The following is a 57671-nucleotide window of genomic DNA, read 5'->3' as shown; positions in this document are numbered from 1 at the left end:
CTCACAAGGGGCGGCTGTGGGACGTGCTAGTTACCGGCCACCTCGCCGCGCACAAGAGCGGCCTGCCGGCACTCGCCTACACGCTTCACATGCCCGTAGGAGACAAGAAACTGTACGAGGTGAAGGCCGTGATCGGACCGGGAGACGACGAAGACCCGGTCCTTACGCTGATGCGCACGGACGAGGACTAGGAGCGGATCATCAAGATATCCAGCAGGAACACGATAAAGGTCCTCGTCGAGGGAGAGAAAAACGAGCCGGACAGCCTCGTCGGGCTGGTGCGCGGCAGCGTAAAGCAAGCTTCGCGGATAGCCGCCGATCACGCTCTAAAGCATCCCGAAGCAGAGGTGCTCATAAAGCGCGGTGACAGGGTGCTGGAACGTGTGGACGCCAGGAAACTTACGGCTCTCACCCACGATAGTGCGGCCTAGAGCGTCCGGGTCGTCCGAGCGCTCGGTAAAGACCGACAGCGCCCGGACGCTACCCGAGACCTTGATCAAGAGAGTAAGCAAGGGAGGTGAGCATGCAGACGTCGCAAGAGATTTCCGGAGAGGCAGAACCGATACCAAGCACGTCACCTTCTTCAAACACGTGTTTGAGGCGGGTGGTTGACGGTCCCCTCTCCCCCGCCCGGCGGCTGACCGTGGATTTCACCGCTTTCATGGAGCGGCTTGAGTCAATGCCCGGGCTCGACCACGAGAGACTCGCCCGGTATCTGGCCGGGGTGGACCTCATCATGGGGCTCGCAGGACCCCCGGACGCCAGCTTTGGCCGGGCCACACCCGGAGTCGGTGAGGAGGCCGAGGTATCGGAGCAGCTCGCCGCCATTACAGACGAGGCGCTACGAGCCGCCGAGGATCTTCTGGAGGCGGCATACACCTACGCCGACGACTACTACATGGCTAACGTAGGGGAGGACCGCCAGGAAGGACTATGCCCGGAGCTTAGGCTGGCACTCACCGAGCTCGGCAACGAGGGACCATCCGTAGCCCGGAGCGCGCTATCGAAGGCTCCAGCAGCGATAGGGCGATCCGTGGCTCCGGAGTTTATCTAGCTTACCTAGCTCATCTAACCAACCGCACACCAGATCCATACAGAGAAATACAGAGGAACACACAGGAGGTGACTACCTTGAGGCAAGTGAGGCGCTTGCGCGAGCAGCAGCCGCTCTTGATGGGCGAGGAGGAGCACCACAACCTCTTCGACGGCCTCCAGGACATCCGCTACGCCAGGGACTTCCTGCGTGTGGTCGGACCAGACGGCAGCGCAGAGCGCGCCCGCTTCGACGAGACGGGCTGGGGCTACGGAGACCCGACCTACATGGGTGGCGACCTCATGGAAGTGTTCGACTCCCAGTTAAAGGCCGTGGTCCACACCCTGTTCGGGTCCCATGACCAGGAACCGGGTGAAGACCGGCTCGGTGTCGCCGTCTACCACGCCGCCGTCGCCATGGAAGAAGACGAGATCCTCTCGGACATCGCGGCCCTCGATGGAGGCCCCGTAGAGGCGGAGACCATAGCCCCCGTCTCCCCGCGCTCTATAGGGGAGCACATCGAACAGTCCCGTACCAGAGGTAACGGAGGCACGCAACGCCGCCATGAATACCCCGGCGAGGGCGTGGCGAGCATCGGCACCGGCAGGCTCGGCTCTCTGGGCTACCGCGTAAAGGGCGAGCCTACCGGCGACTTCGAGGACGTTATCGGCGTAGAGATAAATGGGGACCCCGAGGGGGTCGAGCGGTTCACCCGCTGCATGCTTGCCGGATGCGGCGAAGGCGAGACGGTGAGGCTTTATCACTGGAAGACCGGTACGGCCGCCGACCGGATGCTCCGGCAGGCCGACCCGCCCCGGAGCGCGGTGATCCTTCTCATAGGCTTCGAGTATTTCGACCTGCGCTCGATGTTCCAGGACGTGCTCTTCGCCCGCTTCCTGGCCGCCTGGAGCGTCATGAAACGCGAGGTGAGACGTGAATCCCTTGACGAATTAGACGAAAGGATACGTTGATGGACGCCCCCGAGAACGAGCTCGCCCTTTTGAAGGACGGGCTGGCTACCGAGATCCGGCGCGCCTCTGGTGGCGAGCTGCCCGGAAGTGTGGTCGTACTGATCCGCGACGACAGGCTGCCGATGGTGCAGTTCACCAACTCGCACGGAGTCGTGGCGAGCAAGTCCATAACCTACCCTGATCTCCTCGGAGCCCTCGACGACTCCTCGGTGGTCGAGTCGCTCTCCGACGAGAGTACCAGGACCACTAAGCTACCCGTCGTGCCGGATAACACGCTGCTCGTAGACGTGAACGAGTCTCCGGCGGGCCGCTCCTACACGGTTACCGGATACACCGAGCCGGACACCTACCTGTTCTGCCTGGAGAGCAATAGAGAAGGCTATACGGTCACCTTCGAGGTGCTTCTCCCCTACCTCGTCTGGAGCATCGTGTACGAGGAGGCCAGCCGGACGGTCTCGCGGTTCTCGCTGACGCTGTGCTCCCCCGAAAGAGGCTACCCGAGGATGGGACAGTTAGAGGAGAGCGAGGCTTCTCCTGCGGGCCTCTCTAACGATGAAGGCCCGCAGGAGCAAGAGGGCTCCGAAGGCGAGAGCTCTGCGACGAAACGCTGGACACCGCCAGGACCGGACACCCCCCTCTACCGTTACCCGGCATCGAATGTCTACCACGCATACCGGGGCGCGCTAGAGGGAGTCTGCTGGCCGACGATGGACCGCATTCAGATGTCTCTAAAGGAGGTGCCGAGCAAGGCTGTGAGGGCATTTTTGGAGCTGCCGAACAACATGGACTTGTACGGCCGGGGCTTCTCTCATAACGGTCCCCAGAAGGGCTACCGCGAGTTTTTGGAGCACCTTGAAAGCGAGGGCTTGCCCGAGGAGTACCTGATCCCCACGGAGATGACCGTACAGGGACTGCACGACCAACAGAGAGGAGCGTAGAGATGAGCGAGCATAGCGAGCACAACCAAGAGCAGCACCAACAGCAAAACCAGGAACAGCACGACCAGGAGCAAAACCACGAGCAGAATCAGGACCAGCAGAACACCGCCGGCCAGCATCAGGAGCAGCAAGACCAGGATCAGCGCGAGCAGAACCGCCGGGAGCCCGAGCAGCAGAACTCTGAGCAAGGCTCGCAGCAGACTCAGGAAGAGTCCCAGGACCCTCCGGCTGGAACCACCTCGCCCTCTACACTGTTCGGCTCAGACGAGATGGAGGGTATGAAGAGCGAGGAGCAGAAAAAGAAGGAGGCCGAGGAGGCCGAGAAAAAGAAGCGGCAAGAGACCGCGAAGCAGACCGGCTCTCAGAAGGTGTATCCGGCTGGTACTGAATTCCGGTATAGCGGGCACTCGAAGATACTCGAAGAGGAGATGAGCGAGTCGAAGATCTTCGAGTGGGTGGCGGACGACTTCCCGGAGATCGAAAAGGGCCGGTTCACCTTGCGCTACGACCAGAACAAGGGCCGGCTGGTCCCCATACCCGAGGCTCAGAAGAAGGGCTCGGGGGCCAGGAGCACCCTCCAGGTGAACACGCTGCCTCCGGGTACTGACCCGGGCGAGGACAATCCTCGCCCGCCGGTCTACCGGCTCTTGTGCGCCGATGGCGTGTACGAAGTGAGAAACAACCTCTCGGGCACCTACGTGGTCCGGCTGGAGAGCGGCCTCACTCTCGCGGAGGGCTACTACCCGAGTGTCCCGAAGGCCCCGGCAACACTGCTGGCAGAGGTGGTACGCATCTTCGCCGAAAGGCCCGATACGGAGGCCCTCATAGACATCGTCTACGACCGCCGGAACGAGACATTTTGCCTGGTCTGGAACCAGAAGCGGGCGAGTGCCGGAGAGGTCGAGTACCAGCCGCTGCCAGACGACGACAACTTCGTGCTCTACGCCGAGATCCACTCCCACCACAAGATGCACTCATTCTTCTCTGCGAAGGACGATCACAGCGAGAAGCCGACCGGAGTCTACGGCGTGGTCGGGCGCATCACGGACAAGCTCCCCGAGGCCCGCTTCCGCTACTCTTGCGGCGGCCAGTTCAGAGAGCTGCTCGCTGAGGACCTCTTCGACGACCCCTCGGTGGTCGCGGCCACCGTGAGGAGGCCCGAGGCGGGAGGGCTGCTGTGAGCGTAAGAACTACCACGACCAACAAGGCGAAGCCGGTAAAGGTGATGAATCCGGCCAGGACCCGTGTCGTGATCTTCGGCGTCGGCGGTACGGGAGCCTACGTCACCCAGTCGGTGCTAAGACTGCTCTATAGCATCCGGCAGGCAAACCGGGAGACCACCGCGCTAGCTGGCGGCTCTCTGCCACAGCAGATACCGGAGGTCCTATTGGTAGAAGGCGGGGAGGTCTCGGATAGGAACATCTTGAGGCAAGGCTATCTTCCCCAGGACGCCGGGAGGAACAAGGCGCTGGTACTCAGCGAGCGCTACGGCGCGGCGTACGGTATGGCGGTGAACGCCTACCCCAACTACCTCGACGAGAGCACGGATATAGCGAACCTGGTCTGCGACGGGGCGGTGGTAGTCGGCTGCGTAGACAATGCTGCTACCCGGCGGCTACTACACGAGAAACTGTATGGGGCGGAGAACATCGTCTACCTGGACTCCGGCAACGGGGCGGTACCGATGCCCGTGCCGGATGCGCAGATAGGCAAGCAGGAGAGGATTTCCCTTAGAGAGTCCGGCTGGGACGGTCAGGTGGTGTGCGGGGCGCGAAAGGACGGCGAGACAGTACTGCCGTTCCCGGCTGACACGTTCCCCACTCTAATAGAGGTAGAAGACGCCGACGATAGGCATCCCGACGAGATCCCGTGCAACGAGCTCACGGTGAGCGCGCCACAGAGAATGACCACCAATCTCGTGGCCGCGAACGTCGTGCTCACCTACCTCACCACACTTCTTACCGAAGGTACAGTCCTCAACTGCCGCTCTCTTTTCGACGCCCGGCAGGGCTACGTGCGTAGCACCCCGGCGGTGGACGAGATGGACGAGCTCGCCGCTTCGTAAGCTTATCTGTAAGACCCGGCAGGCTACGCTACCAGGAGAATGACCATGACCACGAATAACTCCACGTACAACGCGCGTCCCGAGAACCCAGAGCTGCCAAGGCTGCTCGCCTTCCACTACGCCGAGGGCCACGACTACTACACGACCCTCGGGGGCCTCACCCACGTCCCCGGTCTCGTCTATGAGGTCATAGAGACCATCGAGGGGGACGGCCGGACGGTATACGAGGGCCGGATCTTCGACGCGGCTACGAGAGAGCAGATCCACGAGCGCCCGTACCAGTCCACCTTTCTCGCCGCCTTTACGAGTTGGTGGGAACGCGAGACCGGCACCGAGTCGCCGGTGGAGCTTTTGCACGGCGTCTCAGACCTCTCGAATCGAGAGGACGGAGATGAGCACTAGGGCCTGTCTGGTGAATCATTAGGACGCTTCTGTTGCGTCTTCGTTCCGTTTCAGAGGTCGCCACTCGATCACGCTGGATAGGACAACCGAAGTGTTGACCGGGCCAAGGGTGGCGAACCTATCTATCACTCCCTGTAAGTGTTCGATTGAGGAGACCCTCACTTTAATGATTAGACATTCCTGACCGGTCACGCGGTAACATTCGGCTACTTCCGGTAGAGTCTGGGCCATTTCGACAAGTTTGGCGTAAGAGCTACCCGCCGAATCGGCCTGGATGAAGGCGCTCATGGGTAAGCCCACCTTGGCAGCATCTACCGCAGCATGGTAGCCAGTGATGATGCCCGCCGTCTCCATCTTTTCTATCCTATCGGCTACTGCCGGGGCAGAGAGATTCACCCGGCGCCCGATCTCGTTCAGGGAAAGGCGAGCGTTGCTTTGAAGCTCTCCAAGGATAGCCCATCCAACGTTATCGAGCGCTTTTTCGTTATTCAAACCTACCTCCGCCATTTACCAATATAAGCAAAGTACTGAAACCAGTTTTGCTTTTATTGTCCATTCAAAGTAAGTAGACACTTTATTAAAGTGACGTAGTCACTGTCCAGAAGCAGAATAGTAAGGAGCGTGAAGAGATGCCCAGGATCCTTTTTGTCAGAGAAGGAGCGACACCCTTCGAGCGCCTAATGGGCCATAACCCACAGATCCTCGCTCGCTGGAGTGAACTCGAAGATACCCTACTTGGACCGAGCAGATTGGGTGCCGAACTAAAAGAGCAAGTCCGCCGGACCCTGGCCTTTGGCAACCGCTGCGAGTACTGCATGGTCAAAGGAATGCCGGCCGAGGAGCATCTCGACCGTAGGCAGCGGCTAGCAGTGGACTTCGCTCGGCAGGTAGTAGAGGATCATCTGGCTGTCGAAGACCAGGTGTTTACTGACCTTAGAGAACACTTTGTCGAGGCGGAGATAGCCGAGCTTTGCGCCTTGGTCTGCTTCCTCACGGCCTCCCAGAGGTTCGGCGCTCTCCTGAAGCTTCAGCCCGACTCGGATACGAAGTAAAAGGAACTCAGCTTGGAGATTAAGTGGACCAATAGATGAGGCTTGGCAAAGAATCGCGTTGCTACTACCGGTCAACGGCAACGAACGTGGCTACTGGAGTAGTTGCCTATGGCCTAGTCGGACCGGGGTTAGGAGAGGCTATGAGGGACATGGAGATTCGCCGGGCTACAGCCGACGACGCGAATGCCGTGGCAAGTATCCGGCACCGCGCTGGTGTAGGAGGGCCGAACATCCTCAAGGAACGCTTTCTTGTAGCCGAGGAACGGGGTCAAGTGCTGGCGGTGGCGCGTTACCGCAAGGCACGTGGCGGGCTGATGCTAGATAGGGCAGTTGCCGATCCCCAGGTAGAGGAATACCGGTTCGCGGTGCTTTTGTACGGGGGCGCAGGGGAGCTCGCGCGGACCTTGGAGCGAAGGCTAGTGTGGGTCGAGTGCGACACGCACCGGGAGTATCTCTTGGAGAGCGGCTACGTGCGGCGCGTCGGCGGCTGGCGGCTGGACGTGGACTGGGAGATGTCCTCACCGAGGCTAGTGCCGGAGTGGCTCTGGAGGAGAATGTTAGCGTTTTGGAGAGCTACGGACGCTCCCCTCTTCAGGGCATCGTGGTTCTAGGGCGGGTCTAATGGATCGTGAAGTCAGCCAAATAAACAACGCAGCGATCACAACAGCAGCCCGGTAGTTGACAGCCCTCTTCTCGTAGCGCGTGGCGTGGCATCGTCACTGCTTGAGCTTGTTCACACATCGCTCAACCACCTTGCGCCAGGCGTAAGATTCGCGATCAAACTTTGGCTTCCTACCGGGTCGTGAGGCGCGGAGCCGTGGCCGTTCGCTCCCTTGGCGCTCAGCCCTTTGGCTACTCATCTTCCTCTCCATCATAGCCTGCCTAAGCCGCGGGTTCTGTACTGTCGGCTGGTACCTTTGGCGCTGTGCCGCGAATGTCGGAACTCGGGCTGAGCGCGATGCTTACCGCCGTCAACGCAGCAGCGCACCAAAATGCTACTCGTAGATCGAAGATCCCCGCTACCGCGCCAAGGATAGCCGGCCCGACGATGGAGCCTAAAGCCAGAGAAAACAGGACTGCGCTGAAGCCGGTGGCTGGCCTTTCGTGGAAGACGTTACCGCTCCAGACCACCAGCAGAGCGGAGATCGGCATGTAGCTCGCTCCGAACACTAAGGCACAAACAATTACGAGTAGCCCGGAATCTTCCGTAAGGCTCAGAGCACCGATTGAGACGGCGAGTACGCCGAGGCAGGCAGTGAGACAATTCTTGAGGCCAAACCGCGAGACGGCGTCACCAGAGAGTACGCCGGTCACCCCAGCGACACCCACGAGGCTCCACAGTACCGGCCCCCACGCTTCTGCGAGCCCCGACCGGCGCACGAGGTCTACAGCGTAGGTGTAGTAGAAGGCGGCGATCAACCCGTAAGTGAAAGCCTGGCCTAGCAGTGGAGCCGATCTACGGCATAGAAACCAGCCGATGCCGGTTCTACTCACGCCTTCCCCGTTCCCGGTCTCCACGGACGCCTTACGGTATGGTTCCCCTGGCAGGAGCCTCGCGTTCCAGAGGGCCACCAGCAAGGCGGCTACGGCGAATGCAGCCCAGGCATAACGCCATCCCAAACCATCACTGAAGCTTCCGGTCGCGGTCAGAAGTACCACAGGGCCGGCCACCGCCAGCCCGAAGGTGGTGCCGGTGCTAACTACAGAGAGCACGCGGCCCTGGCGCTCCCCCTCCACCAGCATGGCGACGGCATCGGAGAACGGCGCCCAGCAGAAGCCTGGGCTAGACCCCGCCAGCACCACCCCAACAACGAGCGGCAAGGCACTCTGCGCGGTGGCGATCAGGAGCATCCCCGTACCGGCGCACACGGTGCCCGTGACCACCGGAAGCCTCGGTCCCGTCCTTCCGGCAAGGAACCCGGTCAAGACCATCGCTGAGAGATAGGCAGCGTAACCGGCGCTCGAGATAAGCCCCACCGTCGCGGTAGAGAGCCCGAACTCCTCCCGGAAGGCAGGTACGAACAGGCCGTAACCATAGCGGGCGAACCCATAGGCCACCGCAATCGCGGCCAGCCCCGCCAGTGCCAGTCTAGTCGTCTTACTCACGGTACCGCCTCTCTCTAAGTTACCGTCAAAACGTGTAAGACAGTAACTTACACCAGCGGGCCGAACCAGTCAAAGCGTATAGGCGGTAACATGGGACTAGATATTCCAGGTTCGGAAGAGACCGGTTAAGGAAACCATGTCAGAAAAGGCAGCACAGACGAAGCAAGCCCCGGAAACACTTGACCGCGTGCAACGGTTCGTAAACACGAGAAATCGGATGCGAGGCTACGACCATCTCGAAAGCTCCAAGGAGGCCAGGAGGTGGCTCGAAGAATCGGGCTACAGCCCGGTAGACTCAGTTGGAGATACTGAACTCGCACGCCTGCGTGAGTTGCGAGAGGGGCTACGAGACATACTGCTCTCACACAACCTCGGGACATCGCTAGAGGTTACGAAGGCTTCTTCGAGACTTAATGACCTGGTCAGTACTACTGGGCTCGGCGTCAGCTTCGATTCGGCGGGACGGCCACTTTTGTGCTCTCCATTTACCGGCACGGAGAAGGCTGTCGAAGACATGCTGATCGCGGCGATTAGGGCGGGCTATGAAGGAACTTGGCAGCGGCTAAAGGCTTGCGCCAATAAGGAGTGTCAGTGGATCTTCTATGACGCCTCGAAGAACCGTTCGGGTAGCTGGTGCGTCATGGAGATCTGCGGATCGAGGGTAAAGATGCGTTCCTATAGGGAGAGGCACTCTGGAACTCCTCGCGACGCGTCCTGATCCGTCTGACAAACTCTAGAGAGCGACAGGCTATGGACCTTCTAGCCCGGCTTGCGGTTCATGAACGGCCGGAAGACCGGCCAAATACGCTGGCCGCGGTGGCCGAGGACTGCCATGGCACGTACTGTGTGTACTGCGGCAGGCGCGGGTGGGCTATTCGAGAGACGCATGAACTACCCAAGTCAAGGCCAGATCACAGGGAGGACTGCCCCGTAAAGCAGGGCCAGCGGCTTCTGGAGCGGATCTACGGAGATCGAGGTGAAGAGCCCGAGGAGACTACACGGGTGCGGAAGGTACAGGAGATCCGGGTCCGGTTTCCCGGATAGGAGTACCTCTAGCTTACACCGGCCGGGTTGACCCGCCTCTAATAGATGAGCGGGGTCAACCCGCCGCTTTCGTTGTACCTTCCCCCATATACGAGGAGGATGATCCGATGCGTGAAGAGTTCATGATTCAACGTCAGGGCAAGCAGTTCGTTTTGTTCGCCGGGCTCTTGAATGAGGCTCACAGCCGCGGCCTGGTCGGAATAGACACCGAGCTTATACAGGTGCCCGAGGACTCAAACGGTCAGGTAGCCATAGTCAAGGCGACCGTCCAGATCGAGGAGAACCCGGGCTCCGGCGAGCTAAAGACCTACTCGGGGATCGGGGACGCCAGTCCGCAAAACGTCTCCCGGAACATAGTACCGCACCTGATCAGGATGTCGGAGACGCGGGCTAAGGCGCGCGCTTTGAGGGATGCGGTCAACGTCTCGGCGGCTGCCCTGGAGGAGGTGGTCGATAGCGAAGAAGGACAGCCTGGCTCATCAGGTAACCAGGGACAGAGTAACAGCAGTCAAACCTCCGCGCAACATAAAGATCAATCGGCGCGTAATTCGAGCAACGTACGGGACCTGCCCCGCCAGAGTGCCGGCGGACAGACCTCTGACGGTCAACGCAACGACGACGAGGAAAGCAGCTCCCAGGTCTCGAAAAACCGGGAGCAGTCGAAGGCTCCGAAGAGTCAGATCGACTTCATAAAGACCCTCGCCGAGGAGTGGAGGGGCCAGAACGGTGTTGAAAGGCTAGAGCAACGCATCGGCAAGTCCCTCTCCCAACTGAGTCGCAGCGAGGCGGAAGAGTGGATAGACCGCCTCACCCCGAAGGACTCGGGCGGTGAGGAGCGGGCGGCCGAGTAGGGAAGCCAGAAAGGTTAGGCAAGCTAGCGAAGTCTAGGAGGTTCGCCAGGTGGACTCTTACGAGACCTACTTCGCGCTCAGGGAGGCCGGGATATATCTGGCGCTCTCCGAGGACCGGGACCGGTTGCACTGCGAGCCGGCAGCGGAGTTAGCCCCGGAACTCGCTGAAGCCGTAGCAGATAACCACGATCTCCTCTTGAAAAAGGAGCTCCTGCGCGAGCTAGTCCGCTTCGTAGCCGGGAGGATCGCCGCGAGGGAGGGTACAGCCACCCGACACCTTCCCTCCATCCCGGCGGCCATCACCGTGTTCGAGAGCATGTCCGTGGAGCATCAGGAGATCTCGGACGCTTTGGAAGAGCAGACCGTGGACGACTTCAAGCGCACGATGCGCCAGTGGTCGAGGTCGGCCCTCGCCCTTTATGAGACAGTCCGCGAGCAGGAGATCCGGGACGGGAACTCCGAACCTGACGCCGGAACACGGTCTATTCACGAGACTCCGGCCGATGAGAGCCCTGCCGCTCCCGAGGAGGACCACGGCAGACACTCCGGCGAGCCCCTCCAGCAGAGCCTTCTGACATGAAACTCCTGGCATGAGCCCCATGAGGCACGCCCCGCGAATCTAGGAGAGGAGCTGAACCCGATGAGACAAAATGATGAAACCCCGAATCGACGCTGTAGGGTCAGCGCCTCGGTAAAAACCCGGTCGGGACACCCTAAAATCTGGCGGGTCCTCCCGTACCTGCTACTAGGCATCTTCATTGTGTTAGCCACCGGATGCTCCGGCGGCATAGAAGAGGCCCAGGATGGGGTCCAGTAGGCCGTGGAGCGGGGCAAGACAGAGGCAGAGAAGATCGCCCAGTCGGCCGGTGACACCGGTGCGTCCGGCCAACCGGGCGGTAGCCGCACCGTAACCGTCACCAGGGTTCTGGATGGCGACACGGTGGAGATACAGCCCGCCATAGACGGTAAGAGTGATCTGAGGCTAATAGGCGTGGACGCGCCGGAAACGGATAGCTCACAGCCTCTGTCAGCACAAGCTACGAACTTCACCAGTAGAGAGCTAGAAGGAAAGCAAGTACGGCTCACGCTCGGAAAGGAGATGGTTGATCCTTACGGGAGGCTCCTTGGCAACGTCTCCGCTCCCGGACGAGAGAGGCTCCACGCAGAACTGTTGCTGGAGCTCGGCCTATCTCAAGATCTCTTCTATGAGCCAAACACGGCGGACAGGCCCCTCTTCGAGTCCATCCAGCAACAAGCTCGCAGCCGGGGCGTCGGGATCTGGGGCCTGTCTGGGCCGCAGCAGTGCGCCCTGACCGATAGAGGCAATGGCGTGGGCGCTGGCTCACCGGGCTGCTAACCGTGTCGGGCGTATCCCTGCAACTCGCACCATCCTCACCGTCCATATACCGGATTCATAAGACCCACCATCATAAGGAGAGTGCCATGAAGAACAACATGAACAGCACCATGAATAGTGCCATGAGCCAGCCACAGCTTACAGCCAGCCGCCTGGAGCTCGCGGACACATGTCCGGGTTCCCAGGCCCACAAACACGTACAGACCACCGGTGAAGCCGCCGAACGCGGCACGGCCGTCCACGAGTACATCGCCGCACTGCTACAGAAAGAGGAATGCTTACTTCCCTCAGACCACGAGGCCGCGGCCGTCTGCCGCAAGCTGGACCCCCGAAAGATAATGGACACGTCCCGCCCGAACGTCTACAGCACCCTCTACACCGAGCTAGGGCTCTACCTCTCCCCCGCTTCCCTAGCGGGAGTACCCGGAGAGGCTGGGCTACTGGAAGGCGAGCACCACCGCGACTACTCGGGCGCTCCCGAAGGCTCGATACCCGGTACAGCCGACGTGGTTGCCGTCGAGGATACCCGCGTGGTGGTGACGGACTGGAAAACGGGCCGGGGCGAGGTCCCCCACCCCGCTGACAACCACCAGCTCCGGTTTCTGGGACTCGCCGCAGCCAGGGCCTTCAGCCGGGACGAAGCAGTGATACAGATAGGACGTATCGGTACTGACGGCTCCGTGGATCTGCACGCCCACACCCTAGAGCGCGAGGATCTCGAAGCAGCCGACCGGGAGCTCGCCCGTATAGCCGGCCGGGTAGAGAAGGCCCGGCAGGGTGAGCCGGTGTACCGTGAGGGAAGCCATTGTAAACATTGCCTCGCACTTCCTCATTGCCCGGCAATCGCAGGTGCTGCACAGGCCATAATGGACGGCCCGCCCGAAGAGCTAACCGACCGGCGCGCCGCAAGGATGTGGGAGCAGCTACAGGCGGTGGAAGCGGCGGCAAAAAAGACGCGCCAGGCGTTGCAAGATTACGTCTACGCCAGAGAGGTATCCACCACCGAGGGCAAGGTGCTAAAGGTGGTAGAGACCCGCCGGGAGAACATAGACTCCGCAAAAGCATACGCCATACTCCTCGAGCATCTGCCCGAGGAGACCATGGCCCAGGTGGTCACCGTGACCAAGACCTCGCTCTCCAGCGGACTTGGTAAGGACGGTCAGGCCGACGTGATCGCCGCCTTCAGGGAGGCCGGGGCTATCTCAGAGACCTACTCGGAGTCCTTGCGGGAGGTGAAGGGTGGCTAAGGAACAAACCGGGAGCGTCGTATACGTACTCTCGGAAGTCCCCTACGAGTTGTATGTCGGGCGTGCAATGCCTCGCTACCACTTACCTGAAAGCCCCTACGCTAACCCGTACAAGGTGGGCCGCGACGGCGACCTTCCAAAAGTACTCGAGCTCTACGAGCTACATGCCCGGGAGAATATCGACTTGGAAACGCTCCGGCTTTTCCTCTGGCATCCTAGTCCGGTACTGGCCTGTTGGTGCGCGCCAAAGGACGGCACACCACTCACGCTCTATAGCCCGGAGATCTGTCACGGGCAGACACTATTGAGGCTTGCTGCTGAAGGCAACGCGAGTCTCCTGGACTAGATGGTCTGTGATTAGCAGCCCAGTAAACGTCGAGCGGAGCGGAAAAGGAGGAAAGGAGATAACTATGCAGCACAAAGCTCTGAAAGGTGTGCTCGCGTTCTTTGGCACCATTTTGGCGGTAGGCGCGGCGGGGCTTGTAATGGTAGGTGGTGTGTACCTCGTTGCGGGGAGGTTCTTTGGTAACGGACTCTTCGAGAGTTGGGCAACAGAGTTAATGTGGGTCCTACTTGTGCTGAGCATGCCGTTTGCGATTCTTACTATATTGCGGGTGGTTATCCCGCTGCATACCGGCAGTTCGAATGAAAAAGACCACTGATAGACACAGCGAGAAGCTAGGCGAGGAGCACGAGAGCTACATCTAGGGACAAACGACATGCTTACCACGGACTCACCTCCAGCCAGGGCGCGCTCCGCCGACGTGAACTCCGGCTCCGTGCGCGAGCTGGTGAAGGATAAAGGACCTCCCACGGCGAAGCCTCGTTGGGACAACTGTTCACCTGCCATTGAGACCGGCCCCGGCGGTATGGATAGCTCCCGGCCTACCATGTGGTAGCCAAAGCTGGACCGCCGGGGCCTATCCGGTTGCGAACATGCAGTACCTGCGCTACCCCGCTCTGTGACTTCCAGGTCGACCGTGAGCCGAGTCCATAAGAACGTTCAAGATCACGAGAAAGGAGCCGCTACAATGAATACCAGCATGACAGAAGATAGAGAAAAAGAGAGCGCGCGCAAGCGGGCGAGGACCCGGTCCATCACCGGGATGATAGAGGCCGCCGAGGAGTGCGTGACCGGCGTGGGCCACATAGAGATCCGCTCCGACAGGCTGTCCCGTGGTGGCTGGTCCACGATGATGCTGCGTAACGAGAGGACCGGCCAGGTCGACTATTCTCGCCAGGACGACGAGGCCGAGCGGGTGATGGCTAGGCTCTTGTACCGCAAGCTATCAGGGGCTGTGGCCGAGACGGGCGACGTGGCGCATGTCGTGCTGACCAACACTGTCTCCGAGACCGCTCCCGAGTACCACGTGCCGAAGATGGTCGAGGAGATCCGCACCTGGGCGCTGTACCCGGCCGGAGAGGGTGGCTTTCACGCCAGCCGTCTCCCTCCCCACGAGGTAGAGAGACTTACGCCGAGAGAGCACCACGTAAAGGAGGATATCGACGAGGAGCTCGAGCGGCTAACCGGCGAGGACGAAGAGCAGCCCGAAGAGACCTTCGAGGAGTTCATGGCCGCCGAGCACTGGACCTTCGATGATCCGCCGCGCAAGCTCACCCACGACGAGAAGCTGGCGATCTGGGAGAACAGCCGCGCGGTCGAGGAGGAGATTGAGGAGCCACAGTACATGCCCGAGGACGAGGTGCGCTATCTGTAAGCGCCTGTGGCATAAGAATAGAGAAGTGGAGCATCGAGATGCCCGGTATTAAACACCTCTCGGCAAACAGGCTGGCCCTTGCCTTATTGTTGATGTCGGCGGCGCTGTTGCTAATGGGGCTCACTGCACCTGCGTCAGGCTCCGTAACCACTCTTATCACGTGGCTTGCGGGCGCGCTGGTGCTACTCGGGGTGTGGGCAGCACTGGCCCTTGAGGTGTTCCGGCGCTACTTCACGCCCGGCGGCGGTCGTCCCGGCGATCCGTAGGCTCCGGGCCGGCTGATCCTCTGTGGCCGAAGTACGTACCCGAGAGTCGGCGCACGTCCTCGATGGAGTCGGTAATCGGCGCACCGGGCAGGCTGTTCATCACCGCCTTGCCCCAGGGTTTGGTGTTTATCCTGGGATCCAGCAGGGCTATCACGCCTCTGTCCGTGGCCGTCCGCATTAGCCTTCCCGCGCCCTGCCTGAGCGCGACCTGAGCCTTCGGCAGAGTAACAGAGCGGAACCAATCCTTGCCCGCTCGGGATACCAGGGCGGCTATTACCGGATCGTCCGGGGCAGCAAAAGGTACCTTATCAATGACCACGCAGCCAAGAGCCTCACCCGAGACGTCACAACCCTCCCAGAACATTCGCGTGCCCACTAGCACTCCGCCTTCGGTCTCGCGCAGCCACTTCACCAGTCTTCCAGGGGAGTCCTCTCCCTGGAATCTGACCGGATAATCGGTCTCGAAGTTCTCCTGGAAAGCCCGCACCGCGCGCGAGGTAGAGAGCAAGACGAGAGTGTTGCCGCCCGCGATCTCTACGAGCTCCTCGGTGCGGCGTACGGTGTCGAGGTCGGCTGCTGGCTTATCCGTATTGTTGCTGGCGGGCTCCGTGTAGATCAGCGCGCGCCGGGAGTAGTCGAAGATCTCCGGCGATGCCAGCTCCCTTATCTCACCGGCCGGGCACGCTCCGGCCGGCAACCCGTCCTCGTCCAGCTCGGCATTCTCGGCATTCAGAGCCGCCTCGAGGTCCTCCTCTCTTAGGCCGAGCCGCTCGCGGGCGTATCTGAAAGAGCCCCTGGATTCTCCCCCACTGCCCTTTTTGCGCGAGGAGGCCAAGGTCGCAGAGACCAGGACCTTGCCCTTATCGGCGAACAGACCGAGCACCTCGTCGCGGAAAACCTCCCCGGTCTCGATCAGCCACGAACGCAGCTCCGGGTATGGCTTGCGCCTGGGATCTGTCGATCTGCCGGCAACCACCGAGTAAGTGTGGCTTGCGAGAGGATCGGAGTAGAACGCCTTGAGATCCTTTCGCACCCGCATGACCATGAACGAGAGGTTGTTCGCCTCCTCGCGCGGGTCGTTCCTTAGAAGCCTCTCTACCGACTGAAGCGAATCGTAGAGCGTGGAGTAAGAGGATGGGGCGGCTTCCTCGGAGCCAAGCTCGACGTTTTCACGCAGCCCCTCGAAGAATAAGTCACCGGCGGACTCGGCCCGGTCGGTGTACTCTTTCAGATCCTCGTTTTTCTTGAGCGCCTGGCGCATGGCGTACTTGATGCGCCAGTTTGACACCTTGAGGCCGAAGGCCTCCCCCATAACCTCCTCGAGACGGTGCGCCTCGTCCGCGACTAGGTGACGGCCTCCGACGTCGAAGATATTGCCGTAGGAGGCGGCATTCGCAAGAAGCAAAGCGTGGTTGACCACGATCACGTCCGCTGATGCGGCCTTGTCGCGGTGAGCATAGTAGAAGCATTGTTCTCGGAAACTGCACGCATTTGGAGCGCAGTCTTCGCCATCTGACGCTACCTCGAGCCACCGGCTGGCGGGTACGGGTTTATGGAGGTCCTCCCTGTCGCCAGTTTCGGTGGACTCGCGGAAGTCTATGAGGTCCTGGAGGGTGTTTCCGTCGAGCATACCGGGCTGCTGCAGGGTGCTCTCGTAGCGGTTGATGCAGAGATAGTTAGATCTACCCTTCATCACGGCGAACGAGAAGCCCTCCTCCTCCGGGTAGCCGTAGAGCCTACATACCGCCTTACGCAGTAGCGGCAGGTCCTGGTTAAGGAGCTGCGCTTGGAGCGCGAGAGTGGCCGTGGAGACCACCAGCTTACCTCCGGCTAGCACTCCACCCGCAAGGTAGCCAAGTCCCTTTCCTACACCCGTGGGGCAATCCCCGAGCAGGGTGTCCGCGCCGTGGACGGCTCTCGCAGTCTCCTTGGCGAGCTGGATCTGTTCAGGTCTCGGACTGTAGCCGTCCTTGATCTCCGCGAGAGGTCCATCGGCGGCGAAGAGAGCGTCTACGGCCTCTAAGGTATCGTCGAGGCTGCGGGTAGTGTTGGGCTTATCCACCACGGTCTACCCTTGCTTATCCACCACGGTCTACCCTTGCTAATGCCGGTTATATGGCGATTTTCAAGGATAGTTTCGCCATCCGTGCAGTCCAGTATCAGTCCTGTACGTTACTATGTACTGGCGAGTATTATTGACGAGTATTTATCGGGCAATCATTTGGGCGCCAACGCGGAGGTCTAATGCAACACTCTCAGCACGCCGGCGGTAAGCGTAGGCGTATTTCGCTTTCGAAGCACCGCACCGAGATAGAGCAGTGGGTTTCACAGGGCCGTTCGGACGAGTGGATAGGGACCGCTCTCGGCACCACGTCCTCCTCGGTACAGTCTTTCCGCTCGCGCAACCGGATCATGCGCCCCAGAGGCGGGGAGGCCCCCTCCACCCCGTCCGGCGAAGCCGAGACACTGGATAAGCCGGTGAGTGTCTTCGAGGGAGTGCTGGACCAGGGCGAGGAGGGCTACGGGTTGTGGCTGGACCCGGCGGTCGCCGACGATCCCCGCTTCCGCGAAGGGTTCGACGGTGTGAGTGATGTCCGGGTAGTCATAGAGCCCTGCCGGATCATCCTCAAACCAGCTCCCGCAGGAGATACTGCACAGAGCCCGGATCTTTTCTCGATCTTCGGCGGCAATGACGCAGCGGATGCAGCGACTGGAGGACCGGAAAAGGCCGCGGGTACTGGCTGGCAAGTCGATCACGGCACACACGCAGCCGGCGCCACCGGCGAGCCGGGAAAAGTTAAATTTTTCGACTCCGAGAAAGGTTTCGGGTTTATAGTACGGCCCGGCGGCGGCGACGTATTCTTCCACCGCTCCGAGATCCGGGACGACCGGGAGCTGGAGTCCGGCGAGTACGTCCTCTACGAGCCCGCTTCGAGCTCGCGCGGTCCCGTGGCACAAAGGGTCCGGGCGGTCGGATGAAGCATCTAGGCTTGTTCCTCTCCCCTACTTCCTGGTCTTCTGCAGACTCAAGACGCGTGCATGCGATGTTCAGGACCAGTACCCAAAGCAAACATGTGTGGCTTGCTCTATCCAGTGCCCATTAACTGATTAATCAGACAATTGCTTAATCAGTTAACTAAAATCACTGATTTTCGGACTCCTCTGACTCTGGCGGAAATCCTTGCTTATCTAACCACTCGACTATTAGCCCCTCAACGAGATCACTGTATTGCACCTTCTCTTCGGATGCCTTCCGAGCAGCTATCGCTCGATCAATCTGTCTTCGGACTTCCTTCCGGATATAAACCCCCATAAGATCATAATCTGGATTTCTGCTCTTGGATGCCTTTCCCTTTTTTGGCGCCGATCCCGTTTTCCCTCGCGGTGTGTTACTTCTTTTTGCGTTACCCCTCTGCGAAGGACGGGGGGGCTCTTTAGAGGATTTAGAGGAGTCCTTTTCGCTTGGACCTTCATTCTCCTTCTCCGGCACGCTCGAAGGAGCTCTCGTGTCGGTTTCGCTATCGGAATTCCTTTTTGTTAGCCAGTCAAATCCTGTGCTACTAGTTCGGTCGGTACTCATGTTTGTGTGGTGATCTCCTCCGCTACCCGGCAATAGTCATTCCAGCCGTCTGTAGCCCGTCTGTCTTTAGCATCATATACAGGCACGCCCATAATGGCTGCTTTCTGAAATGCCTCCCTACGACGTATTTCGGCGTCGAATAGTGGTACTCCGAGATCTTCTAGGGTCCTTCTCGCTTTGCTGCCGGATCGTATAGGCCAAGGCGGCACCGAAGTCAAAAGTACCCGATACCCGTCTTTTCGACCTAGCTCTTCGAGCTCCCCGATAGTTAGCATCAAGGTGTCCAGCGAGAGTGCATCCGGCATAGAAGGGATCACCAGTAGATCACAGCCCTGTACCAACGCTTCTAAATCATCTTTACCTGGACGGCCTTGTGTATCTATGACTATATGCTGGTGCTTTGGGGCGTGTTCCGCCGCCTGTTCTTCGGCTACGACACTGAAGGGCAGCGCTCCACGCTGCTGCCAGCGCAGGGCATTGTGGTTTGGATCTGCATCCACTAGCAGGGTTGACGCCTCATTACTCATACCCGTATGCCAACTGAGATAAGCGGCAAGGTGTACAGCCGTAACAGTCTTGCCCACTCCTCCCTTATGGCTAGTGACCGTGATTATCATGGTTTATAGGATACGCGCGATTAATTGATTAATCAACTAATCAGCAAACTCATTATTCAGTTAATTGATTTTTTAGTTTACTGATAATTTAGTTAATCAGCAGGCGGATTTCGATCAGGATGGACCTCTGAGGATCTCCACTCGCAAATCTTGTTGATCTGCATCCATACTCCGCCTTAGCTCCATCCGGTAGCGCCCCCTGTGAAAAAGATGTTCGACGTCCACCTCGTCCGGGAACTTCATCAGCACCAACCCGTCTTCCACCCACACTTCTGCATGGGTGTTAAACCTGCTAACCTTGTGCGGGGAAGAGGAAGGCCGGACATTTGTTTGAAAATGCAAACATTTGTCTTTATATTCCGAGGGCTGGTTTTCTCCCGCAGCGTGCTCAAAATCGCCCACGTTAGCGAGGTGGTGCGCATTGCCGCGTGCGGCCTTGCCGTACTACGGCGGCTTGCGAGGTCCACCACTGACCCGTTGATCGCCTGCACCACCTTGCGGTCCTTGTGTAGGGACTCTAAAGGGTTACCCGCGCGCCACCTTTGCCGTGCACCAGGATCACCCTGGGCAAAGGGTAGTCGGAGATCAGGTTCAGTAGCCCGGCGCGATCCGCGTGTGCCTAGCCTCTCAGCCTAGAGGCCCGAATGCCTCACGGCATACCGTAAGGGCGTGGCCCAGGCCAAGCTCTTTAGCTTTCCCTTCCCGGTCGAGCTTTTGGGTAAGTGCCGAAATGTGCAGCGTGCCGATCCCGGCCGAAGACGGTGATCCGGCCGTGACGCACTCGGTTGTCGAATTGGCTGTGGAATTTGCGCAGCACATTGCGAACAGCACGCCGTAGAGCATTGACCGCAGGCTCTGGTGGACAATACGCGCACCCTGATCCTGGTCCCAGTCAGAGCCTTCGGGGGTTGGGTAGACGAAGATAGCAATGTCCTTGTCTATTGGCTCCACCAGTACCTCGCCGTGCTCCGATACCGGGATCAGCCACATTATCGGCGGCCCGTGTATGTTCGTGGCGCCGGCTCCAATGTCGACGTAAGGCACTACGCGCAACACGTAGCGCGTCTGATCGGGTAGCGAGATGCCAACCCTCTCTGGCAAGTCCTCGCCGCAAAACACGAGCACCCCGGCATTCACGCTTTCGAGGTCGGTGCTGACCATCCCAGCGGTCTCGCCAGGACGCGGATCGAAGGCGGTGGCCCTATCGGCTGGAAAGGAGCCCTCGAAGAACACGGGCGGAATCGCGTCCATGTGCCGCCCTCCGGCGAGTTCTGCCAAAACGGCCAAACCCTCAGGGTGACAGTCCGGGAAGTCGGCCGCCGAGAGATCTCCTCCCGGGCCTTCCTCGTGGACGTGCTGGGTGCGTTCGCGCAGGTAGCTAAAGGGCTCGCTGGCTTCAATGGGGATCGCGCTCTCCAGGACGCTGGCGAGACCGGGGCCGGTGCCAAAGCCCCCAGCGCCCGCTTCGAGGAGCTTGTCTAGCATCGTGGTCCGCCGGGCATCCGCTCCGGGTCTTGTCATGGAATCTTCCTCCTTCTTTACGATAGATCATGTTCATTGGGGCAATGTTTAGATAAGTTCGCCGGCGCGGGCGGTGCCAAACGTAGCCGGGAATGTGGCGCATCCACAGTGTAGGAACAGTGTAGGAAAAGCTTGCAAGGAGAATCGGGCGAAGAACCAGTGGGGGAGGGATTACCAGTACAGTTCGGGATCTTGGCACGGTAATTTCCTACCCGGTCTTTCGCTCATCCCAGTCCGCGGCGAGCATGCTCCTCAAACGCCGCTCTGCCCGCTTCTGTTGCTGGCGCACGAACTCCCTCTGGGCGCCGGACTCCTCTGCTAGCTCCCTGAGGGTCCACACCCGCCCGCCGTCTAGGCCGTAACGTCGGCGCAGGACGTGACGTTCGGTGGGGGGTAAGAGCTCCAAAAGGCACCCTACATGTTCTCGCTCGGAGGAATCCAAAGACTCCTCTTCGGGGTTTACCCCCGGACCCTCGTCGGCGAGTACCGAAGACAGTGCGGGCGAATCCGGCTCCGATTCGCCACCCTCGTACATCCCCCCAAGCGGCGCTTCCAGGCTCGCCACCGGCAGCCGGACCCGTTTCATCTGGGCGACCTTCTGCGGGCTTACCGCAAGCTCTGCGGCCACTTCCTCCTCGGAAGGCTCTCGTCCCATAGACGCCGACAGCTTCTTCTCGGCCTCTCTTAGCGCCCGGAGCTGCTCTTGGTAGTGGACCGGGATGCGCACGCCGCGGGCCTTATTGGTCACGGCACGGCCGGCGGCCTGGCGCACCCACCAGGTCGCATAGGTGGAGAACTTGTGGCCCCTGGTGTGGTCGAACTTCTCGGCGGCCCGGATAAGGCCGAGAGTGCCCTCCTGAACGAGCTCCTCGAAGTCCACCCCAAGGCCCCGGTAGCGCTTTACGGTATGCACCACGAGCCTCAGGTTTCTCTCGACGAGCTCGCGCTTTGCCCGGGGACAGCCCGTCCGCACCCGCCGGCTCAAGAGTCTTTCCCCGGCGGCCGAGAGAAGCGGCTTGCGGCTTATGGTGTCGAGGTAGGCCGAGAGGCTCTGGGCATAGCCGCCACCCGCCGGGCTACCGTTATCTCCCGCCGGTGTCGCCGGGTCCCGGAGACGGCTTTCGCCACCGTGGATCCTCTCCTTGGCCTGCAGATGCCGTACGGGACTACGCACGGCGCCGACCAACTCATGCTTGGTTCCGGTCTCACCCACCCCGGATCACCATCCCTTCCAGAGGCGAACTGGACACGGAAGCTAGCTCGGCGCCGCCGAGTACCCCGAATCCGAGCGTAAAAGCTCCGGCCAGCATTACTCCGAGTACCGCCAGCTCCCCGAGTCCTCCGGTTGTTATGGCGTACTTGCGCGGCAACCCAATCCGCCGGTGCTTTGGCACTAGCAGCCAGATCCCGCTACTGGTCGCCGCGTCGAGCGCCAGGTGGGTGAGGTACCCGATAGCCCCGCCCGGAGCTATCAGAGCTACCTCGCCCGCCGATAGAGGCCCCACGGCGAAGCTCGAGGCGTTGGCCCACAGCCACACGTAGGCGATACAGGCCACGACCACGGCGACTCCGCCGCCGACGATCAAGGTGTGCGGAAACGAACGGTGGTCCGGCGATCTGTTGATCTTGGCGTCCACGTCGGGCAGCTTCGAGGTCGCCACCGCCCCGGCGGTCAGCGCTACGGCTCCCTCGACTCCGAGGCCTGCGGCCCAGGAGACCGCAAGACCGGCTGCGGCGCCTCCCACGACGTGCGTATGGCCCATCATAGCTGGCCTCCGAGCAGGCGCTCGATAGCTTCCCTGCCCTCGTGATGCCAGTCGGGTTGACCGAAGCGCGGCCGCTCGGTGTGGTTGCCGTGAACTATCGTTACCTCTTCTCCGTCAACGTCGCCGTGCTCGATTTCGGGCACTCCCAGAGGACCCTGAATCCGGTAGTCGGAGAAGGTGACGATAGAGGTGCTCTCGTCCTCTTTATCACCAGGGTTTGACCCGCCGAATGAGTTTCCCTCGCTGTAGTGCTCCACCACATGGAAAGGGGACTCGCGCAGAGCCTTGCGATTCTCTCGCCAACTTCGCGGCAGCTTCTCGGGCAGCTCGGCCAGCACCACCTCGGCGGTAACCGCCTCGATGAGGTTAGTGATCGAGGTACCGCCCGGCGGCAACTTCTGCGAGAGCACGATAACCGGCCGCTGCCCGCCCTGGTCTGCCGAGTCAGAGTCCTGATAGATCCGTACCCGGCAGCTAGCCTCCGCGCCAAGATGGAACCCGGCGTACTCGTAGTCGTAGTCGTGGGTCTTCTGTAGCGGCCTCTGCGCCGACATTCTGAAAGACGCAATCCTGTCCGAGGGCTCTTCGGTTCCGCTCGCCGTATCGGTCTCGCCCGCTGATCCGGCCTTGTCGAGTAGCCGCTCAAGCATTCCGGAGATGGCTAGCCTCTGGGTAGACTCTTTGCGGCCTCTCACGGCGAGTTCTCCTGACCCTCCTGGCTGGAGGAGTTAGAGAACCAGCTCATGATCTCCAGCCTTAGATCGTTTATGGACTGCCGGATCTCGGCGAGCTGTCGATCTATGTCTGCCCTGAGTCCTTCTACCTGTTCGGCGCTAGCCGGGTTCTGTGACGGAGCGGGTGCCGCCGGAGCCTGCGGTTGCTGCTGTGGAGCTGGCTGCGGCGCTTGTGGGGCTTGCCCTGGAGCGGGAGCCTGCTGGGGAGCTTGTGGAGCTGCCTGCTGTGGTGCTTGTCCGGGAACCTGCTGGGCGGTCTGTGGAGAGTCGTCCCCGCTAAGAGCGAAGACTGCGAGCAGGGCTATCACGGCCACGAACACCCCGCCGAGGACCAGGTAAGCGATGCGGCGGGTCTCCTGGCGAGACTGCTGCTCGCGCCAGTAATACTCGCGCTCGTTGTCCCGGTCGCGGGAGTCGTAGCGTCCCTCGTAGTCTTCGGCGTAATATCTGTTTCCCGCCTCATCCTCGTAGTAGCGGCTTCCACCCCTATCAAAGTAGGGACCGTAACGGGCCTCGGCCGGGTAGTCGCGGAGGTCATAGCCTCGGCCATCATCCCGGGGTCTGCCACCTCGGGGACCTTCATGTCCGCCATAGCCGCGCCCCGGGTAACCGCCGCCATTGCGGCGGGTGGTCCTCATCTGGCGAGTCCTTTGTTCATTGTCTCTGCGTCTTCCCATAGTGTTCTCCCTTTGATCTCCTTCGCTAGTCTGTTTGCAGGGTGCGTGTTGTGACGTGTTGTGACGCTCGCTAGTGATCAGTTCATGGCTCACCCTCCAACCCTTGGAAGGCACGGGGTAGGTAGTAGACTGCTAGAGGATCAGTCCCGGCGACCTCTAGCCCGCTAGAGCCGCTGTGCAGCGCCAGGAGCTTCCGAGAGAGTTTCTTACGGCCACGACCACTGGAGAGGGTAAGGACGGGCCGTGTGCGACGAAATTCGGCCTCCTCGCGCGAAGTAGGATGCCCGTTGTTGCCTGTGTTAGGGGCCATGAGGTGGGGGAGGGGTTGATAGAGACACATAATACTTCTTCCTTCACCGCAAACGGTAGGATCGGGGCTCGCAACCCGTTCCTCTAAGAAGTGGAACTCAGGAGAAATCAACCGACCAGCTCCTCGGGCGAAATGACAAGGCTCAAAAGTCATCTGAAGCTCGCCCATCACGAAGCCTCTGCCGTTAGGCGTGATCTCTCGGAGCTGCTCGGGTAGAGCAACCTCAACGATCTCGGAGGTCTCGTTCCCCGCTGCGTGCGTAACCAGTGCGGGTTCCAGGACAGCCTCGACAAGCGCCACGGCCTGCAACTCTTGCGGGTAGCTAGTTGCTCCCTCTTGTAGACCCCTGCTGGAGAGCTCGTAACTCAGCGCCCGCAGCGCCGAACCGGCCAGCGCGGCCGATCCCCGGCAGTTCACCCGCCTGTACTCGTCCGCCTTCTCCGGGACGAGCTCTTCTGAGACTTCGCCACTACCAATGCTCTCTACGATTTCGACAAGCCCTCCGTATGCAGCCTCGAAGTCTTCCGGTATGCCTCCAATCCGAGTCATCCGGCGTCTCCTCGTTTATCTGTATTATGTGTAGGATCCTCTACCCCGACCACGATCTCCAGGCCTGAGGTGGGGGAGAGGTGGTTCGTGAGGGCTGCTTCGAGGAGGTCCTTGAACCGTTCTTCGATGTAGTCCCTAGCAAAACCGTTCGGCACGGAAATTGTCAGGGTTTCCGCAGATAACGCTACCGGGACCGTGCCTTCGAACCAGACTCGCAGGGAGGGAGCATTGATCTCCTCTGAAACATCTTCAAGGACCTTCTCCCAAACCTCCAGCGCCTCCGGGTCGGTGTCCGGCAAACTACCACGAGTAGTCGCATAACCACCTTCGTCCACAACCGCTTCGCCACTATCCAAGCTACTGACCTGTTCTGGGTCTTCACCAATGACTTGGGTTGTCGAATTCTCACCCCCGCGATCGACTAGGGCATAGCCCTTGCGTATGGCCTCTATCAGCCAGCCGGCAGGGTTTGACAGATTCTGCTGCACGACGAGCGCTTCTGCATAGTACAGGCAGTGCTCGACGCCGTATTCCTCGACCAAGGACTGGGCAACATCTCCACGAACGTTTTCGGAGATTAGTCGTTCAACCGCGAAGATATGCTCAGGACTGCTACGGTAGCTCTCCCGCACCACTCTCTGACGCGAGTACTCCTCCGTGACCTCATACACCACCCGGCCGCCCTGATAGCTTACGGATTGGAGAAACCCCACACGCTCAAGTTCTACGTGCGGAGACTTCAACTTCTCCTTTATCTTCGAGGAGTACTTGTATGAGCCGGTGAGAGGTATCTGGCGCGCAAGCTCGAAAAACTCTTGCCCCCAGAACCTACCCTGACCTCTTTTCTGGTCTATCAGCCTGTACAGACGTTTGGCTATAGGGGATTTCAGGGACCAGTAGAGATTAGTATCCAAGTTCTTCAAGTAATGGGCGAAGTAGTTGTTGACGAACACGTCATGGAACTTCAACGTGTGGCGGCTGGTGCTCGTACCCCCGGAAGGCTCGTAGTCTGCGAACCTGACATCCCATATCCGGAAGGTATCCTCTATGTAGCTTTTCATAGAGGCGGAGTAGAAGGAATTGTGGCTCTCTATACCGGTGAACGCTATGCGGAGCAGGGATTCCTTTAACGCCTCATAAGACTTACCTCCCCGAGACTTGCGGAGTACTTTAAGCAATTCGTTTAGGGAGAACTCGATCTCGCCACTCTCTGGCAATCCGCCACGCCTGGCTACAAGTTCCATAACAGCGACAAACACATCCTGGTCGGCCGGCCCGGGCGCGCCGTACTGTCCAGACGGGACTACGGTCCATCTCTTTCTTAGCAGTAACCCGTCTTCAGCGTTATACGCCCATTCGTAGCTGTAGGCTCGAACGGTGCGCTCCTGAGAACTCATGCGGAACAGGGGATGCTCTTCGAAGTTGCCTTCCGCGAAGACAGGTACAAGGTCTTGTGGATCCAGCTGGAGACTGAAGGTGTCGAAAAGAGTCTTCTGATCCTTGCTCTCACCGGAACGAAGATGATCACCCTTATCTCTGCCGTCCTTCTTGAAGCTCACGTGTGTACCTCCCCCCACCCGAGTGACGTCTGTACCCAGGACTTATTCGAAAACTGCTCCTGTTGACAATACATACAAACAGGAAACACAACATAAACAAAGGAGACAGCGAAAAGCCGACAAAATCTCCCGATTTGCAGGAAAAATTTATTATCGATTTCCCCGCAGGTACGCAGATTTATCCCCGCAGGTACGCGTTTCTTCCCCCGCAGGTACGCAGATTTATCCCCGCAGGTACGCACTTCCTTCCCCGCAGGTACGCACCTCTTCCCCGCAGGTACGCATGAACCTTTTTGGGTTAGGAATGCTCTTGTATGTGCTTCGGGAGAACTGATAAACGGCTTAGATATAGACAATATGCTGGACACACGTCCACGAGACACCGATTCCTGAACATAGAGGTTTTCCTCGCAGGTACGCAGTTCCTTCCCCGCAGGTACGCACCATTTCCCCGCAGGTACGCACCCTAATACTGTGAGATTTGCTAGCTGAAGCCAGATTTACCTGGGCCACAGTAACTCCTTCCAAGGTCCCGCGGTGGCTCGTATAATGAAGCCCGGCGATTTGACACCTTCCCGGATGTCGCCGGGCGGTGGTGAGCTTCCTTGATTCATGCGAGCCACCGCTTTTTATTTGCTACCGGAGTCATGGCTTTCTTGACTCACACATCCCCTCTTTGCCTTGCTACCGCAACAGCCTCCGAGTATGTTTTCGCTCCATACCAGGCGGTAATTGTCCGGTCGTGTGATCGGACCGTAGCTTCGCTTATCCACAATTCGCGCTGGATCTCACGGGTGGACTTGCCGAGGTGCCGCATTTGCAGGACTTCGTAGGGCCGCTCCGATAACCCTCGCTTTTCGGTACTCGGGACCAAATGGGAGCGTATTTCTGATGCCTGGGCGGCTTCAATTAACATCTGCACCGCCCTTAGCACGGACAAAAGCCGCTCTTCGGCTGGCACCTCGCTAAGGTCACCGTTGGTGACACTACTGAGGAAGCGAACCGCTTCCTCAACGTGACCGGGTTGTTCCACTTGGCTGCTAGATCTGCTAAGCTCAATTGGCTGCAAGGGAACTACCTAACTCCTTGCTTTTGTTCTAGAGCCTGGTGGTCCGAGTATTAGTTTGGCCGCTAACGCGGACCACCCAGCTCTGCTCTACACGACTAGATCACTCCCAGCTTTCACCGTGTTTTTCCTCAAACCACTCCTCCAGTGGTATCCCCATAACCTCGCTGAGAGCGTACATTTTGCCGATGCCCGGGTCCTGTAGCTTGCCCCGAGCCAACGCGCTGACAAAGTGGCCGCTAACCGCCCCACCTGTCGCACGCTCGATTGCAGCCCCACTCCACTTGGACCCGTCCTCGCGGCGGTACTTGTCTCGCAGTAGCTCGAACCTACGTCCCCAGTCCTCCATTTAGGGGTATTGAATAGCAAATTCTGCAAACGCTCCAATAACAAGCGGCGATCTAGAGAAAAATCTATGTATTTGCGATTTTTCTTCATATCATGCCAGGATACACTATTATTTATGGCAGCTACATAGGGAGCAAACGCCGCCGCTAAAGATACGTGCGCGGCGATGGCCCTCCGGGTCCAGTTCTCTATACTCATTGACCTCCGCTATCCCCCTCTCACAGCGCAAGTATAATCGCCTATACCAGCGGGAGGGTAATCCACACGTTTCGCACTTGCAAGAAATCAAAATATTTTCTTCGATTTTCAATTTACAGAACATGCCTTGAATTGTAGGATGAAGGTCACAAGCAGTCATCTGATCTGACCTTGAAGGGTCGACTGACGGTAGAGAACGTAAGAAAGATGGTTATGTACTCCCAACACTACGCCCCTGAACAAAACCTCGGTGACGGTACATCACTCCGGCGCCATTTCCAGGAGAGGTCGCGACTACATTGCCGCTAGTGATCACCACCTAACGTAACTGCCAACGAGGATCATCTGTAAGGCACTATTATTGGAGGAGCCCCGAATACATGGGCGAGGACCAGAAACAACTCGGCACCTACAGTAGGAAATTCAGAGTCATGCTCGACATTATCCCGCACCCCGAGGGCGGGTACTGGACCGGCACCAAGATGAAGCAGGCTACCGGGAGAGTAGTAGGCTCATCCTACTTTGTTTCACTAAGGGACGGAGCCATTGACATCCCGAGGGCGGATAAGGTCGAGGCAATCGCGGTAGCCATGGGCTTCCCTACCGAGCTGTGGTTCAAGGACCTTTCCTGGTGGGAGGATCTGCACAGGCAATGGGAGAGCGGTAGACCCATAAATAATGAGCTCCGTGGCTCAGTCGGTAACTCGGACAGAGACAAACGAATGGCTGTCCTGGTCAACAAGCTCTTTGAGAGACGCCTCAATACCGACACGGGACAGGCATTCACCAACCAAGAGGTAGCTGCTCGCTCGCAGAGAGTTCTATCCCTCGAAGACGTGCTAGCTCTGAGGTCAGGCGACCTCGCAGATCCCACGTGGGAACAGCTGCTAGCCTTATCGGAGATTTTCGGCGTCGGATTCTCCTACTTCAACGGGTCCGATACCGCCTGGATTCCGGGCGCACCCAGGCCGCTTGAAAGCGAGGATGACCAGGACTCATACGTGACCTTCAACAACTCCGTCGGCCTTGACAAAGAGAGCAGGGGGTTGCTCCGCGGTCTATCCGACTATCTCAAGCAGCAGAAGAAGCGGACAAGCACCGACGGGACGGAGCACGAATAAAATGCACGTTTACCGGGTCACGCTGGCGCGCACAGTAGCGTCTCCCAGCAAAGCCTCGGTGCCCCTTCATCAACATATTTTAGATCGGATCTCTATGGCTAGGGTTATAGACAAAGCAAAGGTCATGGCGTGCGTCAACCTCCCCCAGCACTGGATGCGCGAAGCTCGCGCCGCCATCCGGACGCTTACCCGACATCTACGCGAGACCGCAGGGTATAACCCTGGTACCGAGGTAAGTTACGAGGACATCCGACTGGAGCTGTCCAAGCTGGGGCTCCTCGGACATGGATTTTCCCTAGAGCAAATTATCAGCGCCGTGAAGTCCTGGCTCGGCATCGACATCAAGGTCTACCTATACCCCGACCTGTCGCGCGGAGTGCTGCCAGAGGAGGATAATAAGCTTAAACCTAATCAGCTCGCAAGGCTCAGGTGGAAATCAGATCTCAACGAAGCGTACATCCAAGTTCGCGAAAGCCTCCAATACAGGCCGTGGCCGGCCTATGAGTTAAGTATCCTCCACGAGGTAGCCCACCTCTTAGCCATGCACCACCTCCGGATACCGGAGCACTACCTCGATGCCTCGATATTGAAGCTTGACGCGTCCAGTGCCCCGGATGCGAGCGAGCTCGAGAGTCCATATGAAATCGAGGCTCGTAAACGTGCGAAGGCCCTGCTCCTGGCTACTCTCGTACCAGAGGTTTTCGAAGGGCACGGGACGGACCGCGTAGTCTGACAACCTCCGGCGCCGCCAACACAGGCGCCTAAGGGTGAGGAGGGGAAAGCAAAATGCACCAGTACCAATCCGTCCAGCTCTGGGTCGCACTAACATACGTGGCTATAGGCCTGTGTTTCATGCTGCTCATGTGGGTCACCAGACGCCGCGATCCTACTTCACCGGTGATCTACTATGCGTTTTTCCTCGCAGTACTTACCACGGGCTCTTTCTGGCTGGCCGAGATCGCCGCTTCCGGGCCGCCCGGGTCCGAACAGCGCGCGTTCGACATACTCGTCAAATACGTAAGAGACCTGCCTATATCCCTCATAGTCGGTTACATATGCTTTATGCAGGCCCGGCGTTACCGTCGCGCGCGGCCGAGACAACAAGGCACAAATCGGCTGCATCCCAGAGGTTGGCTAAACACCACGCTTACCCTGGCACCTTACGTTATAGGCGGTACCTTCCTGCTCTCGATGGGCTGCGACTTTATATTCCGCCCGCTGGTGCTCTCGGTCGACGAACCCATCGCCTGGTGGGTCGCTGCATACAATGGGCCGTTCATCGCGGCACTGATAATATCTTCAGCCCTTAACGCATACGTTTTCTCCACCGCACTCCGGAGCCAGCCGCCGTCGCTATCACCCCGCCAATGGGCTCGGCGCAAGATACAAAACTGCTGCGGTGCGCTGCTATCTATCTCCCTCGGATTGCTCGCTACCGTAACGGGCATATGGTATACGCAACGGGCGGTTTCCTCGCCGCAAGCCCTTACGACGCTGAGCGACAATATGAGCGTGTTCCAGCTCATCTTCATAGTTCTGGCCGGCGCCACCGCCACGATAGGACTCGCCGTCCACTTTAGAAAGGATGAACACGACCAGGTACTGGGGCCGTTGTCGACCCTGCTAGAACCATTGTGTGACGTTACCCAACTTCTGGCGACCGTGCCGATCTACGACTATCCTCTGAACGCCCCATACCACTGCATGGGATTGGCCGCGAACCAGCAGAATCTGAACTTGTCCAAAGCCGACATCCTCAGTCTCGAAGACGCCTTCCGCGCCGGCGTACTAATGTGCGCCGAACGCCATCCACAGATCGAAGATAGAATTGCCGTTGACAAGGACGATCTGCTTGCGTTAGCCGAATCCTGTGATCGCTACGAGCTTGACGAGGATCTCGCGGGCTGGCTGTCCAGTACCAAAACCCACTCCGCTACGGGCCACAGGATGTTTCAGGATAAGGGACACCGCTTATCCACCCCCATCTCTTTCGCCTACGGACTCGCGAACCCCGAGGCCGAAGATCCGCTCCGCGATGCGCCCGATTGGGCGCATCTTGCCGGGCTGGCCTTGGCGAAAGCCGGTGCCTTACCAGAGAGCCGCAGCAGAGAGATACTGGCCGACGACGAAATCTACCCTTCAGTACAAAACGCATACCAACTAGCTCGGTTACAACTGCGGAACACTCGGGGGAACCTGAACTAGGAACCAACTTTAGCTAGAAACCATTATCTTCGGAGGGAGTGCCAACGATGGATACGAAGACTAACGACACGCAAGTGCTGGTTGTAGGCGCTTCTCTTGCTGGCTTGGTGGCCGCGCAAGAAGCGGCGAAAGGCGGAGCGCGCACCCTGTTGATAGAGGCGGCGCCCGAGATCGGGATACGGGTTAATCCCGCCAACGTGGTAATGGAGCCCCTGTGGCCCACCCAGCACTTCCCTATACCCGACAGCACCGTAACGCGGGAGTATCGAGGCATCGAGGTAGGGGGACCTTCGGGTAAAGGCCCTGTCTTCAACTTCAGATCCGTACATCTTGACCGTCCTAACTTTGACTCCCTCTTTGCTCAGATGGCCCAGGATGCCGGCGCCGAGATCAGGGCGGACGTGCGCGTCCAGGACGTGACCCCACCAGAGAGCAACGGCCACGTCGAGGTCCACACCGAGGTGGAGACCTTGAGAGCGCCTTGTGTAATCTTCGCAGATGGCGCTGGATCCGCCGTACAAAACATAATGAATACCATGAAAAATCCAAAGGACGTCTCGTGGGGCCTGGACCAGCTCCTCGAGGCGCCCGGTATCGGCGACTCTCCTTATTTCCACGTCCGCTTCGGTAGCTTCGCGCCTGGTTGGCGGGCGCAGCTCAATCCCCTCGGTGGAGACCAAGCAAACCTTTGGACCTTTCGCCGCGGAGGGAACCAGGACGAGCTGGACGAGCTCGCACAGCGCGCCCGCAGGCTTTTCCCCACCGCAGAAAACGCGCACGTGCTCCAGGAAGCCCGCGGCGCCGACCCAGCGTTCGTGAGACCGGACACCATCGCCTCCGACGGCGTCATGGCATCGGGAGCCGCCGCCGGTCAGGGTGGGCTCGAAAACGGAGCCTGGTCGGGCCTTTTAGCGGGCAAGACGGCGGCGCGGGCCGCGCGTGAGGCGGATTTCTCGGCCCGCAGCCTGAACGAATACCAGAGATCTTGGCGCAAGAAGGCGCTGGCGGAATGGGCCGCGCTAGGTCTTGGCATAGGATCTTTCCGGTACCTAAGCGATCAAGAACTCGACAAATTGTTCGGCACCCTCCGGGGCAAAGAGTTCTCCGATCAAGAGTTCAAGGCTACGCTGCGCGGCAATCCATCTGGAATACTGAAGAAGGCCGGTATTAGCGATAGCGCGAACCTTGTAGGTGGCTTACTCAAGGCCTGGAGCAGAATGGCTGCCTCCTACTTGACCAACAAATAAGAACATGCTCCACAGCGGGTTATAGCCACGACGATGATGACCTGGTCGAGTAGTCACTTTTGTAGCATGTTTGTGCCAAAACTCATCAGAAATTTCATCAACCGCACCCTTGACAGGGCAAATTCTGCGGTCACGCTTCCGATACTTATCAGCCTTTTTGCCGTTGTTACTTTGATGGCAATGTAACGAATTGCTACAGCCAAATATCAACAACTTGTAACCGGCAATGACTCTTTTTGCAGAGTAGCATTCGCTAGTGAAAGGCCCCCTAAGGAGGTAGAGGAGGTGATCATACCCGCACGCCACGCGAACGTAGTATCCAATGCCTAACTACCTGAAGCAATAAGTCCGGGGCGGCCCGCCCACAAAGCTACCAACTTTAACGGACCGCCTCGGCAGACTCGACAGGGGGTTAACCCGTGTCTATAAGTCATGCTACCAGCATAACACCCGGCCTTAAAGCTAAGGCCGCTCTTACAGCTCTCACAACCCTGATCAGCTCTCAGTCCCCCGGTGGCCCCCTCGGCCGGCGTGGGCTGTGCCTTGCGGCCCCGTCCCGGTCCTCCACCTCACAGTGCTTCCCCCAGGGCCGGGACGGCCCGCTTTCAGCGCACCAGATGAAGCTGCCCGGAGGCTATCGGCTAGACTGGACCGACCCGGACCTGTGGACCCTTATAGACCCTGAGGGACAGATAGTGGCCCGATTTATCGCCGGGGCAGCGGATCCCGAAGAGATAGAGCGAGCAGCCAGACGGCACCGGGAAGGCGACGAGAAGAGCTCCCGGTTTCTGAATTCAGATCGCGCAACGCTCGCTGGTTGGCTGCAACGACTCCTTGCAAACGCGCTCTCTGCACACATCACCCGTCACCAGCCAGGGAGGTGCTCCAGATGATCCAGCCCCTCATGGAGATTCTGAGAGTCCTGCTGATTGGGCTTGGCTCCGCCGGAATCGTGGGTTGCGCTTGGTATCTCGTTCTCTCCACCTCAGCCACCGATGAGAGCTACGACCAGCCGGAACATCACCAACACAGGCGGAGGTAGGCCTTTTGGGTGTCTTGGGTGAAGACGTGGCATACGCACCGCTGACACGGAACAGTGATCGGTACAGGCAAAGTAGGAGGTGAGGAGGAATTGTCCAACCCGCTAGATTTCGAGTCCCGCTCGGAGTGGGGAACGACGCTCGCGGAGAAGATCCCAGAGTGGGCGGATACCGTTCGTGGACTGCCCGAAGCGGCGCTCTCAAACCCCGGAATGATGGCTGTCCTAGGCGTATGCGCCGCCGGCCTCGTAAGCACCGCCATAGGCGGCCCGAGGGTGCTACGTAAGGCCACGTCCGCCGCCTTCTCGGACCCTTCGGACCTGTACGTCGGGGACCGGGACGGGGGCACGTTCGCCGGCCGGCTGCCGGTAAGGCTCGGCTGGCTCGACCGCCGCACCGGAATGAGGGTGATAGGACCGACCGGCTCAGGCAAGACCACTGGCACCACCCCCTTTGCAATAGACGACCTGCTCGCCGGGCGCGACGTACTTATCCTGGAGACCTACGGCGACCTCGGCACCGAGGTTAGGCACCGGGCAGCCGCCCTTGGAGTGGACATCCTGAGCGCCGACGCCTCCGAGATATACGGTCGCTACTGGAACCCTCTCGCGGGAGAGGATACCGAGGACGTAGCTAACCGCCTCTCGGCGGCGATCTCCTCCTCGCTCTTCTACCACGGCTTCTATGGTCCGATGGGCGAGTCCATCGTAAGGAACTTCGTAAAACTCGCCCGCGAGTACATGGAGTTCTGCGAAAAAGTAGACCCCTCGGAGGCCGGCTGGGACCTACTCAGCCGCCTCATCACCGACGCCGGCTTCCTGCACGAGATACTCGGGACCACGACCTCCGACGGCAAGAACAAATCCTCGCACAACCGCTACATCGTGGGCGCGAAGTGGCTCACACCCCGTACCAGGGCGTGGTTCGACGGCGAGTTCCTCGCGCTCTCGGAAGATAAGCGCCGGGACTACCGCCAGAACGTGGCGAACCTCTTCGAGAGGTTGGACAACTCCCGGGCCGCCAAACACCTGCTAATAGGCTCGGACGGACGTGAAAGGCTCGACCTCTTCGAGGAGATAAACCAGCCCCGCCCGGCGCGCGGAGACTCGCAGTTCACCCGCGGCCTCGGGCGCCTGATCATCCTCCGCGCACCGGTCGGAGAGCGCGGGATGAACGACTCCGCCGCCAGGACCGTAGGGTATCTGGGCCTGAAGACGGTGATCGACGCCACCCAGGAACGCGCAGCGCCCGCCAAGCACGTGAAGCCTCTCTCGGTCTACATAGACGAGGTGCCAAAGCTCATGGGCAGGGCCGGAGAGGAGACCCAGCACGAGCTCGCGGGATGGCTGACGCTCGTAAGGGACAAGAACGTGGCCCCGCACCTAATATTCCAGGGCCACGCGCTGATGCCCCGCATACTGCTCGACGCCCTGGACGCTACTTGCCGCGTCTTTCTGGTATTCCCGGGCTGTTCGGCAGATGAGGTCGAGTACATCCGAAAAAGCGCCGGCATCGTCGAGGCCGAGGTTGAGGACTCAAGGACCTCCTACTCGCGCTCCGGCAAGACCTACTCCGAAGGCAAGCGCACCCAGGAGAAAAAGCGTCTCTCCTTCGACGAGGTGAAGTACCCGAAGATCGGGGAGGCGACCTACCTCGGCGTAAAAGACCACGCCGACGAACTGCCCCGAAAGCTCTACACCCGCCGCGCACCGGAACCCGACTATTACGGCAAGCTGCGCGAGCGGGCCGAAGCCAAAGAGGAGGCGGCGGCCGAGCGCGCCGAAGAGCGGCAGCGGGCCAGTGCTCAAAAAGAGCAGGCCCGGCAGGCGCGCCGCAGGGAGCGCGAGGCGGGGCGCGAGCAGCGCCGGAGGGCGGGGCTGTGATGTACGGCGGAACCCGCAGCTGGCCCCTGTGGGCGAGGCTTTTGTTCATAGCCCTACCGGCGGGCGCACTCGCGGCTGTGGCTCTCGGGATCTCCCTGACGCTAACCGCGACTCTCGAAGGCTCCCCATCCGGGGCCGACGCCGTACTGGCCGCCTTCTATTGCGTCGCCCGGAACGCCGCGCGGGTGGCGGTGCTCGCGGGCTCTCCGGTTGCGCTAGTGGCGCTCATCGCTCTGCTACTAATCGGCGGCTACCGCGACTACCCGGTGCAGGAAGGTTCAGAGGAGCCCCTGCCTACGTTTCTCGGCCGGGCCGTCGCAGGCTGTGCGGTCTTCGCCGGCGTAGGGCTCGTCTGCCAGATCGCGCTCGCCGCCCAACTCGGCGGCTGGAGCCCATTTTGATCACTTCTGAAGAGAGCTCTGGTGGATCTTGTGGAGGACCCATGAAAGGAGAGCACATAGGGAACGCGCTGCACTGCGCGCCGGGCCGGAGCCCGCCCGGAGTGCGACGTCCGGGCTGCGCTACATACCCGGAGGGATCACTCGAACCACCAGAAACGATGCGCCCGCACCCTAAACACCCCTAAAGAGAGGAGAAAACCAATGCGGGACAAACTAGAGCACGCGGCCAGCCCTCCAGCGGATCGGCCGGATCTAGCGGACAACACGGAATCAGCGGATGGAGCCCTTCCGGGGTCTACCGGAATAGTCCCTCGGCTAGCAGCAACCATCGGAGCCCGGGGAACGTCGCTCACCGGAGCCGTCGGCGAGCGGATGTTCATCATCTCCGTCGCCCTCTATACCTCGGTGGTGCTCATGCTCATGAGCGCCGACAACGCCCTCGCCCAGGGCAGCGGCGGTGGCGGCGGGGGAGCGGTAGAAGGCGCGCTCCAGAGCGCCGTCGACTGGCTCTCGAACATCATCGTCGTGGTGGGGACCCTCGGGCTTCTGGTCGCCTCGGTGTTCTGGATCTTCTCCGGCTCAAACGAGCGGCGCCGGGAGAAGGCAACCGGCTGGGTGGCGAGCTGCGGCATAGCAATCGCCGTGGCTTTCCTGGCGCCCTCGCTCGTGACGCTGATCCAGGACTGGACCGGTGGCGGAGGCTGATCGGAGCCTTGAGCCGTCCGGCGTCAAACGGTACCGGGAGCGGCGTAAGAGCGCCGCTCCCGGCCACCACTGCCGGCAGTAGGGACTGCCCGAAGATCTCTAAAGCAAGGATGGAGCAAAAGAGATGAGCGAGCAATCGGCCGAATCCAATGAGCACCAGATAGTGAAGGAGCTCTCGAACCCCCACAAGGAGTTCCGCTTTCTCGGGATGGACCTCGAGAAGCGGCAGTTCATGATCCTGGCCGGGATGCTCGCCCCCATCGCAATCATCTACCGCCTGGAGGTGTTCGCCATGTTTAACCTTACCCCGGCGCAGGTGACCGCGGTGATCGCCCCATTCGTCCTGCTCGGGCTCGCCTTCGCCTTTCTAAAGTGGGAAGGGAGGGATCTTTCGTTCATCGCCGCAAAGAGGCTCCGGGGCCTCGTGCGTAACACGACGCTCGTCTGGCGCGGCAAGCCGCCGGGCTCGGTGATGTGGCTGAGGGACTCCGTCCAGCGCTACCTGCCGGCCGAGGAGCCGGTCTGGGAGATGCTCAAGACCAACAACGGCACCTACCTACGCATCATAGAAGTCGAGGAGGCCTCGCTCGGCCTGGCTTCAGAGGAGGAGCAGGAGAACAACCGCGCCCAGCTAGCCGACGGCTACATAGCGATGGACTTCGACATCACTGAGATCACCCGCTCCAGGCCTAGTGCGATGGGGACTTATCTTGCGCGCCTGCAGGACGAGGTGGCCCGAGAGGTTGGACGGCCCGGGATCTCCGAGGAGGAGGCAATAAAGGTCCGCGCCTTCGCCGACGACCACGTAGAGCATCTCAAGGAACTCGTATCCGAGTCCGAGGCCTACGAGCACAAGTCCTACATCATCATTACCTACAACCCTTCCCGCGAAGAGGTCTCCACGGAGAGCCCCGTACAGCAGATGAAGGGCCTCTTCGCCTCGGCGCTGCCGTTCCTGAAAAAGAAGCGGGCTTCCAAAAAAGAGACGAAAAAGGCCCAGGTGGAGGCCGACCTCGCCTGGCGTACCCTGCAGCACCGCGTGGGCGACGCCGTCCACTACTACGGTCGGCGCGGCTTGATCCTCCGCCCGCTCGGCGAAAAGGAGGCGCTCGAGTTCCTAAGAGAGGAGGCCGGCGGCTCTAACCTCCAGGGCGTGCGCTCGGAGACCGGCGGCAATGCCGAGAGCCGCACACCGATGCGGATAGGGCTCACCACCACCCTCACCGACGACGCCTTCAAGGGCCTCTCCCGCAAGGCCATAGCAAAGCGCATAGACGCCGCCGAGGAGGTCCGGGACGGGGAGGACGGTAACTCGCCGCCGGTCGTTGGCCTCGGCGAGCTTTCGGTCAACGACCGGATAGCTCCAGACGCGGTGCAGATCCACTCCGACCATCTCGTGGTCGGCACCAGCTACCACCGCACGCTCTACATCTACGACCTGCCGGAGTCCGTGCGCAACGGCTTCCTCCAGCCCCTGGCCGACTTGAAGCGCCGCATCAAGGTGGTCAAGTTCATCCGCAAGGTGCCGACAAACGAGGCGCTCAAGTTTATCGGCAAGAAAAAGAGCCAGCTACTCGCAGCCGAGAAGACGACCTCCGAAGGGAATGTCCTCGATAGGCTCTACAAGGAGCAGGCCCGGAAGTCGGCAAACTACGCCCACGAGGAGGTACAGGGCCTCCGGCAGAGCTACCACCAGCTCGCCGTCTTGATTCATCTCGAGGCCGACTCGAAAGCGGAGCTAGACGAGCTCACCGATACCGTGCGGGACACCCTGGACGCCCGGTACGCGGCCAACCGGCTTGCCCTGGAGGAGATGTGGGAGGGCTACGTCTCTTGCCTGCCACTCGGGGAGAACCACCTCCTCGAGAAGTACTGCTCCTCTGGAATACTCACGAAGCCTCTCTCGTGCTTTGCGACCTTCTCTTCAGTGGAGATAAACCACGACGAAGGCGTGCTCTTCGGCACCGACCAGTCCACAAACGCCCTGGTCCGCTACGACAGGCGAAAGGCGAACAACCGCCACATGCTCATCTGGGGCGCCTCTGGCATGGGAAAGACCGTGCTCGTCAAATCCATCTCTACCCGCTCGCGCATCCGGGGCGAGACGCAGATCCTCATAGACCCGGAGGGAAACACCCGCTACGAGGCGGTCGCCCGCGAGATCGGCGGGCAGTTCGTAAAGCTCGGCAAGGGCGGCAAGAGCCGGATCAACCCGTTCGATCTCGGCGCGGATTACCCGGATCTCTCGCTACTGGCCGACGAGATAGAGGACGGCGAGGACCCCGACCAGGTACTCAACGAGGCCCGCGCTGGAGCGTTTACCTCAAAGGTGGACACGATCGTGACGCTCATAGGCATCATGTCCACCGCCGAAGGCGCCGCGTCCACAACCGCCGGGTTAGACGCCAGCTTGCGCGGTCCAGTAGAAAGAGTGATCGCCGAGGCCTACGCCGAGGCCGGGATCACCGAAGACCCGGAGACCCACCACAACACGCCGCCGACCATGCCGGAGTTCTTCGAGAAGCTCGCCACCTACGCCGCCGAGGATGAGGAACTCGCCGGTCTGTACAAGCGGCTGTACTCCTGGCACACCGGAGGGCTCAGGCACATCTTCTCCGGCCAGACGAACGTCGATCTGCGCTCTAAGTATCTGGTCATAAGGACCTCTACGAACAAGTACGGCGCGGAGACCGCACCGCTCCAGTTCGTCCTGCTCGACTACCTCAGTGGCAGGCTCGCCGACCCCAGGGAGGCGATTACCTGCTGGCTGGACGAGTTCTGGAGCCTGCTCCGGTACCCGATGGCAGCCGAGCACCTGAGCCGGCTGTGGCGGGCCTCTCGGGCATCGGGCACCTCGATGGTCGGCATCACCCAGGACATCGAGGAGTTCACCACCTCAGAGCACGTCGAGACCATTATGAACCAGTCCCAGACCTACGTCCTGCTTGGGCAGAACAAGAAGTTCGTCGAGCGCATCGGAGAGTACGTCGAGATAGACGAGGCCACGCGCAAGCGGGTGCAGCGGTTCTCGCGCGGGGAGGCGCTGCTCATAGCGGGCCAGCGACAAATGCGCCTGGACATAAACATCTCGGAGCACGAGAAAGAGATATTCCACACCGACGCCGCCGCCCTCTCCGGTAGCGGAGGCTCCGCTGCGGAGCTGGCCGCGCCGGACGACGCTGGTTCCACCAACGGTTCTGGAAACGGCTCTGGGGAAGGCCCTGGCAATGGCCCCGATAACGGCGGTGACGGTAAATCGACTGTCACGACTGCGGCGGCCGGGGGACCGTCGCGGAAGACGCCGGACGAACCGACAGCCACACGGACACCGGCGCGCAAGAAGGACGAGCCGCCCTCGCTGCGGGAGATTGCGCCTCACGCCTCCACGCCTCCGGGAGCCCGCGCCGGGGATGACCTGCGGGACGGCGGGATATATGCAATAGGCGGTCCGTCGGCCACGCAGGTCGGCTTCGCCCTTTCGGGGATGCTAGCCGTGGCCGCAACCCGCCACGAGACCGGAGGCAGGGTGCTTTTCGTGGACGCCGCGAAGACGCTTAGTACGACCGCGCTATTCGCTGGGATCGAGCTGCCGCCCACGGACTGGCTCATCGAAGACGTCAACCCGGGCGCGGCCAATCACAAGGCCGCCCGCAAATCCACGGCTTCGGGGAACGGAGATGGAGGCGTGGAGCGGGCTCTGGAGCTCGAGGACTACCTGATCCGCGACCACGAAAGCGGTCTTTGCGTCTTGCGCTACCCCCAGGACGACTCCATAGAGGCGGAGGGGCTTGCCGACTATCTCGGCCGCCATTTCGACGCCGTGATCGTCGCCGTCTCCAAAAGACCCGGCGGTAACGGTGGCGGCCACCGCTGGCCCGTCTACGCCCGTGACTGGGTGCTCTCGGCGTCTGCCGTGGGGGCAGCCGCCTCGAGCGCCGAGGCGCTTACGAAGGCGGTAGCCGGCTTCGAGGATCTCGGCGACTTCAATACCTCGCCGCTGCTCGCGCTCACGACCGGCGGGAACGGAAGCAAGCCTGGAAAGGAGCTCGCGAGGGACACGCTCACCTTGCCGCCCGCCGACGAGCTTGCCGGGGCGATGGGTCAGGGAGTCTTTTTGCCAGTCGAGGAGCCCGAAGAGGCCGGAGGCTTCGCCCGGCTGGCGCAGAGGTTGATCAGATGAATCACGTGAATCCGATGAACGGTCCGATAGGTGAACAGAGGAGTGAACAGAGCAGCGAACCAGAGAGTGAACCGATGAGAGCCATGACGAATAAAGAGCAGCCCCGTACGAGCAACCCCGAAAGGAGCGGATAACCATGACGCAGAGCAAAAACGGCTGGGGACCGGCGGCTCCCGCCACTAACTCGGACACCGCCACCGTGGAGCCGGATACCGGCGCTTACGAAGAAGCCGAAGAGTTCGCAACCGAAGAGAACACGAACGAAGAGGCCGCGCCCGAGAGCCGCCGGGTGTACACCGGTACGGAGGAAGCCTCATCAGAGGAAGGTACAGAGCAGCAAAGTAAAGAGCAAACGTACGATACCGACCCAGAAGACAGAGAGGAGATCTCTGGAGGAACGGACACCCAGACCGCTTCCTTCGACGATCCCGAGGACATAGAGGAGTTCGGCCCCGAGACTGAAACCGGTAACGAGCCGGGCTTCACGCGGGACGATCCGACCTCGAATTTCGCCTCGCCAGAGCCGGAGCCCGCTCCCGCCGCGCAGGCGAATTCCGGCGCTACTGCGCGGTCAAGCCCGGTGGCCGAACAGAGTACAGAGGAGCCTCTGGAGCGTGCTTTCGATCCCGACGCGGATTCCAAAACCGCCGACAGAATGCGCCGGGGAGGGCCGCTCGGCGACGAGTCGGATCAAGAAGAGCCGGAAGCCACAGACAGCGAGTCCGCCCGGGAGCAGGCTACCTACGGCGCCTACGGCGCGAGCCGGCTCCGCAGGTCGGTAGCCGCATCTCTGCGGGAACTGCCGGCTGTTGGCAAGCTTTTCCGCCCGCGTTCACGAGTATCACAACCGTCACGGCCGGGACGCACCGAACCAGAGCGTGTCAGGGAAAAGCCCGCCAGGGAAGAGCCCGTCAGGGAAGATCGGGCTGTCCGCCAAAGGCTCGCCGGTACGCTGGTGGCCGATGAACAGGCCATAGCCGAAAAGCCCTCCCCGCAGGAGGTGCAAGAGCGCCTGACGCTGGCACTCAGAGAGACCTCCATAGACGGTTACGCCAAGCTCGCCGTGGGCTCTCCAAAGGGTGGCGTGGGCAAGTCCTCGCTTGCCTACGCCATAGGCTGCGCCATCGCCGACGGCACCAACATCCGGGTGTGCCTCGTTGACGCGGACCCCGAGTTTGGCGCGACCCGAAGCCTCGTGCCCCGGCCCGTGCAGAGCTCAGTAGTCGAGCTCGCCCGCGATGCCAATAGCCTCCAGCGTCTTTCCGATATCCGAAGCTACGTCGCACAGAACGAGCGGATGCGCCTGGACGTGGTCCTGAACCCCCCAGAGATGGTGCAGAAGACGCGCATGGGAGATTTGCCCACGGCCTACGAGCGCATAGACACCGCACTAAGCCGCTTCTACGACCTCGTGATCTACGACATGGGCATAGGATTCTCACACCCCCAGATTCAGAAGGTCCTCTCGCTCTCCGACGAGCTCTTACTGGTCGGGGACTCCGAGGTGGTCCCGAACGACATCTTCGCCGACGCCCTTAGCTACGTGCAGGGCCTTGAGTTCGGTCTCAATGACACCACGCTCGCAATAAGCCACCGCCTGCCGCCCACCGACGAGTCTGCAACCACGGGCCTGGTCAAGGGCGAGCACGCAAAGAGCCTCAGGCGCGTTACCGAGATACCTTACGACGCCGCCTTCAGCCAGCTCCTGAACCGGCGGGCGTTCTCGATGGACGCGCTCTCACTGGAGACCCGTCTCGGGGTGTTGACCACGGCCGCTTCGTGCCTGGAAGGGCTGCGTGGAGGAGCCCTCAGCCGTGCCAATGGGTCAAGCCACAACAGGAAAGGAGCCTAGAGCCATGTACGACTCACAACCCATAGAGCGCGAGGGCGAGACCATAGAGGAGGTGCTGCCCGCGGCGACCTACACCACCTCCTCAACGGGCCGGGGCCACGTTCCGCGCAAAGACAGCGTACGCGAGGTTGCCAGCGGCACTCAGGGACGGATCGTGGTCGCCTTGAGTGTCCTGTGCGCCGTGCTGATGGTCGCATTCGTCGTCGCGCTGATTCTGTAGGTAAGAAGGCAGCGCAGGTAAGTGCCGGCGGGGTGATTCGCGGTGAGACTCAGGAAGGACCATATACTGCTAGCCGGAAGGCTGGCCGTCGCCGGTGAGCTGGGGCTTACGCATTGCGGCTACGATGGTGCGCTCAAAAAAGGGCCGGCGTCTACTCCTGTTGGCGGTGACCGCCATCGCCGCGCTCATGCTACTGCTCATCGTGACGATGGCCGGCGCGGTCGCCTCGGTCTTCACCGACTGCAAGGAGCAGGTCCAGAACCTCTCCTCGGATATCCCATCGTCGGACCCAAGCGAGGAGGCGCTTTCGGACATCCCGGAGGACTTCTTAAAGCTCTACCGCCAGTATGCAGAGCAGTATGGTATCGACTGGGCCTTACTCGCCGCGGTTGGCAGCCAGGAGACCAACCACGGCCGGGCAGAGTCGGGTTGCGCGACCTCTTCCACCGGGGCGCGCGGGCCGATGCAGTTTCAGCCCTCCACCTGGTCTTCCGAAGGGGTGGACGGAAACGGCGACGGCACCAAGAACCCTTGCGACACCGAGGACGCCATAGCCTCCGGAGCCAGCTACCTCTCAAACCTCGGGGCCGGGGACGACCCGAGGGGGGCGTTATGCAGCTACTACGGCGCTTGCGGCGACGCGAACGCCGACTACGCAAACGAGGTAATGGCCCAGGCCGAAGCCTACCGGGGCGCAGCCAGGGAAAGTTCAGAGGAGTCCGGCGGCGAAGGCCCCGGTGGCGAGACCACAAGTGCCGGCATTATCCCGCCGCTACCGACCCTGGGGCAGCTTCCGCGGTTCCCGCAACTTCCGCAGTTACCGAGCCTCATGGACAAAGCCTACGCCTACGGGGTCTCGGATACTCCGGCGGGCTGGTCCCTGGTCGAGCAGGACAAGACCATGACCTACTGGTCAGACTCCCGCTTCGACTCCTACATAGAGGCGGCGGTAGAGGAGTGGAACTCCCTGGGCGGAGTGGACATCCAGCCCGCCGAATCGGAGGCCGAGGCGAACCTCGTCTTCAGAGACGTACCCAACAGCGAGTGGCAATACAACTGGGCCTGGGGCTACACCGACTCCACCGACCCGGCGGCGACCAAGGGCGAGATAGTCATAAAGGAACAGGAGGTCGAGACGGGCTCGGAGACAAACCGCAAGTCCCTAATGGTCCACGAGATCGGTCATGCCCTCGGCTTCGAGCACCAGAACGACAAGGAATCGGTGATGAACCAGAACCTCCAAACAGACGTGCCCACGGAGCTAGACGTCGGGATCTACAAGGAGACCTGGGGCGGGCAGGGCTCGCCGGCGAACACCGACCCTTCGGCCAACTACGGCGAAGAAGAGGTCAGCGAGCAGTGCAAGATGAGCTTCTGGCCGTGGTCGTGAGGACCGGACACATACTGAGCCCCGACATGAGCCCCGCCATGAGCCCCGTGACGGAGGTCCGGCCATGAGCCGCCGCAGGATGAGCGGAGCGGGCGCCACCAGCAGTCGCGCCAAAGTGGCCGTGTGGGTCGCGCTGGCGCTGGTCGTGGTCGGCGTGTGGATCGCGGTGGTGGTCGCTCTAGGAGGTGGCGGAGAGGACGACTCTACGGACGGCGGACAGCCTTCTGGCGCGGAGACCACCGAAGGGAAGTCGGGAGACCGGGCCTCCGAAGATTCTGAGGCCGGCGGCTCCGGTACCGGAGAGGATGAGGACGCCGGGACGGGCTCTGGGGACGGTCCTGTACAAGGCCAGAACGCCTCCAACGATGGTCTCTCGAAGCCCGTGGGCGGCGGGGTGCCCGAGGGAGAAGTGGCGATAGAGGACGAGGAGGGCCGCTCGAACGGCCAGCGCGGGTTCGTTAGCTCCTTCGTTGGCGCGGCCTACGGCTATACCGGTAAGGACGTAGAAGAGTACCGCTCCGGCTACGAGGGCCGGATCAACCCGGATACCTACTACGACTCTCCAGGCGCGGAGACCCTTAGCTACTACGTCTCGCTCGTCGAGGATGGGGGCGCGGAGAATGCCGCCGTCCTCGAGGAGTACACCATCCTGAGCGGCGAGCCCGTCGGCCAGAAGATAGCTCCCGGCCAGCTCACGGGGTTCGTCCCGGCACAGCTCATGCAGGCTGAGACCCCACCCGCAGCGTCGGTTTCAGAGGTTACCTATGCCGTCGGCAACCGGTACGGCGACCCGGCGGAAGACGAGGGCTTCGGCAAGGTCTACGGAGACGTCAAGTATCTCGAGCAGCGGCTGCTGCTCGCCAAGCGGGGGGAAGGCTCCGGCTGGATCATCCTCGCCGCAAGCGCGCCCGAGTCCACGGAGCCTCCCGAGCGCCCGGATCCCGACGCACCGAAGGTAGGCGAGCCCGGTGGTCCCGGAGGGCATGAACATTGATCACAGAGCCGATTAAGAGGTGTGAGCGCGTGAAGCTACTAGCTACTACCGACACTAGAAACGACACTAGAGAGGGCACAGGAAGTCTGCCTATGGACGAGGGGCAAGCCCGATGCTCCGGCGATACAGCCTCCTTTAGCTGGCCCCAGCGCATAGTGCTATTGGCTCTCTGGCATTCAGTCATGGCCGACACCCCGTACCTGGAGCTAGTTACCGGCCTGGGCCGGGAGGCTCTGCAGGCCGAGCTCGCACCCTTGGCCGGACGTGGCCTCATACGTCAGGCTCCAGAGCCACCCGCCTTTTTCCACACCCAATTTAGCCGTTACATGGCCGAGACAGGGGCGGTCTTCTACGAGCTTACCGGGGTTGGACGAAACGACTCAAAGGTGCGGGCTCTAATCGGTCCTCACGATACGGAAGACGACACCCGATGATCCGGGAAGAGCGGAGGAGGCCAAAGATGACGGATCTCTAGGGTGGCCCCCTACGGCCACCTGCTACAGAGCGTTACGACAGGCAAAGAAGACGAAGAATTTACGCAGAGAACTACACACCCTCACACGGAGAAAGGCAAACATCCTTGAACCGTAGCCAAAACAACAGACTGGGCCAACCCGGCCCGGAGCCGGTAGAGACGGCGGTAAGCGCCGTCCCGCTACCGCCGCCTCTGGCGACTCTGGCGAGGCTGGGCCTTACGGGACTAGTGGGCCTTGCCCTACTGATCCTGATGATGTTCGCGGCGGGACCGGCCGCCGCGCAGGTGCTGACCCCTAAGGACGAAGGTGCGAACGCCGAGCACCAGAGCAAAGAGGCCGCCGAAGAGACCGAGAAGGCCATCGGGGAAGTGACCTACACCGAGGCCGAGCTAGAGATGGTCAGGCTCATCAACGAGCACCGCGAAAAGAACGGACTCGACCCTCTGCTGGTCTCCGACAGCGCCTCTCTGGCCGCAGAGCGCCACTCGGCGGACATGGCGGAGTACGGCTACATGGACCACGAGAGCCAGCAGAGCGAGCACTTCGAGACCGGCGCTGACTCTAGTGACCGGCTGGCGGAGTCCGGCTACGCCCATAACACCACGACCGGCGAGAACATAGCCGCGAACGGCTCGGCGCAGGCGGTATTCGACGGCTGGAAGGAATCACCCGCTCACGACGAGATCATGCTGCACGAGGACCTCGAAGTGATAGGCGTCGGGATGGAGTACGCCGACTCTGGAGAAGATGGCGCTGGAAGGTCCTACTGGACCACGGACTTCGGCGGCGTCGAGGGCGAGAGTGCCCGGAAGGTCTCCGAGATAGAGCCCGAGAACACACCGCAGGGCGAGACACCACAGGGCGAGGAGCCCGGCCACGGCGATGACGGTTCCACCAGTGGCGACCAGTACGGCTCATCCGGGGACGAGAGCTCCAATGAGGACTCGGGTGAAGAGTCTAACGAGGATCTTCCAGATGGAGGATCTTCTGACAATCCCGGCATGACCAGTCCCGAAGGGACTAATCCCGAAGTAACCATTTACGAGGAGACCGACGAGCAGCCGGAGGACACCGCAAAAGAGCAGACAGAGCCCGACGAGCAGAGCTCTGACGAACAGAGCCCCGACCAGGAGGCCACGGAGCCCGAGCCCGACCAAGGTACAGGCCAGAGCCCCCAGGACGAGGCTAAAGATGAGGGTACTACACAGGACTCTGACAGCCCCGAAAATCCCGGCTCCGGCGAAGTTCCTTCGGGAGAAGGCACGCCCATAAACGGGCCGGCCAATCAGAGCGGCGGTGACGAGCCTTCCGGTAACGAGCCTTCCGGTAACGAGCCTTCTGGTGACGAGCCTTCTGGTGACGAGCCTACGGAGGATCACCCTCAGAGCCCATCCGGCGATCAGTACGACTCCGGAGACGAAGACTCCAACGAGGGCTCTAACGACAGTCCCGAGCCCACAGACGGTAACGACGGCGGCCAAGATCAGCCGGACGCCGGACCGACCGGGTACTCGGGATCCGAACCCGGCGGCGGACCCGAGGGCTCTTCCGGCGATGACTGCGACACGATGGAGGGCTTCGACAACGACCCGTTCCGCGACGACTTTGGCTCTGACCTCCAGCAGCGTATCCAGTCCAAGGTGGATTGCCACCTCGCTGATGCGGGCATCGGCGGCGAAGACGGCCAGCCCACGGCCGACTCTCCCGGTAGTGAGCCCGAAGGCGGCGAGCCGACTAGTGATGAGTCCATGACCAGTGATGATGGAGGATAGATCTTCGCCTACGGCAGACCACGATCCCTGCGCCTTGTACGAGGCTGGGTGAGTTTCCCGAACTAGCTGAAATAGTACCTGCACACTGGCAGCCCGGATGATGCCGGGCTGCCACGTCCCAACATAGAGAACCCGGATACGCCAACTACGCAGGCGCCAAAGAGAGGAGAGAGGCTAGTGGAGCAACCGCTAGATAACCTGGATAACCCCGAGACAAAGACGGCAAAGGTCGTCAAGGGATCACTGAGGCTAACCTTGATCGCGCTGGCGGTGCTAGCGCTCATCACCGGCACTACGCCCGGAATCGCGGGGGCGCAACAGCTACAAGAACCACAGGAAAAGCAAGAGAACCACGAAGAACAAGAAGAGTCTCATGGGAGCTTCCACGGCGGGCCTCACTCGGCCAACGTGCAAAGCTCGTGGGATCTGGTGGACGAGGGCGGAGACCTCCAATACGAGATAGACAGCGCCTACTCCGAGTCCTTCGAGGCCGCGGTCGCTAGCTGGAACGAGCTGGGTGTGGTGGACATAGAGCCCTCGCCTTCTGAGTCCCAGACCGACCTCGTTGTAACCGACGGCTATCTCGGCGGACCGATGGCGAATACCAGATCCGATGGGCTAATCACCTTTGATCCCGGGTCGATGGACTCCGCTACGCCCAACGCCCAACAAACCGCCGCCGCCCACGAGCTGGGCCACGCCCTTGGCTTTGGGCACGTCGAGGGCGAGTCGGTAATGACGACGCCGATAATAACCAACTCAAGCTCGAACTACTCCGAGCCCACCTCTTACGACACGCAGGAGTACCGCGAGCGGTGGGGCTCCGCACCCGAAGGCCCCCAAGACGACTCCCAGAGCGACGACCAGCCCCAGAGCGAAGACGAAGGCGGTGTAGACACCAACTCCGACGACCCATTCTCTACCGGGGAGGAAGGTGACTCCGGCGAGGGCCAGAGCCCTGAGAGCGGTCAAGAACCAGAGGAAAACGACGAGACCGTAGAGCAGCCCGATTCGGCCAAGGAGAACGACGGCTCGGATAGCCCCGAGCAGGGCTGGACGCCCAAGGAATGCTTCCCGTTCTGCGAGGAAGGCCCCCCATCCGGGGATTCCAGCAACGGGGACGACGGCAATGATAGCGGCAGTGATAGTGAGGACGAAGGCTCCGGTACTCCAGATACCGGCCCGACAACTCCCGGAGCTGGAGACGGCGAGGATGGCTCCTCGCAGGGCTACACCCACACCGGCAACGATGAGGACGGCTCCACTGGCAGTTCTACTAACAACTCCACTAATAGCTCAACCAACAGGTCCACCAACGACCAGGCAATGACCAACGAACAAGCCTGCGAAACCATCCGGGACGTACAAAAGGAGTCTTCCGGGGGCGAAGGCGAGGACGGCATCACTATGGTCCTGGAGCAGCGGGTCGAGTGCGATCAGTCCTCTTCTGACTCCTCTTCTGACTCCTCTTCGGAGCCCTCTTCCGGCGGAGGTGCAGAGGACACCGCCGACACCGGGGGAGACGAGACTGCCGATCAGCAAACAACGCAGGCCAATAAACAGGCCCAGAAGCAGGCAGAGAAGGCCAATAAAGAGGCCCAAAAGCAGATAGAGCAGGCTAATAAAGAGGCCGAGAAACAGATAGAGCAAGCCAATAAATCGGCCGAGGAGCAAATGGAGAAGGCCGAGCAATCCATGGAGGAGCAGATCTTCTCCGGCGATGGGATGTCCGGCGAGCTCTTCGGCGATTAGGACCGCAAAGAGTCCGAAGGAGAGGAGGAATTCAACTAGAGATCACTAGCGAACCGAAGCGGACCTAGACCGAAGTGAACTAGAGAGTAGGGGAGTTTCGGAGAGAGCCTGCACCTCAGCCACTATAAGGCCCAATACCAGGCACAGGCTCTCTCCAGCCCTGTATGAAAGAGGCAGACGATGAACGAGCTACAGACCACCAGACCGGATAAACAAAGGGGGAGGATCAAGATGAGAAGCCGTCATATAAGAGGCTGGCTCCAGCCGCCGCAGCTCGTACGCGAGGCCCGGCGGCAGCCAGGGAGCTAGGGCGGGGAGCCGGAGTATGGACCGTAGCAGCCTCACACGCACCTACGACACCTCGCAAAGGAACAAGTACATCGCGCTCGCAGCCGGCGTCGTGGTCTTCATGGCCTTGTGGATCCTCGTAATCGTCTGGCTCGGACAAGTAGGCTCGGCAGCGCCTTCGGATCAAGCCTCGGGTCAAGCCCCTGAGCAGGCTTCCGGGCAGGCAGGCCCGGCCGCACCGGCTACCACGGCGCAGGAGCCGGCGGACTCGGAAGACACTACCGCCGACGAGCCCCAGGGCGAGAACGAGGCCGGCGGTGAAGGCGGTACGGACGATTCCGCCGACACACTCGGAGGTGGCGGCGAAGGTTCCGAAGAAGGCGGCTCACAGGCGGCACAGTCCGCGGGAGGCGGTACTCAGCCCAGCGAGGTCTTCGATCCGCTTGAAGAAGACAGCTCCACGGGGGAGACGGACGAGGCGGCTCCCGAAAGTTCAGACTCCGGCTCACAGGCCGACCTGCAAACAGACCCGCGGACCAACCCGCAAAGCAACCCGCAGACCGCAGACTACTCGCCCGAGACCGACGCCGCCGGAGGAGACGACCAGGCTCCGGAGGGCAGCGAAGATACGGAAAATACGGAAGACGAAGAACAGGAAGAGGGTACCGGTCAGCCCGTCGGGGCCGGCACGATCACCGATACCGACCTTGCCCGCGCAAAGGCGGCTTCGGAGAGCTACCTTACCGCCGCCTACGGCTACACAGGCACTTCCGCCGAGGATTATCTGGGTGGCATAGAGGAGGCTGCCTCGGAGGAGGTCTTCGGCTCCCCGGGCGGCGAGAAGCTGGAAGGCTACTCCGAGGCAGCGCCCGAGTGCGGCATGGTCTCGACCGTGATTCTCGATGAGTTCGAGGTCATAGGCAGTGGTCCTGACGGGCTCGACGCGCTCACGACCTTCTCGGTGGAGGACGCCGACGGTCAGACCCACCGCTTTAGCCAGGAGCACCGCCTTAGCTTCTCGGAGGGCGTCTATCAGGTAGCGGCGGTCTCTGTAGAGGAGCTAATCTCGGACACCACCCCCCGAGAGAGCTGTCCGGGCTCGGCCAATGAAAATCCCGAAAGCCCCGATGATGAGAGTGTCCAATCCGGTGAGGACTCAGAAGAGACCGGGGAGGAGCTGGACGCAGGTCAAAAGGAGCAGGTCAGGTCGGCCGCGGATCGCTTCATAACCGCCGCTTACGGCTACACCGGAGACTCCGAAAATGAGTACCGCGAAGCCATAGAACGCACCACTGTAAGCGACAGGTTCTTCGAGAGCCCCGGCGGGGATCGCATAGACGGTTATGCCAAAAGAGTCGGCGAGGAGGGTATGGAGGCGGCGGCCAAGATGGAGCGTTTCGAGCTCACCGGAACGTCCGGGGAGGATATAGAGGGCGTCGCCTACTTCGAGGTCGGCTCCTCCTACGACCGTTACGCAAACATCGAGGGCGAGCCCATCGCCTACCGCCAGCCTTTGACTCTCAGCCCCTATGAAGGCTCCTACCGGGTAAGCGCGGCCGCTGCTGAGGAGGGGATAGACGACGTACGACCTACCGGAGACGACGACGAAAGGAAGCTAACTAAATGAAGTCTTATTTGCTGATGCTGGCCCAGATCGAATCGGGTGGTCCGGCGGGAGTGTGGGACCCAGCAATTACGTTCCTGGAGATACTCGTGGGAGCAGCCAGCACGCTCGGGATACTCCTCGGGGCCTTGGTGATAATGATGAACCCCGCCGACGACGAGAAGCGCGTTACGGGCGTGCAGACGATCTGCGGCTCCGCGATGGGGCTCGCCATAGCGCTCCTGGCCGTGCCTTTGTTCAACCTCTTCGACGCCTGGATGACGAGTGATTGATTGGACTAGCAAAGGGACCAGAGGTACAGAGATGCAGTGGGCCGACGGCATAAGCGACCAGTTTATAAACGGACAATCCACACCCGAAAGGGCGAATTACGCCCCTAGCGCAGGGTTAGACGACACGCTGGAGGCCAACCGCTCACCCGTCGTGCGGGGGAAGAGGCCGCACCATACCTCGACACCGCTCCAGCGGCTCTTTGCGGTAACGAGCGTCGTGATCTGTTGTTTCATGATTTTGAGTGCGGCGGCGCCGCCAGCTGGAGCACAGATTGCTCCTGGTTCCACCCAGCCAATCCAAGAGGATCAGCCGTCAGACTCCGAGGAGGAATCCGGTGACGGAGGTGAGGAATCCGGGGGTGAGGACTCGGGAGAAGGCTCCTCTGAAGAATCCGGCAGTGAGGAATCAGGCGGCGACGATAGTGGGTTTCTGGGAGGCATAGTCGTCGACATGTTCAAGGAGCTCACCGGCTGGATCAAGGACAGCATACAGCAGATCTTAGAGGCTGAGGCCCAGAGGCGTACCGAGAACCTGACCGACCAGATCACCGACGGACGCTATCAGATCGACCCGCCTTCCAGTGGTCTTACCGAGATTTACCGAGATACGGCCAACTGGGTAAAGCCGGTAGCCATAGCCCTGCTTCTGCTGCTCGGGCTCTCGATGACGTTGCGCGGGGCCAACTACGACACCGCCTACGCCGTACAGACCGGTATCCCCAAGATAGTGACCGTCATGGCCGGTATAGCCTTCATGCCGGAGATCATCAGCCTGATAGCAAACTTGAGTAACTCCATATCGGAGGCAATGATAAATGAGCAAGAAATGACGGCGAGCATGAAACGACTGGCTACCGGAGAGGCAACCCGTCTGGCGATACCAGTGGGAGGCTGGTTTTATCAGATAGTTATCTGGGGGGCGAAGCTCGTTTTGACCCTGCTCATACAGCTTGCTGTCGCCATAACCAATTTGATCTTTGCCATGCTATTCGTGGTGGGGCCTCTAGCGATAATATTGCATGCCGTACCGCGCTTTTCAGATGTCGCCGGGGCATGGTTCAGGGGGATACTGGCCTGCTTCGTGATCAGCGTGCTGTGGGCATTGGAGTTCGGGCTGGGCTACCGGATCGCCGGAACGCCGGAGATGATCTACGACGGCGTGGGCTCACGGATACTGCCAGTGCTAATGAACCTGGGGGTACTGTGGCTGGTGTGGAAGACGCCGTGGTGGGTGTTTCAGTGGGCCTTCTACTCCTACTCCTCCGGTGGTGGGGAAAGAGTCGCGCTATCCGTGTTGGGCCTCTTAAAAGGCCTGGGAAAGTAGCGGGTAAACAATGGGTGTTGAGAACAAGTGGACTCGCCGGTATGGTTACATGCAGACACCTCGTGATGCGGTGTACGTGTTCTTGAAAGCTAGCAGGAGGACGGGAGGGCATGAAGAAAGTAGTAGTCTTGATAGTAATCGGGCTCGTGATCGTGCCCTGGCCGTGGTTGGGATCGCCACTGATCGCCCCATACCTGAGAGGCTGGATGACACCGGAGGAGATACGGTTCATGGCTCCGATAATCCTGGCGTACTCGGTCTACCTGCTGATCGGAATAATGGCGCTAATTATCCTGGTCCCCAGGGCGTTCACGAGCAAGAAGCGGGCCAAAACGCGTGCGAAGAAAAAGGTGGCCTCCGGTCACAGTTACCTCGCGGCACCGCCTGTGGATGCCAGTCGTCGCAAGCGCGAGAAGCGCAAAAAGCGCGCTCAGGCTGGAGGGGACATCGCCATGGCCCTGATGCTTATCGACGACAACAAAAAGAACTAGCGCCGCATAGCCCGTTAACTCTCGGGCAACAGGGCTCGAGTCGGGGAGGCCACCATCTCTCGCGATAACGGCGGCAACCCGAAGAGTTTTCTCTATAACCTCCTGCACCCCCTCAAGGCTGCCGTCCGCCGGCGCGAACACGAGCGGCTAAAGCGTGTTCGCCGCGAGCAAGAGGAACAGCAAGCCAGGGCGCGACGCGAACACGCTGGTAAGAAGGCGGAGCTCCAGACTCACCAGGAGCTAGCCAGGCTCACCTGGCGCGGCTGCTACTACGTCTTCTATGACCTTCCCACTCTTAATGCCGGAAACATAGACCATCTCGTCGTCGGTCCCGAGGGGCTTACCCTGGTCGAGACCAAGGGCAACCGTGGCACGGTAGAGGGCATACCGCAGCGCAACGGCGGGGTCGAGATCACCGTGGGCGGCAAAGAGCTGCACCGGAATTTGAGAAACCAGATCCGCGCCCAGATGTGGGATGTGTGCAAGCGTGCCGGAATGAAGACCGGCCCCGACGACACTTCCGGGATGAACTGGATCGTATGCTTCCCGAACGGTGAGCTCGGGCAGGGTCTAGACCAACTGCTTCGCTCTCATATGGCAACCCTGGAGGATGTCAGTATGAAGGTCCGCACCATGCGCCCCGGTCAGCGCCGGATGGACGATGCGATGGTCGAGTCGGTCGCTTCGGCGGTCTCCACGATCTACGAGAGACCGCCGAGCGCCACTCCGGTGCGGCGGCCGCCAGACATCGGCCCGGAAGGGAGGCACCACAGCGAATGAGTAAGACGAGCACCGCTTACGACAAGGACGCTATAAACCGCGAGGTGGTCGCCGTGTGCGATCACTACCTGACCAGCAGGCGTGGCGAGGGCAAACGCCAGACCTACCAGTGCCCGGCCTGCGGTGATAGGAACTTCGAGGTGGACCCGGTGATGGGCTACGCGGGATGTTTCGATGCCGCTTGCGAGGCGCCGACGACCACCGACGCCCTGGGGATAATAGCGTACTTCGAGGGAAATCCTCTTTCGGGGGAAGGCTTCGTTCTGTGCCTCAAAAAGGGCTACGAGATCCTGGGCCTGGACAACCCGGAGGAGGGTGGTGAGAATCGGCCGGGGCCCGAAAGCTCTGGTGGTAGAGAAAAGGCGATCAGTCCCCGCGACGACTCCCGCAAGAAGCGGGCGATAACCCCGCGTTCCGCTCACGAGGATCAGTGTTCCACGAAGGGTACGCAGGAGCAGTCAGGCGGCGGCGCTAGTAGTGAGTACGCGGGTCCCAAGTGGGGAGCGGCGGCAACCGCGGATCCGGCCTCGGATGGTCATAGCATTGGTCTGGAGCAGCCAATACAGGCCTGGCAGGAGAACACCGACGGCTCGCGCAGCGCCATAGCCGCCGTGGTTATCCACGAGGAGGAATCGAACGGCGTAAGCGGGTCCGCAGAGTACGTCGAGGACGCCGAGCTAGCAGCCTCCCAGGAGCACAGCCCCAGAGCCGGTGAGGCCAGCCAGGCTCACAACTCTCCGGCTGTCGACGAGAGGCAAAAGGCACACGACGTTTTCGAGGCGCTCTTGAAGATGTGCCGGCTCGAGGAGCGCGACAAGTGGTTTCTCCTGGAACGCGGACTGGACGAAGCGGCCATAGAAGAAGGCCGATTCGGCTCGTTCTCAAAGGACCGCTGCGATTACGTACTCGGCAAACTGGACCAGCGGTTCTCCAAGGAGGAGCTGCTGTCGGTTCCGGGCTTTTACGAGACAAAGAGTGGCGCTCTACGCTTCTCGCTCTACGGCGACTACGCGCTGATTCCCTATTTCGATAACGAGGGCTACATCCGCACCGTCGAAGGCCGATTCACCGGCCAGGAGATGGGCGAGTACGACAAGCGCTACAAGGCACTCCTGGGAAGCGCCGTACATCTGTACGTCCATCCCCGCTACAGGCCCGAGGAGATGGTGGCGGTCTGCGAGGGCGCGATAGGGGCAATGGTCGCCGCCCGGTATGGGTTCGCCGTGGCCGCGATCAAGGGCTTTCGCAACTACCGGGCACGCAGTGGCGAAGATGAGGCTGTATATACCGTGCTGCCCGAGCTCTCTGGCGTGGATCTTGCGGGCAAAGTGGTTGTCTACATCCCCGACCTCGACGTGAAGCCGAAGTCTTACGCGGAGGTAATGAAGGCGGTGCCTCATGCCTGCAACTGGCTTATAGAGCGACAGGGAGGAATACCGAAAGTGGCGATGCTCCCCGAGGGAGCCAAGGACCTCGACGCCTGGATACTGTCTCTGGACGAAGAGGAGCGCGAGCAGAAGATCGGAGAGTTGCTTGGTGGGGCTATGCCGGTAGAGCAGTTCGAGCAGAAGTACCTCGATAGCGGCTGGTCTGAGAAGGATCGGCAGCCAGAATTCGAGGAGCTGGGAGGTGGAGACGAGGACAGCGTGAGTGGGGCCGGTCAGGGCAACATACAAAGAGAACCGGAGACTACCGAGGGCTCGGTAGATGGTGATTCCACTCCAGAGGACCAGAAAAGTGCGGAAGAGTCTGACAGGGGAGGCGTAGAAGAGGAGCATCAGCAAGCACCCACCGACTCCCAGCGGCGAACGGATAGCTCTCATCTGTCCTCGCAGGATTATGAAACGGGAAGGGACGAGCAATACGTAAGCGATGGCCCAGGGGATCAAGAGCAGCTTCCCGCTACCAACAGCAGCCAACAAAACACCAGAGACGAAAACGGTGTCGAAGATGACCGCACTAAAGACGACACCACCGAACTAGAAATCAAGCACACTCACCAGCAGTCCACGGATGCCCGCCGGCAATTAGAGGGGCAGCTCGCTCCAGAAGACGGCGGACATAGTCCACCACCCGTTTATGCGCACCGCGTCAGAGTTAAGGGCGAGAGACATTTGTTGGGGCTGGTCTACGTGATCACAGCCCTGTTATTGAGTGCGGCGGCGTGGGCGGTCCTAGGAGGAGCACTGGCGTGGGCCGGAAGCCTGGTGCTGGGAGCTGGACTAGCTATCCCCATGGTAGCTGGCTTTTCCAAACTCATTGGCTGGCACAACGGGCGCCGGCTGCGGCGACATATAGAAGGCAACTAGTAGAGGAGGTAGGAAATTATGACGGATACCGGCATAAGCGAAGAGTACACTACAGAACACACTGCGGTAGTAGATCAGGATAGCCGTAAAAAAGCACAGAATTCAGATCAGAAGCGCACGCAGAACAGGCGCAAGTACGGGCCGAGGACGACCAACCGCGATCACCTACTGAAGAGGTCGCTATACACCGCGCTGGCTCTGCCCACCGAGCAGATAGCAAAGATGTACTTCCCGTCGGCGGCGTACAAAAAAGATCCGGGTACCGAAGAGCTTCACTACTCCGAATATTCCGCGAAGAAAAGACTCTACAAGCTTCTTGGCAAGGGAGTGTTGCTCAAGGATCACTACACCCCACTGGGAGAGGACAGACAGCGCACCTACTGGTTCTTGACGCAAAACCAGTACAGGCGGCAAGCATACGCCGCAGGGCGCCCCGGTGAAAGCTACCCGCCTCTACCGGAGCGCCTGACTCACCACTTCAAGACCACCGAGATATACGCGCGTATCCAGCCGAGTTTCGAGGAGCTATTCGCCCAGCTGGACGGCTACGTTTACCCCGAATGGCGCTGGGAGAACGAGAGCCACGCCACCACCGAATACTTCTTCGGGGGTGAGAACAAAAAGCACCAACCAGATGCCCGGGTGCATATGCCGGATGGGAAGATGTTCATCATCGAGCGCCAGACCAAAGAATCCAGGGAAGCAAAGTCAGTAGTTAAGGATAAAGTAACGCGCGCCGACAGCTACCGCAGCTACCGCGGCTACTCGAAAGAGGATGCAAAGCTGTTGTTTGCCTGCGATACAGAACGCGACAAGGAGTACGTCAGAGAGGCCCTGCAAGAGAGCAGCGCGATGAAAGGTGTGCTGGGCGACACCGACACCATAGTGAAGTACTTGCTGACCAGGGCACGAGAGATCGTAGAGCAAGCCCAAGCAGCAGGAGAGGCTGAAGAGGCTGTTTGAGGATGGGTATAAGGTTAGACCTACTTGAAAACGTGCTCTCGGAAAAGAAGTGGTCGCAGGCCGATCTTGCCAGACGCAGTGGCCTCTCCGAGCACACCATCGGACGCGCGGTGAGAAACAAAGAGCCACTCTCGGAAGACAGCGTAAACAAGATCTCGCGCGCCCTAGGCAGAGGAATGGAAGGTCTTAGCAGCACCCCGGTAGAGGTTGGGTTTCAGAAGACCACAGACCACCAAGTAGATCCCGGACGTCTGCGAGATGCGATGGCTGCCAGGGGAATGAACCCGACCGAACTGGCGACGAGGACAGGGCTTTCAGTAGCGACCATATCGTCCATGCTAAGAGGACTGCGCACGCCGACATTCCAGACCATCGACAAAATAAATCGGGTCGTCGGAAAAGACGTT

The 57671-nt window shown here is 60.6% G+C and carries 56 protein-coding genes and 2 pseudogenes (2 of these 58 cut by a window edge); 43 read left to right on the top strand and 15 right to left on the bottom strand.

The window, feature by feature from the left end; translation table 11 throughout:
- From ABD53_RS15945 to ABD53_RS09100, 8 genes are all read left to right on the top strand, one after another.
- A protein-coding gene (locus ABD53_RS15945; protein ID WP_053057874.1) for a DUF6573 family protein crosses the window boundary here: on the top strand, positions 1–191 show its end. It extends 511 nt beyond the left edge of the window; only the last 191 of its 702 coding nucleotides appear in the window; the start codon falls outside the window, past its left edge; its stop codon occupies positions 189–191.
- Between the two features lie 87 nt (positions 192–278).
- Positions 279–431, top strand: a complete 153-nt coding sequence (locus ABD53_RS17270) for a hypothetical protein (RefSeq protein ID WP_160309659.1) — start codon at positions 279–281, stop codon at positions 429–431.
- Positions 432–604: 173 nt separating this feature from the next.
- Entirely contained in the window at positions 605–1054 is a 450-nt protein-coding gene (locus ABD53_RS09125) for a hypothetical protein (protein WP_047865463.1), read from the top strand.
- A 77-nt stretch (positions 1055–1131) separates the two neighbouring features.
- Positions 1132–2004, top strand: a complete 873-nt coding sequence (locus ABD53_RS09120) for a hypothetical protein (protein WP_152670699.1) — start codon at positions 1132–1134, stop codon at positions 2002–2004.
- Positions 2004–2942 carry a hypothetical protein gene (locus ABD53_RS16965; RefSeq protein ID WP_047865461.1) on the top strand — a complete coding sequence of 313 codons (939 nt, stop codon included), beginning with the start codon at positions 2004–2006 and terminating at the stop codon, positions 2940–2942. Before ABD53_RS09120 ends, ABD53_RS16965 begins: the two co-directional genes overlap by 1 nt.
- A 2-nt stretch (positions 2943–2944) precedes the next feature.
- Positions 2945–4123 (top strand): hypothetical protein, encoded by a 1179-nt coding sequence (locus ABD53_RS16960; protein ID WP_047865460.1) that lies wholly within the window; start codon positions 2945–2947, stop codon positions 4121–4123.
- The gene (locus ABD53_RS09105; protein ID WP_047865459.1) at positions 4120–5007 is read left to right on the top strand and encodes a ThiF family adenylyltransferase; all 888 of its coding nucleotides are present in this window, start codon (positions 4120–4122) and stop codon (positions 5005–5007) included. Before ABD53_RS16960 ends, ABD53_RS09105 begins: the two co-directional genes overlap by 4 nt.
- A gap of 45 nt (positions 5008–5052) precedes the next feature.
- Positions 5053–5409: a hypothetical protein gene (locus tag ABD53_RS09100; protein WP_047865458.1), complete on the top strand. Its 357-nt coding sequence runs from the start codon at positions 5053–5055 to the stop codon at positions 5407–5409.
- An 18-nt stretch (positions 5410–5427) separates the two neighbouring features.
- On the opposite strand, the gene ABD53_RS09095 is transcribed toward ABD53_RS09100, so the two are convergent.
- Positions 5428–5901: an Lrp/AsnC family transcriptional regulator gene (locus tag ABD53_RS09095; protein WP_053057873.1), complete on the bottom strand. Its 474-nt coding sequence runs from the start codon at positions 5899–5901 to the stop codon at positions 5428–5430.
- Positions 5902–6038: 137 nt separating this feature from the next.
- Here ABD53_RS09095 and ABD53_RS09090 point away from each other — a divergent pair, with 137 nt between their 5' ends.
- Together ABD53_RS09090 and ABD53_RS09085 are read left to right on the top strand one after the other, a co-directional pair.
- Positions 6039–6461 carry a carboxymuconolactone decarboxylase family protein gene (locus ABD53_RS09090; protein ID WP_047865456.1) on the top strand — a complete coding sequence of 141 codons (423 nt, stop codon included), beginning with the start codon at positions 6039–6041 and terminating at the stop codon, positions 6459–6461.
- A gap of 140 nt (positions 6462–6601) precedes the next feature.
- The gene (locus tag ABD53_RS09085) at positions 6602–7072 is read left to right on the top strand and encodes a hypothetical protein (protein ID WP_047865455.1); all 471 of its coding nucleotides are present in this window, start codon (positions 6602–6604) and stop codon (positions 7070–7072) included.
- A 271-nt stretch (positions 7073–7343) separates the two neighbouring features.
- Here ABD53_RS09085 and ABD53_RS09080 read toward each other — a convergent pair whose 3' ends face one another.
- A complete protein-coding gene (locus ABD53_RS09080) occupies positions 7344–8567 on the bottom strand; it encodes an MFS transporter (RefSeq protein ID WP_053057872.1) in 1224 nt (407 codons plus the stop codon).
- Between the two features lie 136 nt (positions 8568–8703).
- Between ABD53_RS09080 and ABD53_RS09075 the strand changes: the two genes are divergently transcribed.
- From ABD53_RS09075 to ABD53_RS09040, 8 genes are all read left to right on the top strand, one after another.
- On the top strand, positions 8704–9285 hold the full coding sequence (locus ABD53_RS09075; protein WP_053057871.1) for a CGNR zinc finger domain-containing protein: 582 nt from the start codon (positions 8704–8706) through the stop codon (positions 9283–9285).
- Between the two features lie 433 nt (positions 9286–9718).
- Complete coding sequence (locus ABD53_RS15940) at positions 9719–10462, top strand: hypothetical protein (protein WP_053057870.1); 744 nt, start codon at positions 9719–9721, stop codon at positions 10460–10462.
- Positions 10463–10511: 49 nt separating this feature from the next.
- The gene (locus ABD53_RS09065) at positions 10512–11042 is read left to right on the top strand and encodes a hypothetical protein (RefSeq protein WP_047865454.1); all 531 of its coding nucleotides are present in this window, start codon (positions 10512–10514) and stop codon (positions 11040–11042) included.
- A 240-nt stretch (positions 11043–11282) separates the two neighbouring features.
- Entirely contained in the window at positions 11283–11819 is a 537-nt protein-coding gene (locus ABD53_RS09060; protein ID WP_053057869.1) for a thermonuclease family protein, read from the top strand.
- Between the two features lie 86 nt (positions 11820–11905).
- Entirely contained in the window at positions 11906–13066 is a 1161-nt protein-coding gene (locus tag ABD53_RS09055; protein WP_047865453.1) for a DUF2800 domain-containing protein, read from the top strand.
- Complete coding sequence (locus tag ABD53_RS09050) at positions 13059–13412, top strand: DUF4326 domain-containing protein (protein ID WP_047865452.1); 354 nt, start codon at positions 13059–13061, stop codon at positions 13410–13412. Before ABD53_RS09055 ends, ABD53_RS09050 begins: the two co-directional genes overlap by 8 nt.
- A gap of 7 nt (positions 13413–13419) precedes the next feature.
- Positions 13420–13728 (top strand): hypothetical protein, encoded by a 309-nt coding sequence (locus ABD53_RS09045; RefSeq protein WP_160309658.1) that lies wholly within the window; start codon positions 13420–13422, stop codon positions 13726–13728.
- Between the two features lie 369 nt (positions 13729–14097).
- The gene (locus ABD53_RS09040; protein ID WP_047865450.1) at positions 14098–14784 is read left to right on the top strand and encodes a hypothetical protein; all 687 of its coding nucleotides are present in this window, start codon (positions 14098–14100) and stop codon (positions 14782–14784) included.
- A gap of 231 nt (positions 14785–15015) precedes the next feature.
- Here the strand turns inward: ABD53_RS09040 and ABD53_RS09035 are convergent, their stop codons facing one another.
- Positions 15016–17112 (bottom strand): ATP-dependent DNA helicase, encoded by a 2097-nt coding sequence (locus ABD53_RS09035; protein WP_152670698.1) that lies wholly within the window; start codon positions 17110–17112, stop codon positions 15016–15018.
- A 182-nt stretch (positions 17113–17294) separates the two neighbouring features.
- Here ABD53_RS09035 and ABD53_RS17985 point away from each other — a divergent pair, with 182 nt between their 5' ends.
- Positions 17295–18029, top strand: coding sequence for a cold-shock protein (locus ABD53_RS17985; protein ID WP_047865448.1), 735 nt, complete (start codon positions 17295–17297; stop codon positions 18027–18029).
- A 163-nt stretch (positions 18030–18192) separates the two neighbouring features.
- Here ABD53_RS17985 and ABD53_RS16955 read toward each other — a convergent pair whose 3' ends face one another.
- The 12 genes and pseudogenes from ABD53_RS16955 to ABD53_RS08985 form a co-directional block, all read right to left on the bottom strand.
- Positions 18193–18540 carry a hypothetical protein gene (locus ABD53_RS16955; protein ID WP_152670697.1) on the bottom strand — a complete coding sequence of 116 codons (348 nt, stop codon included), beginning with the start codon at positions 18538–18540 and terminating at the stop codon, positions 18193–18195.
- 86 nt (positions 18541–18626) lie between these two features.
- The gene (locus tag ABD53_RS16555) at positions 18627–19247 is read right to left on the bottom strand and encodes a ParA family protein (protein ID WP_084709464.1); all 621 of its coding nucleotides are present in this window, start codon (positions 19245–19247) and stop codon (positions 18627–18629) included.
- A gap of 517 nt (positions 19248–19764) precedes the next feature.
- Positions 19765–19854: pseudogene (locus tag ABD53_RS17980) on the bottom strand (hypothetical protein); the annotation flags it as partial.
- A gap of 20 nt (positions 19855–19874) precedes the next feature.
- Positions 19875–20768 carry a hypothetical protein gene (locus ABD53_RS09025; protein ID WP_047865447.1) on the bottom strand — a complete coding sequence of 298 codons (894 nt, stop codon included), beginning with the start codon at positions 20766–20768 and terminating at the stop codon, positions 19875–19877.
- Positions 20769–20976: 208 nt separating this feature from the next.
- Positions 20977–21981, bottom strand: coding sequence for a sigma-70 family RNA polymerase sigma factor (locus ABD53_RS09020; protein ID WP_053057868.1), 1005 nt, complete (start codon positions 21979–21981; stop codon positions 20977–20979).
- Positions 21974–22534 carry a metal-dependent hydrolase gene (locus tag ABD53_RS15935; RefSeq protein ID WP_053057867.1) on the bottom strand — a complete coding sequence of 187 codons (561 nt, stop codon included), beginning with the start codon at positions 22532–22534 and terminating at the stop codon, positions 21974–21976. The genes ABD53_RS09020 and ABD53_RS15935 overlap by 8 nt, the downstream gene beginning before the upstream one ends.
- A complete protein-coding gene (locus ABD53_RS09010; protein ID WP_047865446.1) occupies positions 22531–23229 on the bottom strand; it encodes a hypothetical protein in 699 nt (232 codons plus the stop codon). Before ABD53_RS09010 ends, ABD53_RS15935 begins: the two co-directional genes overlap by 4 nt.
- The gene (locus tag ABD53_RS16945) at positions 23226–23945 is read right to left on the bottom strand and encodes a hypothetical protein (RefSeq protein ID WP_152670696.1); all 720 of its coding nucleotides are present in this window, start codon (positions 23943–23945) and stop codon (positions 23226–23228) included. The genes ABD53_RS09010 and ABD53_RS16945 overlap by 4 nt, the downstream gene beginning before the upstream one ends.
- 82 nt (positions 23946–24027) lie before the next feature.
- Positions 24028–24804 carry a hypothetical protein gene (locus ABD53_RS09000; RefSeq protein WP_047865444.1) on the bottom strand — a complete coding sequence of 259 codons (777 nt, stop codon included), beginning with the start codon at positions 24802–24804 and terminating at the stop codon, positions 24028–24030.
- Positions 24801–26363: a replication initiator protein A gene (locus ABD53_RS08995; protein WP_047865443.1), complete on the bottom strand. Its 1563-nt coding sequence runs from the start codon at positions 26361–26363 to the stop codon at positions 24801–24803. Before ABD53_RS08995 ends, ABD53_RS09000 begins: the two co-directional genes overlap by 4 nt.
- Positions 26364–27024: 661 nt before the next feature.
- Positions 27025–27279, bottom strand: a complete 255-nt coding sequence (locus ABD53_RS17975; protein WP_160309656.1) for a LuxR C-terminal-related transcriptional regulator — start codon at positions 27277–27279, stop codon at positions 27025–27027.
- A gap of 253 nt (positions 27280–27532) precedes the next feature.
- Positions 27533–27778: a hypothetical protein gene (locus ABD53_RS08985; protein WP_047865442.1), complete on the bottom strand. Its 246-nt coding sequence runs from the start codon at positions 27776–27778 to the stop codon at positions 27533–27535.
- Positions 27779–28355: 577 nt separating this feature from the next.
- On the opposite strand from ABD53_RS08985, the gene ABD53_RS08980 reads away from it, so the two are divergent.
- The 24 genes and pseudogenes from ABD53_RS08980 to ABD53_RS08865 all read left to right on the top strand — a co-directional run.
- Complete coding sequence (locus ABD53_RS08980) at positions 28356–29096, top strand: hypothetical protein (RefSeq protein ID WP_047865441.1); 741 nt, start codon at positions 28356–28358, stop codon at positions 29094–29096.
- 94 nt (positions 29097–29190) lie between these two features.
- Positions 29191–29829, top strand: coding sequence for a hypothetical protein (locus ABD53_RS08975; RefSeq protein ID WP_152670695.1), 639 nt, complete (start codon positions 29191–29193; stop codon positions 29827–29829).
- A gap of 53 nt (positions 29830–29882) precedes the next feature.
- Positions 29883–31301: a hypothetical protein gene (locus ABD53_RS08970; protein ID WP_047865439.1), complete on the top strand. Its 1419-nt coding sequence runs from the start codon at positions 29883–29885 to the stop codon at positions 31299–31301.
- Positions 31302–31348: 47 nt separating this feature from the next.
- Positions 31349–32548 carry an NAD(P)/FAD-dependent oxidoreductase gene (locus tag ABD53_RS08965; RefSeq protein ID WP_047865438.1) on the top strand — a complete coding sequence of 400 codons (1200 nt, stop codon included), beginning with the start codon at positions 31349–31351 and terminating at the stop codon, positions 32546–32548.
- A gap of 1132 nt (positions 32549–33680) precedes the next feature.
- Positions 33681–35471 (top strand): type IV secretory system conjugative DNA transfer family protein, encoded by a 1791-nt coding sequence (locus tag ABD53_RS08960; RefSeq protein ID WP_047865437.1) that lies wholly within the window; start codon positions 33681–33683, stop codon positions 35469–35471.
- On the top strand, positions 35468–35872 hold the full coding sequence (locus tag ABD53_RS08955; protein WP_047865436.1) for a hypothetical protein: 405 nt from the start codon (positions 35468–35470) through the stop codon (positions 35870–35872). The genes ABD53_RS08960 and ABD53_RS08955 overlap by 4 nt, the downstream gene beginning before the upstream one ends.
- Positions 35873–36073: 201 nt before the next feature.
- The gene (locus ABD53_RS08950; protein ID WP_084709463.1) at positions 36074–36577 is read left to right on the top strand and encodes a TrbC/VirB2 family protein; all 504 of its coding nucleotides are present in this window, start codon (positions 36074–36076) and stop codon (positions 36575–36577) included.
- A 124-nt stretch (positions 36578–36701) separates the two neighbouring features.
- Positions 36702–40757, top strand: a complete 4056-nt coding sequence (locus tag ABD53_RS08945) for a VirB4 family type IV secretion system protein (protein WP_047865434.1) — start codon at positions 36702–36704, stop codon at positions 40755–40757.
- Positions 40758–40893: 136 nt separating this feature from the next.
- Positions 40894–42609 (top strand): nucleotide-binding protein, encoded by a 1716-nt coding sequence (locus tag ABD53_RS08940; protein ID WP_047865433.1) that lies wholly within the window; start codon positions 40894–40896, stop codon positions 42607–42609.
- A 4-nt stretch (positions 42610–42613) separates the two neighbouring features.
- Positions 42614–42829: a hypothetical protein gene (locus tag ABD53_RS08935; RefSeq protein WP_047865432.1), complete on the top strand. Its 216-nt coding sequence runs from the start codon at positions 42614–42616 to the stop codon at positions 42827–42829.
- A gap of 124 nt (positions 42830–42953) precedes the next feature.
- The gene (locus ABD53_RS15925; protein ID WP_084709462.1) at positions 42954–44219 is read left to right on the top strand and encodes a lytic murein transglycosylase; all 1266 of its coding nucleotides are present in this window, start codon (positions 42954–42956) and stop codon (positions 44217–44219) included.
- 64 nt (positions 44220–44283) lie between these two features.
- The gene (locus tag ABD53_RS08925; RefSeq protein ID WP_047865431.1) at positions 44284–45213 is read left to right on the top strand and encodes a hypothetical protein; all 930 of its coding nucleotides are present in this window, start codon (positions 44284–44286) and stop codon (positions 45211–45213) included.
- Between the two features lie 92 nt (positions 45214–45305).
- Positions 45306–45647, top strand: a complete 342-nt coding sequence (locus tag ABD53_RS08920) for a hypothetical protein (protein ID WP_152670693.1) — start codon at positions 45306–45308, stop codon at positions 45645–45647.
- Between the two features lie 146 nt (positions 45648–45793).
- Positions 45794–47461, top strand: a complete 1668-nt coding sequence (locus ABD53_RS08915) for a CAP domain-containing protein (RefSeq protein WP_047865429.1) — start codon at positions 45794–45796, stop codon at positions 47459–47461.
- Between the two features lie 177 nt (positions 47462–47638).
- Complete coding sequence (locus tag ABD53_RS08910; protein ID WP_047865428.1) at positions 47639–49213, top strand: hypothetical protein; 1575 nt, start codon at positions 47639–47641, stop codon at positions 49211–49213.
- A 325-nt stretch (positions 49214–49538) separates the two neighbouring features.
- Positions 49539–51128 carry a hypothetical protein gene (locus ABD53_RS08905; protein WP_047865427.1) on the top strand — a complete coding sequence of 530 codons (1590 nt, stop codon included), beginning with the start codon at positions 49539–49541 and terminating at the stop codon, positions 51126–51128.
- Positions 51125–51397: a hypothetical protein gene (locus ABD53_RS08900; protein WP_047865426.1), complete on the top strand. Its 273-nt coding sequence runs from the start codon at positions 51125–51127 to the stop codon at positions 51395–51397. The genes ABD53_RS08905 and ABD53_RS08900 overlap by 4 nt, the downstream gene beginning before the upstream one ends.
- Before the next feature lie 31 nt (positions 51398–51428).
- On the top strand, positions 51429–52721 hold the full coding sequence (locus ABD53_RS08895) for a hypothetical protein (protein WP_152670692.1): 1293 nt from the start codon (positions 51429–51431) through the stop codon (positions 52719–52721).
- Positions 52722–52831: 110 nt separating this feature from the next.
- On the top strand, positions 52832–53212 hold the full coding sequence (locus ABD53_RS08890; protein WP_047865424.1) for a hypothetical protein: 381 nt from the start codon (positions 52832–52834) through the stop codon (positions 53210–53212).
- A 54-nt stretch (positions 53213–53266) separates the two neighbouring features.
- A pseudogene (locus tag ABD53_RS17970) lies at positions 53267–53620 on the top strand (nuclease-related domain-containing protein); the annotation flags it as partial.
- 36 nt (positions 53621–53656) lie between these two features.
- Positions 53657–53992: a hypothetical protein gene (locus ABD53_RS17680; protein WP_047865422.1), complete on the top strand. Its 336-nt coding sequence runs from the start codon at positions 53657–53659 to the stop codon at positions 53990–53992.
- Entirely contained in the window at positions 53989–56301 is a 2313-nt protein-coding gene (locus ABD53_RS08875; protein WP_047865421.1) for a DUF3854 domain-containing protein, read from the top strand. The genes ABD53_RS17680 and ABD53_RS08875 overlap by 4 nt, the downstream gene beginning before the upstream one ends.
- An 18-nt stretch (positions 56302–56319) precedes the next feature.
- Positions 56320–57264: a hypothetical protein gene (locus ABD53_RS08870; RefSeq protein WP_047865420.1), complete on the top strand. Its 945-nt coding sequence runs from the start codon at positions 56320–56322 to the stop codon at positions 57262–57264.
- Positions 57265–57266: 2 nt separating this feature from the next.
- Positions 57267–57671 carry the 5' portion of a helix-turn-helix domain-containing protein gene (locus tag ABD53_RS08865; RefSeq protein ID WP_047865419.1) on the top strand. Its footprint extends 381 nt past the window's final position, so only the first 405 of its 786 coding nucleotides appear in the window; it begins with the start codon at positions 57267–57269; the stop codon falls past the right edge of the window.

The organism is Rubrobacter aplysinae (assembly GCF_001029505.1).
GTDB classification, from domain to species: Bacteria; Actinomycetota; Rubrobacteria; order Rubrobacterales; family Rubrobacteraceae; genus Rubrobacter_A; species Rubrobacter_A aplysinae.
Note: the sequence above shows the minus strand (reverse complement) of the source record. Positions and strands in the feature narration are given on the sequence as shown.

What these genes read in the sequence shown, in the direction of transcription:
- ABD53_RS09100 (WP_047865458.1), top strand. Translation starts at nt 5,053, where the DNA reads ATGACCACGAATAACTCCACGTACAACGCGCGTCCCGAGAACCCAGAG.
- ABD53_RS09085 (WP_047865455.1), top strand. Translation starts at nt 6,602, where the DNA reads ATGAGGGACATGGAGATTCGCCGGGCTACAGCCGACGACGCGAATGCC.
- ABD53_RS09075 (WP_053057871.1), top strand. Translation starts at nt 8,704, where the DNA reads ATGTCAGAAAAGGCAGCACAGACGAAGCAAGCCCCGGAAACACTTGAC.
- ABD53_RS08970 (WP_047865439.1), top strand. Translation starts at nt 29,883, where the DNA reads ATGCACCAGTACCAATCCGTCCAGCTCTGGGTCGCACTAACATACGTG.
- ABD53_RS08975 (WP_152670695.1), top strand. Translation starts at nt 29,191, where the DNA reads ATGGCTAGGGTTATAGACAAAGCAAAGGTCATGGCGTGCGTCAACCTC.
- ABD53_RS16945 (WP_152670696.1), bottom strand. Translation starts at nt 23,945, where the DNA reads ATGGGAAGACGCAGAGACAATGAACAAAGGACTCGCCAGATGAGGACC.
- ABD53_RS08895 (WP_152670692.1), top strand. Translation starts at nt 51,429, where the DNA reads ATGCAGTGGGCCGACGGCATAAGCGACCAGTTTATAAACGGACAATCC.
- ABD53_RS08925 (WP_047865431.1), top strand. Translation starts at nt 44,284, where the DNA reads ATGAGCCGCCGCAGGATGAGCGGAGCGGGCGCCACCAGCAGTCGCGCC.
- ABD53_RS09025 (WP_047865447.1), bottom strand. Translation starts at nt 20,768, where the DNA reads ATGACAAGACCCGGAGCGGATGCCCGGCGGACCACGATGCTAGACAAG.
- ABD53_RS08965 (WP_047865438.1), top strand. Translation starts at nt 31,349, where the DNA reads ATGGATACGAAGACTAACGACACGCAAGTGCTGGTTGTAGGCGCTTCT.
- ABD53_RS08940 (WP_047865433.1), top strand. Translation starts at nt 40,894, where the DNA reads ATGACGCAGAGCAAAAACGGCTGGGGACCGGCGGCTCCCGCCACTAAC.
- ABD53_RS09000 (WP_047865444.1), bottom strand. Translation starts at nt 24,804, where the DNA reads ATGACTCGGATTGGAGGCATACCGGAAGACTTCGAGGCTGCATACGGA.
- ABD53_RS08935 (WP_047865432.1), top strand. Translation starts at nt 42,614, where the DNA reads ATGTACGACTCACAACCCATAGAGCGCGAGGGCGAGACCATAGAGGAG.
- ABD53_RS09055 (WP_047865453.1), top strand. Translation starts at nt 11,906, where the DNA reads ATGAAGAACAACATGAACAGCACCATGAATAGTGCCATGAGCCAGCCA.
- ABD53_RS08905 (WP_047865427.1), top strand. Translation starts at nt 49,539, where the DNA reads ATGGACCGTAGCAGCCTCACACGCACCTACGACACCTCGCAAAGGAAC.
- ABD53_RS09090 (WP_047865456.1), top strand. Translation starts at nt 6,039, where the DNA reads ATGCCCAGGATCCTTTTTGTCAGAGAAGGAGCGACACCCTTCGAGCGC.
- ABD53_RS08900 (WP_047865426.1), top strand. Translation starts at nt 51,125, where the DNA reads ATGAAGTCTTATTTGCTGATGCTGGCCCAGATCGAATCGGGTGGTCCG.
- ABD53_RS15935 (WP_053057867.1), bottom strand. Translation starts at nt 22,534, where the DNA reads ATGATGGGCCATACGCACGTCGTGGGAGGCGCCGCAGCCGGTCTTGCG.
- ABD53_RS16960 (WP_047865460.1), top strand. Translation starts at nt 2,945, where the DNA reads ATGAGCGAGCATAGCGAGCACAACCAAGAGCAGCACCAACAGCAAAAC.
- ABD53_RS09040 (WP_047865450.1), top strand. Translation starts at nt 14,098, where the DNA reads ATGAATACCAGCATGACAGAAGATAGAGAAAAAGAGAGCGCGCGCAAG.
- ABD53_RS17975 (WP_160309656.1), bottom strand. Translation starts at nt 27,279, where the DNA reads ATGTTAATTGAAGCCGCCCAGGCATCAGAAATACGCTCCCATTTGGTC.
- ABD53_RS16555 (WP_084709464.1), bottom strand. Translation starts at nt 19,247, where the DNA reads ATGATAATCACGGTCACTAGCCATAAGGGAGGAGTGGGCAAGACTGTT.
- ABD53_RS15925 (WP_084709462.1), top strand. Translation starts at nt 42,954, where the DNA reads ATGGTGCGCTCAAAAAAGGGCCGGCGTCTACTCCTGTTGGCGGTGACC.
- ABD53_RS08890 (WP_047865424.1), top strand. Translation starts at nt 52,832, where the DNA reads ATGAAGAAAGTAGTAGTCTTGATAGTAATCGGGCTCGTGATCGTGCCC.
- ABD53_RS08950 (WP_084709463.1), top strand. Translation starts at nt 36,074, where the DNA reads ATGCGGGACAAACTAGAGCACGCGGCCAGCCCTCCAGCGGATCGGCCG.
- ABD53_RS15940 (WP_053057870.1), top strand. Translation starts at nt 9,719, where the DNA reads ATGCGTGAAGAGTTCATGATTCAACGTCAGGGCAAGCAGTTCGTTTTG.
- ABD53_RS08870 (WP_047865420.1), top strand. Translation starts at nt 56,320, where the DNA reads ATGACGGATACCGGCATAAGCGAAGAGTACACTACAGAACACACTGCG.
- ABD53_RS08875 (WP_047865421.1), top strand. Translation starts at nt 53,989, where the DNA reads ATGAGTAAGACGAGCACCGCTTACGACAAGGACGCTATAAACCGCGAG.
- ABD53_RS08985 (WP_047865442.1), bottom strand. Translation starts at nt 27,778, where the DNA reads ATGGAGGACTGGGGACGTAGGTTCGAGCTACTGCGAGACAAGTACCGC.
- ABD53_RS08920 (WP_152670693.1), top strand. Translation starts at nt 45,306, where the DNA reads ATGGACGAGGGGCAAGCCCGATGCTCCGGCGATACAGCCTCCTTTAGC.
- ABD53_RS16965 (WP_047865461.1), top strand. Translation starts at nt 2,004, where the DNA reads ATGGACGCCCCCGAGAACGAGCTCGCCCTTTTGAAGGACGGGCTGGCT.
- ABD53_RS08945 (WP_047865434.1), top strand. Translation starts at nt 36,702, where the DNA reads ATGAGCGAGCAATCGGCCGAATCCAATGAGCACCAGATAGTGAAGGAG.
- ABD53_RS08980 (WP_047865441.1), top strand. Translation starts at nt 28,356, where the DNA reads ATGGGCGAGGACCAGAAACAACTCGGCACCTACAGTAGGAAATTCAGA.
- ABD53_RS17985 (WP_047865448.1), top strand. Translation starts at nt 17,295, where the DNA reads ATGCAACACTCTCAGCACGCCGGCGGTAAGCGTAGGCGTATTTCGCTT.